Consider the following 55,013-nt stretch of genomic DNA (forward strand, 5'->3'; position numbering starts at 1 on the left):
GTACTGCGCGGGAGACAGACGGCGGGTGCTAACGTCCGTCGTCGAGAGGGAAACAACCCTGACCTACAGCTAAGGTCCCCAAGTCATGGCTAAGTGTGAAAGGATGTGAGAGTCCGAAAACAACCAGGAGGTTGGCTTAGAAGCAGCCATCCTTTAAAGAAAGCGTAACAGCTCACTGGTCTAGGATTCTTGCGCCGAAAATGTAACGGGGCTCAAGCCATGCACCGAAGCTTAGGGTTTGCACTTAGGTGCAAGCGGTAGCGGAGCGTTCCGTAAGCCTGCGAAGGAGGACCCGTGAGGGCCTCTGGAGGTATCGGAAGTGCGAATGCTGACATGAGTAACGACAAACAGTGTGAGAGACACTGTCGCCGAAAGTCCAAGGGTTCCTGCGTAAAGCTAATCTGCGCAGGGTTAGCCGGCCCCTAAGGCGAGGCCGAAAGGCGTAGTCGATGGGAATCAGGTGAATATTCCTGAGCCTGTGGGTAGTGACGAATCCCGTGTGTTGTCAGACGAATTGGTTCTGTTCTGGCTTCGAAGGGGTTCCAGGAAATAGCTCCCACATTATAGACCGTACCCGAAACCGACACAGGTGGACTGGTAGAGTATACCAAGGCGCTTGAGAGAACTATGCTGAAGGAACTCGGCAATTTACCTCCGTAACTTCGGGATAAGGAGGCCTTCACATTGGGCAACCAGTGTGGAGGGGCACAGACCAGGGGGTGGCAACTGTTTAGCAAAAACACAGGGCTCTGCGAAATCGCAAGATGACGTATAGGGTCTGACGCCTGCCCGGTGCCGGAAGGTTAAGAGGAGAGGTGCAAGCTTTGAATCGAAGCCCCGGTAAACGGCGGCCGTAACTATAACGGTCCTAAGGTAGCGAAATTCCTTGTCGGGTAAGTTCCGACCTGCACGAATGGCGTAATGACTTCCCCGCTGTCTCCAGCATAGACTCAGTGAAATTGAATTCCCCGTGAAGATGCGGGGTTCCTGCGGTCAGACGGAAAGACCCCGTGCACCTTTACTGCAACTTTGCACTGGCATTCGTGTCGGTATGTGTAGGATAGGTGGTAGGCTTTGAAGCGAGGGCGCCAGCTCTCGTGGAGCCATCCTTGAAATACCACCCTTATAGATATGGATGTCTAACCGCGGTCCGTTATCCGGATCCGGGACATTGCATGGTGGGCAGTTTGACTGGGGCGGTCGCCTCCCAAAGAGTAACGGAGGCGCGCGATGGTGGGCTCAGACCGGTCGGAAATCGGTCGTCGAGTGCAATGGCATAAGCCCGCCTGACTGTGAGACTGACAAGTCGAGCAGAGACGAAAGTCGGCCATAGTGATCCGGTGGTCCCACGTGGACGGGCCATCGCTCAACGAATAAAAGGTACGCCGGGGATAACAGGCTGATGATGCCCAAGAGTCCATATCGACGGCATCGTTTGGCACCTCGATGTCGGCTCATCACATCCTGGGGCTGGAGCAGGTCCCAAGGGTTCGGCTGTTCGCCGATTAAAGTGGTACGTGAGCTGGGTTCAGAACGTCGTGAGACAGTTCGGTCCCTATCTGCCGTGGGTGTAGGAATATTGAGAGGATTTGTCCCTAGTACGAGAGGACCGGGATGAACGTACCTCTGGTGGAGCTGTTGTGGCGCCAGCCGCAGTGCAGCGTAGCTATGTACGGTCGGGATAACCGCTGAAAGCATCTAAGCGGGAAACCCACCTCAAAACGAGTATTCCCTTGAGAACCGTGGAAGACGACCACGTTGATAGGCCGGGTGTGTAAGTATGGCAACATATTGAGCTTACCGGTACTAATCGTTCGATTGGCTTGATCGTTCTCATCCTCGATGGTCATCCATCAAGGATCAAAGCAATCCAAAGACCAGGGTCGACCAGACCCGATCCCAAAAGGATCCTTGCTTCGCAAAATGCTGTGCTTCGCCGGCCTGGTGGCCATTGCGAGGAGCCCCAACCCGATCCCATCCCGAACTCGGCCGTTAAACTCCTCAGCGCCGATGGTACTATGTCTCAAGACCTGGGAGAGTAGGTCGCTGCCAGGCCTGCAAAGCACAGCAAAAAAAGCTTCTTCACAAACCAAACAAAACCCCGCCCGTGAGAAATCACAGGCGGGGTTTTGTGCGTCTGAATACCTAAAACGACGCCGTCAGCTGACGGTGCCTCGGCTTGATACGTGGTCTGATCTCCGAAAATTGGACCGTTTCACGCCGGAGGTTCTGGACCGTTTGAAGCGGGAGGTTTCCGCATCTGTGCCGAGTGGCAGGTTTCGATCCGCCGGGCCTGAGCGGCGCTGGTATTCGACCGGTCCATCCACCACTAAGATCGGGCGGGCCCGACCCTCCGCAAACCGAGCGATTGGCCGAAGTGGGCATCGTGCCCTCGACCCGGCCGTGTCGGTGACAGCTACGGCAATGCACTCGCCGAGACAATCAATGGCCTCCACACGGCCAGTTCATCCATTGGCGGGTTCCCCGGCGATCCTTTTCAGCTGTCGAGTGCGCTGCGCTCACTGGGGCTGCTGGCTCGACCACCGCCGGCTGCTGGCGTTCATGCAGCGGCAGAACCCGCAGCTGGCCGAGCGCATCCGCCTCCTGCCTGATCTGATCACCGCGCGCGCCGTTGCCCCGGCCCGTGCGGACGGGGACGCGGCCTGCGAGCAGATGCATCGCCATGGTCTCGTCCGCGCACGGGAGGTGCAGCGCGTCGCCCGTATCCACCGTGATCCCTTCGAGACGATCATCGCGGTGCCGGACGGCGGATAGCCCCGTGGCTGAGTATCGCAAGATCACCGAGGAGATCGTGCGGCTGATGCCAACGGGTTCATCCCGCCGGGGCTGTTCGCGAAAATCCGGGCCAGCTTCCTCGAACGGGCACGAGCGAAGGAGAGTGGTGGCGTGCGTGGCTGACCATAGAGCCGCGAAAAGAAGGTCCATGACCGGCGTCGCGCTCTAACAGAAGAGGCTCAACGGCGGCGGCCGGCCGAAATCGCTGCTCTCGGGGCTGATATTCTGCGGCTTCTGTGGTGACCCGTACTCTCTGCGTGGGTCCGACCGCTTCGCCTGCTCAAACCATATCAGCAAGGGTACCTGCTCCAACAGCCGGACGATCTCGCGTAAGGACTTGGAGCGCCGCGTGCTGGCAGGTCTCGAAGGACGGATGATGGCACCTGAGATCGCGGCAGGGGATCGTGCTGACGCCCGGCGAGGAGCGAGGCGAGAATTTCGCGGCGCTGCACGGCGAACTGCGCACCATGCTCGAATGGACCGAGCGCCAGGCAGTCCGAAAGACCGCCAGAAAAACAAAACCCGCAGCCGAGGCTGCGGGTTTGTCGCGATCAGTGGTTGCGGGGGCAGGATTTGAACCTGCGGCCTTCAGGTTATGAGCCTGACGAGCTACCGGGCTGCTCCACCCCGCGTCAGAACCGGAAGTCGCGTAACGGCTTGCCGATGGCGGGTATCTATCAATCCGCATGGCCAAATGAAAGGGGGCTGGGCTATCTTTTTGTCATCGGATCGTCGCGCCGAAGGTGAAGAAATCACCTAACCAATTGCGCGGGAAGGGTAATTCATGCCTGAGAAGCTTTCTGGCGTCGCTGCTGAAGCGGTGGATAGTTCTCCCGCTTCCCTCGCCGCGCCGCCGCCGCGCCTCGCCCAGGCGCTGAGCGAGGCGCATCAAGAGGCCCGCGACGCCCTCACTTTGTCCGATCCCGTGAAGGCTGTGCACGGCGTGCGCAAGGGGTTCAAGCGGCTGCGGGCGCTCCTGCGGCTGGCGGGCACGGCCCGCGAGCGCGAGGTGGCCGACCTCGCCCGTGCGTCGCGGCGCGCGCTCGCCGCGATCGCCCGCCATCTGGCGCAGGCCCGCGATATGGCGGCCCGCGAGGACGCGCTGGATGATCTCGTCGCTAAGGCCGGCCTTTCTCCTGCCGCACGACGTGCCGCCAGCCGCGCCTTCGCCCCGGCGACGGCGTCCGCACCTGATGGGGGCGTGGGCACACACCGCGCCGCGCTCGACGCCGAAATGGCGGCACTGGCGCAAGCCCTGCCCCGGCTCGGCGCTGCGCTCGACGACAAGGCGCTCCTCGCCGCGCTGGCGACCTTCTATGCCCGGGCGCGCCGCGCCGGCCGCGAAGTCGACCCACGGGACGATGAAAGCCTGCACGAGCTGCGCAAGGAGGTGGTCGCCCAGCGCTACCAGATGGAGCTGGTCATCTCTGCCTGGCCGGCGCTCGGCGAGCTGTGGGTGGACCAGCTGCAGCGGCTGCGTGACAAGCTCGGCAAGCATCACGACCTCGCCGTGCTGCGCGCCTTGGCCGAGGCGCATCCCGTGCGCGCCGATGGCCGCCCGCTCTGGCACGCCCAGTTGCTCGCCGCGATCGACGCGCGGCGGGAAAAGCTCGCCCACTCCGCCCTGCTGCTGCACGCCCGGCTTTTCGCGGAAAAGCCGAGGGCCTTCCGCCGTCGGCTTTCCGCCTATATGTCTCCTGTATCCGAGAGGAAATAACGTCGCCCGCGGCCGCCGCGGCGCGGTAGAAGCTGTGACAGCCACGGAAAGCGCCCATGTTTGTGCGGCAGATGCACTATCTCGTCGCGCTGGCGCGCGAGAAGCACTTTGGCCGCGCGGCCGAGGCCTGTCACGTCACTCAGCCGACGCTCTCGGCCGGCATCCGCAAGCTGGAGCAGGAGCTCGGTGTGCCCATCGTGGTGCGCGGCCATCGCTTCCTCGGCTTTACGGCGGAAGGCGAGCGGGTGCTCGGTTGGGCCCGGCAGATCGCCGCCGATTATGAGAGCCTGCGGCAGGAAAAGGTCGAGACCTCAGGCCAGATCACCGGCACGCTGCGCGTCGGCGCCATTCCCGCCGCCACGGCGGCCGCGCCTGCTCTGCTCGCGCCGTTCCGGCTCCGGCACGCGGAGGTGAAGGTGCAGATGCTCACCCTCTCCTCCGCCGCCATCCAGCGCGGCCTTGACGAGATGGAACTCGACGCCGGCATCACCTATCTCGACAATGAACCGCTGAACCGGGTGCGCCGCCTGCCGCTCTATCGCGAGCACTATGTCTTCATCACCCGCCCCGACGAGCCACTGGCGCGCCGGCGCAGCCTGCGCTGGGCCGAGGCGGCGGCTCAGCCCTTGTGCCTGCTCACGCCTGACATGCAGAACCGCCGGATCATCGACCAGGTGATGGGGGCGGCTGGCATCGCCTCGGCGCCGGCGATCGAGACGAACTCCTTCATGGGCGTGTGGTCCTTCGTGCGGCGCGGGCCGTGGAACAGCATTGTCCCGGAGGCGAGCTTTCGCGGGCTGGGCGAGGCGGCGGATCTCGTCGCCCTGCCGCTGGTCGATCCGGTGCATGTCCAGCCGATCGGCCTCGTCCTGTCGGAGCGCGACCCGCTGAGCCCGGTGGCGGGGGCTCTGCTCAAGCTGGCGCAGCGCTTCGGGCGCGAAGGTTCAATTGAGAATATCTTTAAATGACAGGCACTTCATTGCCGCCATCTATCAATTGTTCGCCCCTTTCAATTTGAATCCCCTGCCTGCCCCGTCCACTCTCGCATGGTCGGCGGCGGGGAAGCCTGGGCTTTCGCACCGGACCGGCACGAAGGACGCCCGTCGCCCCGCCTCTTGATGGGCGCGCAGCCCGACGACAGCGCGGCGAAGCCCGTGCGGGCGGTGCGCGGCGGAAGCGTCCCTGCTCACTCTGACGAGAGGAATGCCCGATGGCCAAGATTCTGTGCGTGCTCTATGACGACCCGATCGACGGCTACCCTACCACCTATGCCCGGGACGACCTGCCGAAGATCGACCACTATCCCGGCGGCCAGACGCTGCCGACGCCGAAGGCGATCGACTTCACCCCCGGTCATCTGCTCGGCTCGGTGTCCGGCGAGCTTGGCCTGCGCACCTATCTGGAATCCAATGGCCACACCCTGGTCGTGACCTCCGACAAGGATGGGCCGAACTCGGTATTCGAGAAGGAGCTGGTCGATGCCGACATCGTCATCTCCCAGCCTTTCTGGCCGGCCTATCTCACGCCCGAGCGCATCGCCAAGGCGAAAAACCTCAAGCTGGCGCTGACCGCCGGCATCGGCTCGGACCATGTGGATCTCCAGTCGGCGATCGACCGCAACATCACCGTGGCCGAAGTCACCTATTGCAACTCGATCAGCGTTGCCGAACACGTGGTGATGATGATCCTCGGGCTGGTGCGCAATTATCTCCCTTCGCATGACTGGGCGCGCCAGGGCGGCTGGAACATCGCCGATTGCGTCGCCCATTCCTACGATCTCGAAGCGATGAACGTGGGCACCGTCGCCGCCGGCCGCATCGGCCTCGCGGTGCTGCGCCGCCTCGCCCCGTTCGACGTGAAGCTGCACTACACCGACCGTCACCGCCTGCCCGAGGCGGTGGAGAAGGAGCTGAACCTCACCTGGCATGCCTCGCGCGAGGAGATGTACCCGCATTGCGACGTGGTGACGCTCAATTGCCCGCTGCATCCCGAAACCGAGCACATGATCAATGACGAGACGCTGAAGCTGTTCAAGCGCGGCGCCTATATCGTCAACACCGCCCGCGGCAAGCTGTGCGACCGCGACGCCGTGGCCCGGGCGCTGGAGAACGGGCATCTGGCTGGCTATGCCGGCGACGTGTGGTTCCCGCAGCCGGCGCCGGCCGACCACCCCTGGCGGACGATGAAGTGGAACGGCATGACGCCGCACATATCGGGCACCTCGCTCTCCGCCCAGGCGCGCTACGCCGCCGGCACGCGCGAAATCCTCGAATGCTTCTTCGAGGGCCGCCCGATCCGCGACGAATATCTGATCGTCCAGGGTGGCGCGCTGGCCGGCACCGGGGCGCACTCCTATTCCAAGGGCAATGCTACCGGCGGCTCGGAAGAAGCCGCGAAATTCAAGAAGGCCGTCTAAATCCCTCCCGACTTTCCGTTGCCCCACCGCGAATGGGGCAACGGATTTTTCCCGAAAGTCCCTTCAGCCGCCCTGCGCCCCCGCTGGGGCGTCCAAAGCGCTGAAATACCCCGTCATCCTGGCGGGGTTCTGTTTGTGGGGCAGCAGGCGGCCAGCATGTCGACGTCGGTCGGCGGATCGTCACCAACGTCGCGATTCGGAATGGTTAGCCGCGTCCCCGCTGTCGGTGGGGCCGCCCCGTCAGGGCATCATGCGCACATGCTGGTCGTAGAGGATCCAGATGGTGCCGGACACCATGATGAGCAGGATCAGCACGGTGAACAGGATCAGCAGCAGGTCGTCGCGGTGCGAGCGCTGGAGGTCGATGTGCAGGAAGTAGCGCAGATGCACCACTGCCTGGATGAGGGCGAGCAGCCCGAGCCCGGCGAGCGCGGCACCGCCGCTGAGAAGGTTCAGCCCCACCACCGCGAAGGCGCCGGTGGTGAGGACCAGCGCCAGCACCAGGCCGATCACATAGGAGCGGCGCTCGCGGCCCTCGTCCTCAATCTCGCGGGGCGGCATGTCGGCGGGACTCCGGCGGCTCATGACGCGACCCCGTAGAGGTAGACGAAGGTGAAGATGCCGATCCAGACCACGTCGAGCATGTGCCAGAACAGCGCGAGACGCATCAGCCGCAGCTTCACCGGCGTGGTGAAGCCGATGAGCGCGACCTGCACCGCCATGATGACCATCCACACCAGCCCGGACGAGACGTGCAGCGCGTGGGTGCCGGTCAGCAGGTAATAGGCGGAGAGGAAGCCGCTGGCCTGCGGTGGTGCCGCATGCTGGGTGATCATCACGTAATAGTCGTGCAACTCCATGCCGACGAAGGCGGCGCCCAGCAGGCCGGTGAGCAGCAGCCACACCAGCACGCCGCGCCGATTTTCGCGGTACTTCATCTCCAGCATGGCGAGGCCGAAGGCGAAGCTGGAGAACAGCAGCAGCAGCGTCTCCACGAAGGCGGCGGTCAGGTCGAAGACCTCGGCGGGCCGGGGGCCTTCGGCGATGCCCTGCACGCTCATCGCCGCATAGGTCGCGAACAGCACTGCGAACAGCACCAGATCGCTCATCAGGAAGATCCAGAAACCGAACAGGGTCTCTTCGGCCGCCTCATGGCCTTCGGGATCGGTGCCGGCGAGGTTCAGTCCGGGATGAAGGCGTTCGGAAAGGCTCATCACAGCGCCTCCACGGCGGTGCCGGAAGCGATGGTCCCGGCGCGGCCCTCCAGCGCTTCGGGATGCGCCCGGCCCTTGTTGTCGGATGTCATTTCCCGGTCGCGGGTCACGCCCGGCGTGGCGCGCGCGGCGGCGAGGAAGGCCTCGTTCGCCGCCTTCACCGTCGCGGCGGGGATGGTCTCTTCCGTGTCGGTGGCGAAGGAGCGGGCGATGACGACGACCCAGATCAGCACGAAGGAGGCAATCGCCAGCCACCAGATGTGCCACACCAGTCCGAAGGCCCAGGCGCAGGCGAACAGGCCGATCAGCGGCGCCGTCGCGGTGTTGCGCGGCACCTCGATATCCTCATAGGCGGCCGGCGAGCGGTAGGCGATGCCGGCCTTCTTGGCCTCGTAGAACGGATCCTGCGAGGACACGTTGGGCAGAACGGCGAAGTTCCAGGCCGGGGGCGGGGAGGGGATCGACCATTCGAGCGCCCGCCCGTCCCAGGGATCGCCCAGCGGGGCGGCGAGCTGCGCGCGCTGGCGCACCGAGACGACGATCTGCGTCACCATCAGCGCGAAGCCGGCGAGGATGAGCCCGGCGCCGAGCATGGCGAGGGCGAGCCAGGGCACGTAGTCGGGGTTCGACCACATATAGGTGCGCCGCGTCGCGCCCATCATGCCGAGCCAGTAGAGCGGGAAGAACGCCAGCAGGAAGCCCGGCGCGAAGCACCAGAAGGAGGCGCGGCCCAGCCCCTCATGCAGCCGGAAGCCGAACACCTTCGGGAACCAGAACTGCACCGCCGCGAACATGCCGAACAGCACGCCGGGAATGATCATGTTGTGGAAATGCGCCACCAGGAACAGCGTGTTGTGGACCTGGAAATCGACGCCCGGATTGGCCAGCAGCACGCCCGTCATGCCGCCGAGGATGAAGGTGAGCAGGAAATTGATGTGGTACAGCATGGGCGTGGAGAAGCGGATGCGCCCGCCCACCATGGTCAGCAACCAGTCATAGACCTTCACGCCGGTCGGCACGCCGATGATCATGGTGGCGATGCCGAAAATGGCGTTCACATTGGCGCTCTGGCCCATGGTGAAGAAGTGGTGCAGCCACACCGCGAAGGACAGCACGGCGATGCACATGGTGGCGTAGACCAGCGAGGTGTAGCCATAGATGCGCTTGCTGGAGAAGGTAGCGACCACCTCCGACCAGACGCCGAAGGCCGGCAGGATCAGGATGTAGACCTCCGGATGGCCGAACAGCCAGAACAGGTTGGCGTAGTTCATCATGTTGCCGCCGTCGCCATTCGTGAAGAAATGGAAGCCGGCATAGCGGTCGAGGGCGAGCATGACGGTGGCGGCGGTCAGCGGCGCCATGGCGAAGATCATCAGGATCGAGGTGCACAGCGTCGTCCAGGTGAACAGCGGCATGCGGAACAGCGACATGCCAGGGCAGCGCTTCTTGTAGATCGTCACCGCTAAGTTGAGGCCCGTCAGCGTCGAGCCGATGGAGCCGAGCGACACCGCCCATATCCAGTAGTCGACCCCCTCGCCCGGGCTGAAGTCGATGCCGGTAAAGGGCGGATAGGCGCTCCAGCCGCCGGTGGAGAACTGGCCCACCACCAGCGACACCATGATGAGTATCGCGCCGGCCATGGTCAGCATCAGCGAAATGGCGTTGAGCAGCGGGAAGGACACGTCGCGGGCGCCGATCTGCAGCGGCATGACGTAGTTCATCAGCCCGGTGATGAACGGCATCGCCACGAAAAAGATCATGATCGTGCCGTGGGTGCTGAACAGCTGGCCGAAATGATCCGCCGACAGGAAGCCGGCGCCCTCGGTGGCGGCGAGCTGCTGGGCGCGCATCAGCGCCGCCTCGATCACCGCGCGGGCGAACATGACAAGCGCGATCGCGATGTACATGATGCCGACCTTCTTGTGGTCGACGCTGGTCAGCCAGTCGCGCCACAGCGGCACCCACCAGCCCTTGACCGTCAGCAGGATGACGGTGGCGAGCGCGCCCAGCACCGCGATCGACCCGGCGCCCGAGGCGATGGCCTCGCTGAGCGAGGGGTTTTCGATCATCCCGGCGAAGACGAAGGAGGTCCATTTGATCTGGCCGAATATCAGCTCCCAGTTCATTGCGCGGCCTCCGGCGTATGGTCATGGCCCTGGTGGGGCGCGGGCGGTGCGGGCATTGCCGCATGGCCGTGGTGCTGGAACATGCCGGGCGCGAAGCTCGCCATCACCTGGTTGAACAGGCCCGGGGTGAACTGGCTGTAGAGCACCGGCTCGTTGACCACGGCGGGGGGCAGAAGTTTCGCGTAGCCGGCGGCATCAAGCGCGGTTCCCTGCGCCTTCGTCGTCGCGACCCAGCCCTCGAAGGCGTCCGGGCTCATCACCCTTGTGGTGAAGGATTGGGTGGCAAAGCCCAGGCCATTATACTGCGTGTTGCGGCCGGTGAAGTCGCCGGTCTTGTCGGCCAGCAGGTTGAGCTGCGTCTGCATGCCCGCCATCGCATAGATCTGCCCGGCGAGCTGGGGAATGATGAAGGACTGCATCACCGTGCCGCTGGTCAGCTTCACGGTGACCGGCCGGCCTTCGGGCAAAGCGAGCAGGTCGAGCGTCGCCACGCCCTGCTCGGGATAGAGGAACAGGAATTTCCAGTCGAGCGCGACGACTTCCACCACCAGCGGGTCGGGGCCGAGAGCGCGGTAGGGATCGCCCGTGATGGTCTGCCGCCACAGCGCCGTGCCAAGGGCGACGACCAGCGCGACCGGAACACCCCAGATCAGCAGCTCAAGGCCCCAGTTGAACTCCCAGTCCGGACGGTAGGCCCCCGTGCCGCCGCGACGGTAGCGCCACAGCACGATCGGCAGCACCACGAACATCGGCACGATGACGATGAGCATCAGGGCGCTGATAACGCCGAAATGCGACAGCTGCGCCGAGGCAATCGGCCCGGCCGGTTCAAGGAAGCTGCCGGCGTAAGCCATCCCTGGCAAAGCGATCCCCGGGATGCCTATGGCGAGCAATCCGACTATTCCCCTCAGCGTCACGCTGCCCCCTTTGCGACTGTTGCGCGTCATTCCGCGTGCGGTCTCTCATCTGGAGGTATCAGTCCAACCCCAGTGCAGAAAAGCACGAATGGCGACGGATATCATCGTGCTGCGTGGCGGAGATTGCGGAAAATTCATGGCGGGGGGACGACAGCCGCAGGGCGGCCGCGGCCCTGCGCGGTGCCGAGGCCCCGGATGAAGACCGTGCGTTCAAAGCAGAAAACGGCGTCAGGCCGCCGGCGGGTGGCGTGAAATTGGGGCTGGCATCGCCGCGTCTTCACTCCCAGGGCGAGAGCGAAGACGCGGGTGCTTGGGCCGAATCCCGTTCGGCCAGAGCCGCCTCAGCTGACATGAGCTTAGTTCTTGCGGATATAGAATCCGTGCTGGCTTCCGGGCACCAGCTCCGAGGACAGGCCGAGCACACTTTCCGCGCCGCCGAGGATGAGATAGCCGTCGCGTGTCATGACATTGGCGATGCGCCCGAGCACGTCGCTCTTCGTCGCTGCATCGAAATAGATCAGCACGTTGCGGCAGAACACGATGTCGAACTGGCCGAGATGGGCGAAGGACTGCAGCAGGTTCAGCCGCGAGAAGCGGACCATGGCGCGGATATCGGCGTTGATCCGCCACATCTGTCCCTCCTGGTTGAAGCACTTCAGCAGGTAATGCACCGGCAGCCCCCGCTGCACCTCGAACTGGGTATAGACGCCCTCCTGCGCCCGCTCGATCACCTCGCCGGACAGGTCGGTGGCGACGATCTCGACCCGCCGGCCGCCAAGCAGTCGCTCATTGTCGCGCAGCAGCATGGCGATGGAGTAGGGCTCCTGCCCGGTCGAGGCGGCCGCGCACCAGATGCGCAACGGCTGACCGGGCGGGCGACGGGAGATCAGCTCCGGCAGGATCAGCGCGGCGAGCTGATCGAAGGGGCGCTTGTCGCGAAAGAACAGCGATTCATTGGTCGTCATCGCCTCGATCACCGCCTCGGCCAGCGGGGAGGAGCCCCGCTCGCGCAGGGTGGCGACAAGCTGCGTGATGCCGGTGACCGACGCCTTCTTCATGACCGGATCGAGCCGCGTCTCCAGCAGGTAGCGCTTGTCGTCGCCGAGGGCGAGCCCTGACTTGTCCTTGAGAAAGCGCCGCAGGAACTCGAAATCGGAGGGACCAATCATTCGCGGCCTCCTATCAGCATTCGGCTGACCCGCGGGCCGATCTCCGCCATTGGCAGAATGCCGGCGCAGGCGCCGATCGCCACGGTGGCGCCCGGCATCCCCCAGACGACGCTCGTCTCTTCGTCCTGCGCGATCACGCTGCCGCCGAGTTCGGCGATCTTCAGCGCCCCACGTGCGCCATCGCTACCCATGCCGGTGAGCACCACGCCGACGGCGGCGGCGCCGTAAATGCCCGCGACCGCCTCGAACATCGGGTCGACCGCCGGCTTGCAGAAGTTCACCGGCGGGCCGTCGAGCAGCCGGATCTTGCTGGTGCCGCCCGTGCGGACGATGTCCATGTGGAGACCGCCGGGGGCAACATAGATCTGGCCGGGCACGAGTTCCTCGCCGTCGCGCCCCTCCGCACAGCGCCGGCCCGAGGCGCGGGCGATGTGCTCGGCGAGAATGGCGGTGAAGGTCGGCGGCATGTGCTGGACGATCAGCACGGGCACATTGCCGATGGCCGGGCCGATGTCGGTGAACAGCCGTGTCAGGGCCTGCGGGCCGCCGGTGGAGCTGCCGACAGCGAGAATGGTGGGCGGCATCATCGAATAGGAGCGCAGCTTGCCGCCGGGGCGGGGCGCGCCCGACGCCGTGGCCGGTGTGGGCGTCTGCACCGGGTTCGGCGACGGCGCTCCGCCTCCCCCCGCCGCGGGCACGCCAACCGGCGGCCGAGGCAGCGAGCGACGCCGCACGCGCTGGCCAAGGCTGCGCGTCTTCGCCAGCAGGTCGGCACGGAACTCCTCCGCCGCCACCGGGCCGCGCGCCGCGTCCGGCTTGGGGAGGTAGTCGGCCGCTCCGAGCGTCAGCGCCCTGAGGCTGATTTCCGCGCCACGGCGGGTCAGGGCGGACGCCACCAGCACCGCCGTACCGGCCTTGCGCTCAAGGATGAGCGGCAGGGCGGTGAGCCCATCCATATCCGGCATTTCGAGATCGAGGATCACGACGTCGGGCTGCGCACGCTGGACATCGTCGGCCGCGCGCCGGCCGTTGGGATGGACGGCGACGACGCTGAACTCGCCGGTTTCACCCAGCCAGTTGCTGAGGATGCCGCGCATGAACACGGAATCGTCGACGATCATCACCTTGATGGGAGGGCCGGCCGCCTGCGGCGTGCCGACCGAGGAGCCCGTGGGGCGTGCGAGGCTCATAGGGGCTCTTCCTCCAGCAGGCCGACCTCGACGAGCTTCTCCCGCAGGATGTCGGCGTCGAACGGTTTCATGATGTATTCGTCAGCGCCGGCCGACAGGGCGCTGGCAATATGGGCGACATCGTTGTGGGTGCTGCAGAACACCACGCGCGGCGCGGCGCCGCCGGCCTCGCTGCGCAGCAGTCCCAGGAACTCGAAGCCCGTGACTTCAGGCATGTTCCAGTCAAGCAGGATTCCGTCCGGCATGTGCTGCCGGCACCGATCCAGCGCCACGGCGCCGTTCTCGGCCTCCTCCACTTTGAAGGACCAGGTCTCCAGCATGCGGCGCGCTGCCTTGCGCACCACGGAGGAATCGTCAACGACAAGAAAGGTCTTCATCGGCTGGGCTCCCGGATGAGCTGTCTCATGCCGCGCTCCGCGCGCCACCAATGGCGGCGAGAACGCGTTCAACGTCGAGCACCACGAGCAGCTCGCCCTCCAAGCGATGGACGCCCTCCGAGAACTGCGTCCACTCTTCGTCGAGATTGGGCGGGTTGCTGTCATAGGTGCTGGGATCGAGGAGCAGAACGTCTCCGATCCCGTCGATAAGCAGGGCGAAGGCCTCGCCCGTGCGCTCGATGCCGACCGCCATCCGGGCGAGGGTTCCATCCTTCAGTCCCAGCAGGCGGCGCATATCGATCATGGTGACGATCCGACCGCGCAGGTTCAGCACCCCGTCAATCTCGCGAGAGGCGAGCGGCACGGGCGTGATCCGGTCGGGGACAAACACTTCGTTGACCGCCGAGATGGGCAATCCGAAAAGCTGTCCGCCGATGCGAACGGTGACGTACTGATGGGCATCGCTCGGCCCTTCCAGGTTAACAACCGCTGCGCTCATGCCGCCTTCTCCTTATCTTCGTGGGCCGCAAATTCGCGCAGCGCGGCGAGAAGGCCGTTGCGGTCGAATTTCGCTACATAGTCGGTGAAACCGGCCAGGTGGCCGCGTTCGATCGAGTCCGGGTTGCGCCCGGATGCCATGGCGATGATCGGCAGGTCGTGCATGTGCAGCTCGCTGCGCACGCGCTCGGCGAAGCCGATGCCGTCGATACCGCGCATGTCGACCTCGCTGACCACAGCGTCGAAGCGGGCTTCGCCGGAGAGCTTCACCAACGCCTCGGTGGCGGAGGTGCAGGTGGTCACGGAATAGCCGTTGCCCTTCAGGACCGGCTCCAGCATCGCGCGATGGAAGGCGTTATCGTCCACAAGCAGCAGCCGGCCGTTCCGCTCGCGAGGGTGTCCGACGGGAATGTCGAAACTGTCGCCGAAGGCCCGCTGCATGAAGTGCGCGACGTCGAGCACTTCGGTTGCCGTGCCGTTGATGATCGCTCCGCCCATGATGTCCGGGGCGCCCGAGGACAGCTTGAGCTCGAACTCGGTTTCGACGATGTCGACGATCTGGTCGACGAAGAGCCCCATGGTCCGCTCCCCTTCCGAGAAGATGAGCAGGGGTTGCTTGCCGGATGTCTTCCGCTCCACCTCGTCATTGGCATAGAGGATCGGGATGAGCGTGCCGCGATACTGCGCCACGCTGCGGTCCGACAGGAGCTCCACTTCCCCGGCGTCGAGTTCTTCGAGACGGGTGACGAGGGCGAGCGGCACCGCCTTGATGCCCTGGGCGCCGGCCCGGCAGAGCAGGAGCGACATCTTGTTGGAATCGGCCGCTGTGCCGGCGAGCGCCTCGCCCTTGCTGGCCTCGTCGGTCTTGTCCGAGCGGGCGGCCGCGTACTGGGACAGGCCGTTGGGATCGATAATCATGATGACGCGCCCGTCCCCGAGGATGGTGCTGCCGGAGATCAGGGAGATGCCGCGCAGCACCGAGGCGAGCGGCTTCACCACGATTTCCTCGGTGTGCAGAACGCTGTCGACCACGACACCGAAGCGCTGGTTACCGACCTGCATCACCACGATCAGCTCGCCGTCGGGATGTTCGCCCCAATGGCACGACAGGCCCATCACCGAGCCGAGATCGATGATCGGCAACAGCCGGTCGCGCAGGCGCAGCACATGGGCATGCTTGATGAAGCTCAGCGAGTGCTCGCTGTCGCCGCGCACCCGCACCAGTTCGACGACGGACGTCTGCGGCAGGGCGAAGCGCTCGCCGGTGATTTCGACGATAAGTGCCGGAACGATGGCGAGGGTGAGCGGGATCTTGATGGTGAAGGTCGTGCCTTCGCCCCGCTTCGAGCGAACGTCGACCGTGCCGCCGATCGACTCGATGTTGCAGCGCACGACATCCATGCCGACGCCGCGGCCGGACACGCTGGTGACTTGCTGGGCGGTGGAGAAGCCGGCATGGAAGATGAAGCGGTAGAGCTGCGCGTCGGTCATGCGCGCGGCATCGGCTTCCGAGCACAGGCCGTTTTCGATCGTCTTGGCGCGGATGCGGGCGACATCGAGCCCGCGCCCGTCATCGGAAATCTCGATGATGACATGGCCGCCCTCATGATAGGCGGACAGGCGTATGGTGCCCTTTTCCGGCTTGCCGGCCAGTCGGCGCATCCCGGGCGTTTCCAGCCCATGGTCGGCCGAATTGCGCACCATGTGGGTGAGCGGGTCCTTGATCTGGTCGAGCAACTGGCGGTCGAGTTCGGTTTCGGCGCCGTGCTGTTCCAGCTCGATATGCTTGCCGAGTTCATGAGCGAGGTCGCGCACGATGCGGGGCAGCTTCTGCCACGCATTGCCGATCGGCTGCATGCGGGTACGCATCACCGCTTCCTGCAGCTCACCGGTGACGGTGGAAAGCCGCTGCAGCGGGCTCTTATAGTCGCTGTCTTCGTTGCGGCGGCTGATCTCCATGAGCTGGTTGCGGGTCAGCACCAGTTCCGAAACCATCGTCATCAGATGTTCAAGCACCGAGACGCTGACACGGATGGTCTGCGCCGCGGCGGCTGCCGGATCCAGCGCGGTCGCCGGCGCGTGCTCGGCCTCAGGCGTGGCGGCCAGCATGTGCGGCACGAGCGTGGGGGCAGCGGCCAGGGTCGGAACCTTGGGCCGGGCCTCCACCGCCGTCTCGCGGAACATGCGCTCCAGCTCGTCGAGCGGCACCTCGCCCGGCAGCAGCTCGCGCTCAAGCGCGACCACAATGGCAGGCTCGGCTTTCGCCAAAGGGGCCGGTGCCGGCAGCGGGGCGGGCGCCTCGTGGGCGGCCTCCGCCTCCAGCGCGGAGATCAGGTCTTCATCCGCGCCGGGCGGCTCGACGCCATCGCTGCGCTCGATTTCGGCCAGGATGAGCTTGATCCGGTCGATGGTCCGCAGGATCAGATCCACCGCGCCGGACTTCACCGGGCGACCGTTGCGGAACTCGTCCATCAGTGTCTCGGCGGCGTGCGCGAGTCGCGCCAGCCGGGCCAGGCCGATAAAGCCGCAGGTGCCCTTGATGGTGTGCACGAGGCGGAAAATGCTGTTGAGGATGTCCCGGTTGTTCGGGTCGGTTTCGAGCTTCAGCAGCTCGCCGTCGGCGACATCGAGGCTTTCGCCGGTTTCCGTCAGGAATTCGCGGAGCAGGTCGTCCATGACACTCACTGGATTCAGGTGGATCTGGAGAGCCGGCGCCATCAGGCGCCGGCAGGGGCTCAGGCGGCGCGGATGCGTTCGATGAAGGTGTCGAATTGCGTGCGCAGCCGGGTCGCCTGGGACGACAGATCGGCGGCGGAGCGGACGATCTCGGCGGAGACGCGCCCGGTATCGGCGGCCGCGACGCTGACCGTCGAGATGCTGGAGGAAACCTCCTGCGTGCCCTGGGCGGCCTGGTGGACGTTCTGCGCGATCTCGCCGGTCGCCGCGCCCTGCTCGTCAATCGAGGTGGCGATGGCGCTCGAAATCTCGTCGATACGGCGGATGGTGCCCGAGATGTTCTCGATCGCCTTCACCACATCGTTGGTCGCGCCCTGTACGGCGGCGATCTGGGAGGAAATCTCGTCGGTCGCCTTCGATGTCTGCTCGGCAAGGGTCTTCACTTCCATCGCGACGACGGCGAAGCCGCGTCCCGCCTCGCCGGCCCGCGCCGCCTCGATGGTGGCGTTGAGCGCCAGCAGGTTGGTCTGCGAGGCAATGTCGGTGATGAGGTTCACAACCTGCCCGATACGCTGGGCGCTGGTGGCGAGGCCGCGCACGACATCGGCGGTGCCGGTGGCCTGTTCAGTGGCCTCGCCGGCGATCTTCGCGGCGGTGGACACCTGGTGGCCGATCTCGCGCACCGAGGCGGCGAGCTCCTCGGCGGCGGAAGCGGCGATCTGCACGTTGCCGGTCGCCTGCTCGGCCGCCGCAGCGACGACGGTCGACTGACGGCTGGTCTCGTCGGCCGACGAGCTCATGCTGGAGGCCGAATGTTCAAGCTGGGTAACAGCGGCGGCGACCGAGCGGACGACGCCGGAAATCTCGCTGTCGAAGCGATCGGCGAGATCGCGCATGGCCGTCCGCTTCTCGATCTCGGCCCGCTCGGCATTGGTGGCCTGCTCGCCACGCAGGCGCTCGGCCTCGCGCAGCGTGCCGAGGAGCTCGCCGGTGGAGCGCCAGAGCTCGCCGATCTCGTCATTGCCCGGCTGGGATTCGATCTCGACGTCGAGCTTGCCGTCGGCCACTGCCTTCACGGTCTCGATCACCCGGCGGATGGGGCGGCTCAGCATGACGACGCCGATATAGAGGCCGGTGCCGATGCCGACGAGCAGGCCGGCCGCGGTGGTGATGAGGATGATGAGCTCGGACCACATATTGACCGTGTTGAACTCCTCGCGCAGAGGGTCGGTCATGCCGCGCAGCCGCTCGACATGTTCGCCGAGCGAGGCCTGCAGCGCCTTGCGGTTGGCGCGGTTGGCCTCGTTGTTGCCCTGCACATTGGCCGCCTGCGGGCCTTCCTGCGTGGCGAGGCGTGCCGTCTCGGCGCGGAAGGTGAGGAAATCGGCGACGTCCTTGGCGACCGGACCGAAGCTGGAGCGGACGTTCGCCTCTTCGGTGCCCTCAACCTCCTGCGCCGTCTCCTGCAGCAGATTCAAGCTGCGTTTGATGCCGGCGACGAAGGGCTTGGCCGCTTCAGCGTCCGACGACATGTAGATGCCGCGCGCGTCCATCACCACCGTGCTGACCAGACCATTGATGCGCTCGGCCAAGAAGGCCTGGCGGTGCAGCTGGTCGAGTTGGTTGGAAAGATGGGCCTCGTAATTCAGGGTATAGACCGAGATGCCGCCGACCAGGGCGGTCGTCAGGCCGAGCGTGGCGACGATGGTGTATATTTTGCCGGTTATCTTCATGAGGACATGTCCGGGTTGAGGTTCAATGGGTTGCTTTTTCGCCTGTGGCGGCGGAGGTCTTCTTCGGTGCGTCGCCGGATCTATCGACAAGTGCGCGTATTTCTGATTTGTCGATGTAATTGATGCCGTCGACGAGTATTTCCTTTATGACGTCGCCGTTCAGCTTTTCATTTACCTTGGACCGGATGTTGTTCAGCATGTCGGAAAGGTTGTACTTGGACAGTTTTCCGAATTCGACACGGCCTTCCGTGTAGATTTCCTGGAACGCGGCGTGGGTGACGAAGATCTGGGGCTCTATCGGCAGCTGGCGCAGCGTCGCCGCATCGGCGGTGAAGACCAGCTTGGCGATCACGTAGCCGCGCACAGTGCCGTCGATGATCATCGGCACGTTGATCGGTTCGAGGCGGCGGTATTCGAGCCCCGCGAGAAACGGCTCCTCGTCCTTGCCGGCGGAGGACCCGGCCATCCAATAGGCACCGCCATAGCTCGCCAGCAGCGTGACCAGGCAGACCCAAAGGCCGATGAACAGCAGCCGCATCATCGCGAGGCGTGCCTCGTGACCTGCGCGAATGAGTAGGTGCCGTCCGAGTCCGCCTCGCCCATCTCGCGACCGAGAATGGCGGCGATCTCCTGCGCGGCGGAAAGATGAATGCGCAGAATGTCCTGATTGCCCAGCAGCTTGCCGCGCAAGCTGGCCAGCCGCGCCGGCAGAGCGCCTTCGCGTGCGCCGGCCAGCGCCTCGGGCAGAGAGCGGATGGCGCGCGTCAGTTCCAGCAGGCTCCGGCTTTTGCGGCGGTTGATCTCCTCGAAATCGAGCGGGCGGCGCTGGGCGAGCGCTGCCGTTTCCTCCTCGAGTGCCTCTTCGAGGCGGTCGAGCAGTCCAAGCAGAGTCGCCAGGGCGGGATTGGCGCTCATGCTGCGTCCCGCCCGCCCCGCACGGAGGCAAGGTGCTGCGCGAGGCCGATGCCGCCCGATTTGGCGACCTCGTCGGCGATGCGCTCGGCAAGCATCGAGCGCCAGACCTGCCCGGCGGTGCCAGCGCCGAAGAGGGTGGCGCTGGACTTGGGCAGCAACTGCTCGACAAAGCCGCTCAGAACCATCGCCTCGAAGCGCCGATAGGGCGAGGGCGCGCCGGCCGGTTCGCGGGAGGAGAGCGCGGTGGCGTTGGACAGCGTCCGGGCGGAGAACGTGCCGAGCGGGCTCCCGCCCTCGCCCAGGGCGACGGGGGCGGCGCTCTCGCCGGCGAGGGTATCGTCGAAGCGCGGCCCCTCGGCCGCCGCCCCGCCCGCCGCGGCGCTGGCCGAGGCAGACGCAACCTGCCGCAGCCGGGCGGCCATGGCCTGCGCCTTCTGCGGATCGGCGGCCTTCACCACGTCGAGAAGGATATCGGAGGGAGGTTGGATGCTCATCGGCTGCACCGTTTCTTGTGACCGATACAGCCTCGCAGATCAGGCTGGCGGGAAGCTTGCGCCCCCCCGGGCGATGAACGCCTCCAGCGCCTCGTCGAGGCTGGCGCGCTCCTCGGCGGCGTGGGCGTTCGCCTCGGCCTTGCCGGTCATGCGCTCGGCACGCTTGAGCCGCATCGCCGCCTCCAGCGCGACGGCCCGCTGCGCCGCCGCCTCATGCTGCAGGCGACCGATCTGCGCATCGAGCGCGCGCAGGCGCGGCGCGGCGAGGGCGATCACGAAGGGGGCGATCGCTTCGTTGTTCAGCACCGCCAATATGTCCCGCCGCTCGCGCTCCACTTCGGCCTGCGCCCGTTCGAGCTGCGCAAGCGCGCTCTCGGCGAGCTGGTGCATCTGCCCCTGCACGGTTTCGATCCGGCGCGCCTTGTGCAGAAGGGCGATCATCGTTCAGCCTTTCGCCAGCCAGGAGGTGAACGCCTCGACGAACATGCGCAGCACGTCGTCGACGGTCACATAGAGCAGCAGCAGCCCGCCGGCGGTGACGATGGGCATGGCGATGAAATAGACCGGGATCTGCGGAGTGAGCTTGTTGATCAGGCCGACCGCCAGGTTCACCACCACGGAATAGACCAGGAACGGGCTCGCCAGCCGCAGGCCGAGCAGGAAGGTGTCGCTCAGCCGGTCGACGAACAGGCCGAGCGAGGCGCCAGCGGCAAAAGGGCCGGCCGGCGGCAGGCGGGAATAGGATTCGACCACCGCCCGCAGAATCTCCCAATGCTGGTCGGTGGCAAAGAGCAGGGCGGTGGCGGAGAGGGTCATCAGCGTGGCGATTTCCGGCATCTGGCCGTCTTCTTCGCTCACCATGCTTGAGGGGGTGGAAAGGCCCACCGCCTGCGCCGCCGCCGTCATCAGGGTTTGAAGGGCAAGGAAGAAAACGCGGGCCAGCAGGCCGATAATGCCGCCCGTAGCGAGCTCGCCGCCGATCGCCAGCAGGAGCTGGGCTTGCGAGAGGCCCGTCACCGTGCGGGTGATCTCGTCGCCGAGGAGCGGGGTGAGGGCGTAGGAAAGGCCGAGCGCCAGGAACAGCCGGATCTTGGCCGGCAGCCGGCTGCTGGAAAAGGCCGGCATCAGCATGAAGCAGGCGCCGATGCGGCAGAAAATGAGGAAGGCCGCGACCAGCGGCGCCTCGGGCGAGCCGTTCACGCGATCGCCCCGAGCGAGGCGATCTCGACCCCGCGCGCGATCTCCACATGCGAGAGCACGGGAAGGGCGGGGAACATGCGCTCGATGATCATCCGGACATAGGGCCGGGCGTCCGGGGCGGTGACGAGGGCGAAGCTTCCAGAGCTGCGCATCCGCTCGCGAATGGCGGCGGAGGCCTCGGTGCCGAACTGCTCCACCAGGCGCGGGTCGATGTCGAATTCCGCCACCTCGCCCTTGGCGTCGCGCTTCAGGGCCTCATGGAAGGTCAGGTCCCACTTGCCGCCCAGGCGCAGCACCTTGAGAACGCCGCCCTCGGAAAGGTCGCCGCAGATCTGCTGCGCCATCCGCATCCGCACATGCTCCACCACCTGTTCCGACCGCCGCGCATGCGGCACGATCTCGGCGATCGCTTCGAGGATGAGGTGCAGGTTGCGGATGGACACGCGCTCGGCCAGCAGCAGCTTCAGCACAGCCTGCAGCCCGGAATAGGAGATCTGCGAGGGGCACATGTCCTCAATCAGCCGCTTGTACTCGGGATCGAGCCGCTCCAGGAGCGAGCGCATGTCCTTGTAGGACAGGAGCTGCGCCAGATTGTTCGACACCACCTCGCTGACATGGGTGAGCATGATCGAGAGCGCGTCGATCGGGGCGAAGCCCTCGCGCTTGACCTCCGCCGCATAGGAGTCGGAGACCCACAGGGCCTTCATGCCGAAGGCCGGCTCGCGGGTCTCGTCGCCGGGCACGTCCGGGCGCGGGCCGTCGCCGATCACCACCAGCGCTTCGCCGATCCGCATCTCATGGCCGGTGATGGCGGTACCGTGCAGCTTGATCTGGTAGTTCTTGGCCGGCAGGGCCAGCCCCTCCGAGACCTTGATATCGGGCACGACGAAGCCGTAGCGCTCGGCGAATTTGCGCCGCATCTTGCCGATGCGGTGGGCCAGTTCCGCCGGGTTGCGCAGCACGATGGTGGCCAGCTGCTTGCCCACCGCCACCTCGACTTCAGCCGTGCGCAGCGATTCCCGCACCGAATCCTTGCTCTCGGCGGCCACCTGCTGCTGCACCTGCGCCTCGCGGGACCTCTCCGCCTCCTTCTCGCGGGCGATCTGCTGCGGCACCTTGTAGGCGATGAAGGCCATCACCGCGCCGAGCGCCGCGAACGGAACGAGCGGAAGGCCGGGCACCAGTGCCAGACAGAACATCAGGGCGGAGGCGACAAAGAGCGCACGCGGATACGCGCCCAGCTGGCCCAGCACGGCCTTTTCCGTCGTTCCCCGCGTGCCGCCCTTGGACACCAGCAGGCCGGCGGCCAGCGAGACGATGAGCGCCGGGATCTGCGAGACCAGGCCGTCGCCCACCGACAGGCGGGTGAAGATGTCCGCCGCCTCGCGCAGTTCCATCTCGTGGCGGGTCACGCCGATGATGATGCCGCCGAAGATGTTGACGGCGATGATGATCAGGCTGGCCACCGCTTCGCCGCGGACGAATTTCGAGGCGCCGTCCATCGAGCCGAAGAAGGAGCTTTCCTCCTCCAGCTCGCTGCGCCGGCGCTGCGCCTCTTTGTCGTCGATGAGACCCGCATTGAGATCGGCGTCGATCGCCATCTGCTTGCCGGGAATGGCGTCGAGGGTGAAGCGGGCGCCGACCTCGGCGATGCGGGTCGCGCCCTTGGTGATGACGAGGAAGTTGACCGTGATCAGAATGACGAAGACGACGATGCCGATGACGAAGTCACCGCTCATCACCAGCTGCGAGAAGCCGCTGATGATGTGCCCGGCGGCGTGAACGCCATCGCCGCCTTCCGCCAGGATCAGCCGCGTGGTGCCGATGCCCAGCGCAAGGCGCAACAGGGTGGCGATCAGCAGCACGGTGGGGAAGGCGCTGAATTCGAGCGGCTTCTGAATCCATAGCGATACCATCAGGATAAGCACTGACAACGCTATGGAAAGTGCCAGCCCGAGGTCGATGAGGGGGGCGGGGATGGGGAGGAAGAGGACAGTGAGGATGGCGATGATGCCGACCGCAAAGCCGATATCGCGCCGTGAGGCGCGCACAGTGGCGGGGGCGGCGGTCAATGCGCTCATGATGCTTTAGAATCCGGTGCCGATCCGGCCGTAGATTTCCTGGGTGAAAGCAAGAATCTGCTGGCCGATGAAAGTGGCAGTCAGTGCAGTGACGACAAGCACCGCGATGATCTTGGGGATGAAGGTGAGGGTGACTTCCTGCACCTGGGTCAGCGCCTGGAACAGCGCCACCGCGATGCCGACCAGCATCGCCGCCGCGACCGCCGGGCCGGAGGCGATGATGATGGTCCAGATCGCGGACTGGACAATGTCGAGGGCGTCGGCCTCGTTCATCGCTCAGGCGATCCGGATGCCGGCGCCGAGAGTGACCTCGCGGCCATCGGTGAGGGTGGCCACCGGCGCGTCGGAAGAAATGCGGACCGAGGCCACCTGGCCGGTCACGCTGCCATCGGCGCTGGTGACGGTGCGCCCGACTGCGGCATCGGCGATCTGCAGCGCCGAGGAGGTGAGAAGCTGATCGAGCTTGGCATTGGCCGCCACGCTCTGCTCGACCTGCGAGAACGACGCGAGCTGGCCCATATACTGGGCGGTGTCCATCGGCTCGGTCGGGTCCTGGTTCTTCATCTGGGCGATGAGCAGCTGGAGGAAGGCGCTGTAGTCGAGCGTGCCGCCGGCCGGCTTGGCGGCAGGGGCCGACGCGGCCGAGGTGCCGCCAAGGGCGTTGATGCTGGTCATGGCTGAATTCCCTGATGCCTTTCCCCGCGCGACGGGACCCGTCGGCGGCTGGAAAGCGCGTCGAAACAACAAATGCCTCAGGCGGCCCTGGGGGCGTCGCAGCCGAGGATGGTCTCCTCGACGAGGAACAGGCGGCGCAGGGCGCGCAGCGCGTCGAAGAAGCGGCCGGTATCGACGAACTCGCCGATCTGGGTCAGCGCGGCGATCATCGAGTCGGTGCGAAACGAGGTGATCAGCGCCGCCAGCTGCTCGCGGAACAGGCGCTGGGCCTGCGCCATCCGGCGCGGCTCGATCAGCATCATCTGCACGACGAAATAAAGCTGGCGCAGCGGCGTGGTGGTGTCCTCCACCTGGAGCACATGGCTCTCCAGCAGAAACGCCACATCGTTCATCAGCTCCACCGTCACCTTGCGGTCGACGCGAATGACCGCGCCATTGAGGAAAAGCCGTTCGCCGGGCTTCAGGGAAATCTGCATCGCGCGCCTCACATAAGTCCGTCGCGGATGGAGCGGTTGACCTCGATGAGGCCGGCGAAATTGGACGAGCGCTCCTGCACGATCTGGTCCGCCTCCTTGATCACCCACAGGCCGATGGAGATCAGGTTGCCGCGCAACGTCTCGGCCAGCTCGTTATGCGGGTCGCTGAGGTCGCGGATGAGGAAACCCCAGAGTTTCTGGAGATAGAGCACGGCCTGCGCGGCTTCCGGCGAGGCCGGGCCGTTCGCCTGGGCGCGCGTCAGCAGATCGATGGCGTGATCGAGCGCCAGGCGCTCTTCGTCCCGCCCTTCGGCGCTGGAGTCGCCGAGAATCTCGGCATACGAGAAGCGATACATCTGTCGACCCTTCGTACTAGATGTAGTCCATGATGGACAGTTTAAGTATTCGCGAAGTCAGAGAGTAGGACATCTCGATCTGAGTGGTCACGGTGTCCAGTCTCGTCTTGGCCTCAGCGGGATCAATGCCTTCGAGAGCGTTGAGGCGGCGATCCGTGGCGTCGATGGCGCCACGCATCAGCGTGTCGGCGGCGGCGATGCGGCTTTGTGCGGAGCCGACGCGGGTAGCGATCTCGGTGACGCCGGAAACGGCGCTTCCCATCAGCGATCGCGTCTTGTCGAGCACGGTGGCCAGCGCGTCGCCCTTGAGGGGGGCGGCGCCGAGCGTCGCTATGACCGTGTATGCCATGGCGAGCTTGCGCATGGCTGGCTCGTTGGCGCTGGCCCCGACTTCGATCCGGCTGGTGGAGGAAATGGCGGCGCTGCGGTTCTCGCTGCTGGCGTCCGACCAGGTGGCGCTCCAGCCCGGTTCCTCGAAAGAGGCGGCGAGGGTGGTGTCGATGAAGTCGGCGAGATCGGCCGCCGGAATCTGCGCCACCGCCGGGTCCTTCAGCGGGTCGGCGGGATCGAGCCCGAAGCGGGCGGCGAAGGCGCTGGTGATGGCGGCCTGCGGGCCTTCGTCGAAGCCGGCCATCGGCTTGGCGGCGCTGTTCAGCCCGCCGAAAAGGTAGCGCCGGCCATCGGTCAGGTTGAGCGTGGCGGTGAGGGCGTCGAGCGCGGAACGCCCCTGCGCCGCCAGCACGCCGGCGCCGCTGTCGGCCTGGGAGATGCCGACCATCGCGCTGAGGAAGCCGTCCGCCTGCGCGCGAATATCGTCGAGCGCGGTCTGGGTGCGGTCGAGCGCCGCCCCGGTGGAAGCGTTGCCGTCGATCAGGCTCTGCAGCGAGGCCTGGTCGCGCCGCAGGGTGAGATTCTCGCCAATGCCGACGCCGAGATCGAGGCCGACATCGGCGCGCCGGCCGGTGGTCAGTTCCTGGCTCGCCTTGGCGAGTTCCGTCTGCAGCCGGGGCAGGGCGGCGCGGGGGGCGTGATTGAGCGAGAGCGTAGAGATGAAGCTGGAAAACATGGCTTACCTCACGGCCTGGAAGAGCGCGTCGTACAGGCCGTTGATCACGGCGATGAGCTTGGACGAGGCCTGGTAGCTGCGTTCGAGATCGAGCTGGCGGGCATATTCGTCGTCCATGTTGATCCCGGTCGCGTTGGAAAGCGCCGTCGAGGCATGCGAGAGCAGGGCGTACTCGCTGTCCGCCGCACCGGCGGCGACCTGGCGCTGGCCTTCCAGCCAGCCGGTGGAGGCGGCGGCGAAATCGGCGAGGGTGGAACGCGCGGGAATGCCGGCGGTGGGGTCGAAATCGCGGACATCGGCCAGCGCCGTGCCGGTGGCCTGCAACTGGTCGGCAAAACTGGCCTGACCGCCGGCATTGGCGACATAGGCGGCGCCGTTGATGCCGCCGTCACGCAAGAGGCTCGGGCTGCCGCCGCGCGCCGGATCGACGGCGGCATTGACGGCGAGGCGCGCGGCCAGACCCGTGGCCTGCGCCGGCAGGTTCGCGGTGCCGTCGGTGAACAGGCCAGGGGCATCCGGCGCGCCGGTGCCGCTCTGGTCGGTTTCTGCAAAGGCCTGCACCAGCCCCAGCGCCATCGAGTCGAGCTGCGTCTCCAGCGTCACGGCGGAGCGGTCGCGCAGCTCGGCAAGGCCGGCGATGCGCCCGGAACGCAGCGGCATGGCGGCATCCGCGCCGGTGACGCTGACGCCGTCGACCATCACCGCCTGGCCGGCCATCCCGGCCGCCAGCACCGGCGTGGTCTTGAAGGTGACGGAACGCGGCACGGTCTCGAACAGTGTGGCGCCGCCATCGGTGTAGAGCACGAGGTCGTTATTGGCGCGGGAGACGGCGGTGACGCCCATCTCCTCGGCGATGCCGGCGAGCAGCGTGTCGCGCCGGTCCAGCGCGTCGCTGACATCGCGCCCGGCGCCGGTGCCCTTCACCACCGCATCATTCTCGGCGGCGAACTGCTTGAGCAGGTCGTTCACCCGCACCACCGAGCGCGCCATGCCGGCATCCGCATCGGTGCGGACGGTGCGCACGGTGGTGGCGGCGGCGTTGAGGGCGGTGGCGAGATCCTGCGCCACGGTGACGGCGCGGACGCCGAAGGCGGGATCGTCAGGCGCATTGGCGAACTGGGCGAGGGCATCGCCCAGCGCGCCGATGCGCGCCGCCGGCGCGCTGTCGCCGGCGGGATCGCCCATGCCGGTGCGCAGCCGGTTCAGCCCGTCCAGCACCGCCTGGCGGTCGGCGGCGTTCGACGTCGCCCCGAGCATGCGCGTGTAGAGTGCGCTGTCGCTCGCCCGCGAGACGGCGACGACATAGGCGCCGCCGGAGGCTTCCGTGGTGGTGACGGCGATCTTGCGCGAGGCGCCCGGCTGCCCCGCATTGCCGATGTTGCGCGCCGTCGTCTCGATCTGGGTCGAGGTCGCGGAGAGCGACGCGCGGGCGGTGTTGAGGGCGAGCGAGAGGCTCATGAGCGCATCACCGCTTCAGGCTCATCAGCACGTCGAGCAGTTCCGAGCCGGTCTGGAACACCTTGGAGTTGGCGGTGTAGTCGCGCTGGGCGCTGATCATCTCGGTCAGCTCGGACGCCATGTCGACATTCGAGCGCTCAGTGGCGCCTGACACCATGGTGCCGAGCCCGCCCTCATTGGCGAAGCCGATCTGCAGCCCGCCGGATTCGCGGGTGGTCTCGAACACGTTGCCGGCCTTGGGATCGAGATTGTCCGGGCTGGTGACGAAGGCGAGGGGGATCTTGTAGAGCGCCGATTTGCGCCCGTTCAGGTCGACGGCGGAGACGACGCCGTCCTTGTCGATGGTCACGCTCGACACCGAGCTGGGGGCGTTGCCGTCCACCGTGGCGGTGAGCGGGGTGTAGCGGTCGGCCAGCTGGGTCATGCCGGCGAGGTTGAGGGTCAGCGTCTGCCCGCCCGGCACATCAAGCACCATCGAGGCGGTGGAGGTGAGGTTGCCGAGCGCGTCGAAATCGAGCGTCTGGGTGGTGAGCGCGGCATTGGCATAGGGGAAGCCGCCGCCCACCGCCGCATCGGCGCGGTCGAAGGCGGTCATCTCCCAGGCGATCGGGCTGTCGCTGGTCTTTGTGAGGTAGATGTCGAGGGTGACCTCGCTGCCGAGATTGTCGAAGGTGACCAGCGAGGACTTCTGCGAGAAGCTGGAATCGGCGGCGTTCGCGGCTGGGGTGTTGCCGGTCACGACGGCATCGGCGGCCGGCAGGTTGGCGGCGAAGGCGCCGTCGCGCGAGGGGTTGGCGGCCAGCCGCACATCGGCGACGCGCACCGGCTTTAGGCCGCCGGCGCCGTTCAGCACCACATTGGGGTCACCGCCGGTGATGTCGTAGCCCATCAGCGTGAAGCCGGCGGTGTTGGTGAGGTTGCCGCTCGCGGCGTCGACGGTGAAGGAGCCGGCGCGGCTGAGATAGGAGGTGCCGTTGGGGTCCGCGACCAGGAAGAAGCCGTTGCCCTGGATGGCGAGATCGGTCGCCGAGGTGGAATAGTTCAGCGCGCCCTGCTGGCTGATCGAATGGCGCACGGCCGTGTTCACGGCGCCGGAATTATACTCGCCCGGCCCGCTCTGCAGCAGCAGGGTCGAGAATTCGGCGGAGGCGCGCTTGTAGCCGGCGGTGCCCGAATTGGCGATGTTGTCGCCGATGGTGCTCAGCTTGTTGGACTGCGCCGCCATGCCGGACACACCGGTCCGCATCATGCCATAGAGGCTCATTTCATCACTCCTCGGTGTCGTTACCGCACTTGACCGTGTCTGGCTTGTGCGAGACTGGCGTCAGCCGCGCCTCGCCCAGCCGCGTGTGGCTAGCCGCGTATGGCCTGGGCGAGTTCGGCGAAGGGTTCACGGCTGGGCGGGGCGTCGGCATATTGCGACAGCGCCTCATAGATGCGGGGCACCACCTTCACCGCCTGGTCGAGCTCGGGGTCGGCGCCGGGGTGGTAGCCGCCCATCAGCCTAAGGTCGCGCGTGTCCTCGAAGCGGGCAATGAGGCTGCGCAGGCGGCGGATCAGGTCGCGCTCTTCCGGGCTCCAGACGAGATCGGCGAGGCGCGAGACCGAGCGAAGCACGTTGACGGCGGGAAAGCGCCCCTGGTCGCCGATCGCCCGGTCGAGCACGATATGGCCGTCCAGCGTGCCGCGCACGGCGTCGGCCACCGGGTCGTTATGGTCGTCGCCATCGACCAGCACCGAGAAGATGGCGGAGATCGCGCCCGCGCCGTCCGGGCCCGGGCCGGCGCGCTCCAGAAGGCGGGGCAGGGTGCTGAACACGCTCGGCGCATAGCCGCGCGCCACGGCCGGTTCGCCCGCCGCCAGCGCCACGTCGCGCGCGGCATGGGCGTAGCGGGTGACGCTGTCGACGATGAGCAGCACTTGCTCGCCGCGATCGCGGAAATATTCGGCCACCGCGAAGCCCGCGCGCGGCGCCAGGCGCCGCATCATCGCGCTCTCGTCGCTGGTGGCCACCACCACCACCGAGCGGTGGCGATTGGGGGCCAGCGGGCCTTCGAGGAATTCACGCACCTCGCGCCCGCGCTCGCCGACCAGGGCGACGACAATGGTGTCGAAGCCCTCGCAGCGGGCCAGCATGGCGAGCAGGGTCGACTTGCCGACGCCCGAGCCGGCGAAGATGCCGATGCGCTGGCCCTCGCAGAGCGGGGTGAACAGGTCGATCACCCGGACGCCGGTACGCAAAGGCTTGTGGATGCGCGCCCGCGTCATCGCCTCCGGCGGGTCGGCTTCGAGCGCGCGCGCCTCGTCGCCCAGGGTGAGCGGGCCGAGCCCGTCCAGCGGCTGGCCCAGCGCGCCGATCACCCGGCCTTTCCAGTCGGCATGCGGGCGGAAGGCGAGGGTGCGGGCCAGATGCGCCGGGGCGCCGAGGCCGATCGGCACCCGCTCGTCGAAGGGCTTCACCGTGGCGCCGCCCTCGTCGAGCCGCACCACCTCGCCGATCAGCTGGCGCCCGCCCGCCTCCACTCCGACGCAGGCGCCGAGCGTGAGGTGGGAGGACAGGCCCGACACGCGAAAATGCGTCGGCGTCACCTCGCGCACCACGCCCGAGACGCGCACGAAGGGCAGGTCGTCGAGGCCCGACTGAACGGCGCTCTCCAGCCGTGCCAGCGCGTTCATCTCAGGACGGCCCCAGCGTGCGGATGGTCTCGGACGTCTGGTCCTCGCTCTGCTGCACCGCCTGGGCGGCCATCTCGAAGGTGCGCTGGACGGCGATGAGCCGTGTCATCTCCATGATCGGATCGACATTGGATCCCTCGATATAGCCCTGGCGGACGCCCAGGCTGGAGAAGTCCTGCACCGGCTGGGCGGGCCGGTCGGGAATCACCGTCCCGTGGCCGTTGCGCTCAAGCTTCGCCCCCGCTGGCAGGGTGAACAGGCCGAGCGTGCCCGCCTGGTTGGCGCCCTGCGTGATGGTGCCGTCGGCGCCGATGCGGATCTCGCCGGCGGAGGGATCGAGCAGCAGCTGCGTGCCGCCGGCGTCGAGCACCGGGAGGTTGTCGACGGTGAGCAGTTCGCCCGCCGGACCCATGTGCAGGCGCCCGTCGCGGGTATAGGCCCGCCCGTTCGGGGTCTGCACCGCGAACCAGCTGTCGCCCTGCGGGGCGACATCAAGCGGATTGCCGGTAAAGATCGCCGGCCCGGCATTGAGCGAGGTGTAGCTTTCGCCCTCGGACACGAAGGCGACCTCTTTGTCGCCCGCCGTCGACAGCAGCCGCTCGAACTTGATCTCCTCGGCGCGATAGCCCGGCGTGTTCATGTTGGCGATGTTGTTGGCGATGGTCACCATGCGCCGTTCCGTCGCCATCTGCGCCGACAGCGAGACGTAGAGATTCGGCATGGGTCAGCCTCCATATCTGAGGTTCAGCAGCGCCATGCCCATGCCGGAACCCACGCCGTTGTTGTTGAACAGGGCCAGCACCGGCGCGTTGAGCCCCTGATCGGCGTCCCAGCGCGCGGTGAAGCGCCGGACCAGCCGGTCGAGCTTGGTGGGGTCCTGCAGGTCGGCGAGATCGAGCCGCTGGGTGACGGCTGCCGCCTGCTTCTCGATGGCGGCGGCGGCCATGGCGGTGGGGAAGCCGTAGACGGTCTTCAGCACCTTCCACAGCGCGGGGTCGGCAAGCAGCCCATAGGCCGATTTCACCTTCGGCGCCTCGCGCTCGAAGTATAGAGCAAGGCGCACGCCCTCATTCTCCGCCCCGGCATCGACCTCCAGCGTCTGGCGCACATAGGCGTCGGCGACATCCTGGCGGGCCGCCGCGCGCGTCGTGGTCAGGGGGCCGTAGCTGTCGAAGTCGAACGCCTTGGCGAAGGCGACGAAGCGCTCGTCATTCAGGCGGTTGGCGAAGGATTTCTTGTCGGTGATGCCTTCGGTCAGCACCTTGCGCATGTAGCCCTTGGCATAGGCCATGTCGCCGAGCCCGAAGGCGTTCATCGCATAGGTGAAGGCGCGGGTGTTCTTGAGGAAGGCGTCGACGGTCTTGATCTTCGGAATGGTGGCGAGGAAATGCTTGGTCTCCAGGGCCACCGAGGGCTCGGCGGCCTTGAGCGCCAGCGTGCGTGTCATGTTGCGCGTGAGCGACTTGTAGGTCGCGAAGGTCGTGTCCATGGCGATCCCTGGCTGCGGTCCTGCCCCCAAGGTGAACCGGCAAGCTTGCGCCGGGCTTCCCGCGCACACCGGGCAAGGGCAGCGAGCGGCGGTCGGCGGCGGCCAGCCTCGCGCAATCTTCCCCGCCTAGACCGGAGCTCCACAACGGAGGAGAATCGCTTTGGGCATTCTGATCGGCATTGTCCTGGGGTTCGCCTCGATCGCCGGTGGCTTCGTGGCCATGGGCGGCCATCTCGCCGTGATCTGGCAGCCCTTCGAATATGTCATCATTTTCGGCATCGCGTTTGCCACCTTCCTCATCGCAAACCCGATGTCGACCATCAAGGATACCGGCAAGGCGATGGGGCAGGCCTTCTCGGGCAAGGCACCCAAGCGCAAGGATTTCCTCAGTCTGCTGGGCCTGCTCTATGCGCTGATGCGCGAGCTGCGCACCCGGCCGCGCAACGAGGTCGAGGGTCACATCGATGACCCCGCCAATTCCGCGCTGTTCCAGCACTTCCCGAACATTCTGAAGGACAAGGAGCTGACGCAGTTCATCTGCGACTATGCCCGCCTGATCGTCATCGGCAATGCCCGCTCGCACGAGATCGAGGGGCTGATGGAACAGGAAATCTCCACCATCAAGAAATACAAGACCAAGCCGGCCGGGGCGCTCAGCACGGTGGCCGAGGGCATGCCCGCCATCGGCATCTGCGCGGCGGTGCTCGGCATCGTCAAGGCGATGGGCGCCATCGACCAGTCGCCGGAAATCCTCGGCCACTACATCGCCTCGGCGCTCGTTGGCACCCTCATCGGCATTTACACCTCCTACGCGATCCTCGGGCCGATGGCGCACAGCATCAAGATCATGCGCGAGAAGCAGGTCCAGCCCTTCATCATCGTGAAGCAGTCGCTCATCGCCTACATGAACGGGGCGCTGCCGCAGATCGCGCTCGAGCATGGGCGCAAGACCATTTCCTCCTCCGAGCGCCCGACCATCGACGAGGTCGAGGCGGAAGCCATTTCCAACGTGCCGACGCTCACGGCCGTGCCACAGGCAGCCTGACCCGATGAACATGCGCGCCGCCCCCCCGACCGGTCCGTCGACCGATATTCGCGACCTGCTGCTCGATGCCGCCGGGCTCTCGCTCGACAAGCTGCCGATGCTGCACGTCATCTTCGATCGGATGGCGACGTTGTGTGCGGAAAGCCTGCGCCAGCTGGCCTCCTCGCAGGCCTATTACTCGCTGAGCCAGGTGGAGAGCGGGCGTATCGGCGACGTGCTCGACAGCTATGAGGGCATGGCGATCGTCGGCGTGTTCCATTCCCCGGAATGGGACAGCCACGTCATCGTCGGCTTCGACCGCGATTTCGTGTTCAGCATGGTCGAGGTGCTGTTCGGCGCCGACGGTTCCGAGCCGCCGGTGGAGGAGGAGCGCTCCTTCTCCAATATCGAGCTGCGCATCGCCATCGCCCTGTTCGAGCAGGTGGCCAAGGCGCTGCAGGGCAGCTTCGCGCTGGTGAGCCAGGTCAGTTTCAAGTTCCAGCGCCAGGAAACCCGCATGGATTTCGCGGTGGTCGGCCGGCGCAACAACCTTGCCATTTGCGCCAAGTTCCTGCTGCAGGCGCTCAACCGCGGCGGGGAGATGTTCGTGCTCATCCCGCAGGGGGCGCTGACGCCGCTGCGCCAGCAGCTCGCCAGCACCACGGCGGGCGAATCATCCCCGCGCGACCCGGTCTGGACCAAGCACATTCGCGGCGAGGTGCAGCGCACCGAGGTGCGGCTGCGCGCGGTGCTGGAGGAGCGCGAGATCACGCTCGGCGACGCCGCCCAGCTGGAGGTGGGGCAGATCATGCCGCTGCAGGCGACGCCGCGCAGCCGCGTCAAGCTGGAGAGCGTCGAGCAGCCGCTGTTCTGGTGCAGCCTCGGGCAAGCTGAAGGGTCTTATGTGCTGCGTATCGAAGAGGCGGTCGACCTCGATCAGGAGTTCATAGATGACATTCTCCCCCGCTGAGGCGGTGCTGTTCGTGGCGCTGGTGGTGACCAGCGGCTGCGTCGTCCTGATGTATCGCAAGCTCAACGAGCTCTCGACCGTCGGGCGCCACTACCGGCTGGCGCTGCATGACAGCGCCGCCGCGCTCGACCAGGCGCGCGAGGCCGTCGCCCTGCTGAACAATGACAGCCGCGAACTGATCGCCGAGCTCTGCGTCCGGATCGGCGAGGCCGAGGCGCTGGTCGTCCGGCTCGACCGTGCCCGCACGGATGCCGCGCCCGCCACCACCCCCCACCCGACCCAGGAGCTGCACGGATGAGCCACGAAACCTTCGCCCCGGAAGCGCTCGCCCCCAGCGGCGCGGTTGAGGAGAGCTTCGGCGGTCGCGGCCTGGAATCACTGCTGCGCGTGCCGGTCACGCTGCAGGTGGTGCTCGGCTCGGCGAATCTGCCGGTGGCCCAGCTGATGAAGCTCGGCCGCGGCGCCATCGTGCCGCTTGACCGCCGGGTCGGCGAGCCGGTCGACATCGTCGTCAATGGCCGCATCATCGCGCGCGGCGAGGTGGTGGTGGTCGACGAGGACAATTCCCGCTTCGGCGTGTCGCTGACCGAGATCGTCGGCACGTCCGGCGCCGACCTGTCGCGCTGACGCGGTTGAGGGCGCATGACCGCCGTTACCGCCAGGGTCGCCCGCCCGCTGCAGGGTTCCGATCGCGTCGCCGCGCTGCTCATGGCCATGGGCCGGCCGGTGGCGGCGCGGCTGATGAAGCATTTCAAGCCGGATGAGATCAAGGCGATCACCCGCGCCATAGCGGAGATGCGCCCGGCCTCGACCGCGCAGGTCGAACTGGCCATCGAGGAGTTCGCCACCCAGTTCGTGGCCGGGGCCAATGTGGTGGGCTCGCCGGGCGATGTGGAGCGCATGCTGGACGGGGTTCTGCCCCCCGACCAGATCGCCGCCCTCATGACCGATATCCTCGGCTCGACTAATCACAGCATCTGGGATCGTATTTCCGGGGTCTCCGAAGGCACGATCGCCGCCTATGTGATCAAGGAACATCCGCAGATCGCGGCGCTGATCCTGTCCAAGGTCAAGCCGTCCTGCGCCGCCAAGGTGCTGGGCCATCTGCCCGAGGCGATGCGCAACGCCGTGATGCGCCGCATGCTCGGCTTCAAGCCGATCGTCGACGAGACGATGCGGATCATCGAGAACACGATCCATGAGGACTTCATGGTGAACCTCGCCCGCAATGCGGGCGCCGACACCCATGCGCGCATCGCCGACATCATCAACAAGATGGAGCGCGACGACATGGAGAACGTGCTCTCCAGCCTGGCCAGCACCCGGCCGAAATCGGCGGAAATCCTCAAGGGCCTGCTGTTCACCTTTGACGACATCATCTCCCTGCCGCCCCGCGCCCGCACGGCGCTGTTCGACCAGGTGCCGAACGACCGCACGGTGATGGCGCTGAAGGGTACCGACGCGCAGTTCCGCGAAGTCATCCTGCAATCGCTCGGCTCGCGCGTGCGGCGCATGGTCGAGCAGGAGCTGACAAGCAGCGAGCCTGCTTCGCACCGCGACGTGCACGAGGCCCGCCGCGCCATCACCGACATGGCGCTGGAAATGGCCGGACGCGGCGAGATCGAGCTCAATGCCGGCGGTGAGGACGAAGCCTATGTGCGCTAGCTCCCGCCGCCATGGGGCTCGCCATGTCCGGGGATGACGACAAGGAGAGCAAAACCGAGGAAGCCAGCGAGAAGAAGATTTCCGACGCCGTCGAGAAGGGCAAGGTGCCGTTCTCGCGCGAGGCGCCGCTCTTCGCCTCGCTGCTCGGCATTCTCGTCAGCCTGTCCTTCTTCGCCGGCCCGCAGGTCAAGCTCCTCGCCGAGGGGCTGGCACGGCTGATCGATGATCCCGGCGGTTTCCGCATTGCCGGCAGCGAGGATGCGCTGAACCTGTTCTGGCTGGCTTTCGGCCTTGCCGCGCGCTTTCTGCTGCCGATCGCCCTCGTTCTCGCCGCGTTCGGGCTGGTGGCCTCGCTGGCGCAGAACATGCCGCGGCTGGTGGGCGAGCGCATCCGCCCGCAATGGTCGCGCGTCTCCCCCGCGGCCGGCTGGACCCGCATCTTCGGCCGGCACGGCCAGGTCGAATTCCTGAAATCGCTGTTCAAGTTCGGCGCGGTCACCGTGATCTGCGTCATGCTGCTGCTTTCGGCCAAGGACAGCATCATGGGCGCGATGTCGAGCGACCCGGCGCTGGTGCCTTCCATGATCCTCGGCCTTGCGGTGCGCCTGGTGTCGGCCGTCTGCGTGGCGACCATCGCGCTGGTGTGCATCGACCTCGTCTGGTCGCGCATGAGCTGGCGCGCCGAGCTGCGCATGACCAAGCAGGAGGTGAAGGAGGAGTTCAAGCAGGCCGAAGGCGATCCCATCGTCAAGGCGCGGATGCGCTCGCTGGCCAAGGAGCGCGCCCGCCACCGGATGATGAACGCGGTGCCGCGCGCCTCGCTGGTCATCGCCAACCCCACCCACTACGCCATCGCCTTGCACTATGACCGGGTGAAGGGCGGCGCCCCGCTGGTGCTGGCCAAGGGTGTCGACCTGATCGCCCTGAAGATACGCTCCATTGCCGAGAGTTCCGGCGTGCCTGTCGTGGAAGACCGCGCGCTGGCGCGGGCGCTCTATGAGGCGGTGGAGGTCGACCAGTGGATTCCGGCGGAGTTCTACCGCCCGGTGGCCAAGATCCTCTTCTTCATCTACTCGCGAGGCCAAAATGCCCGGAAATGAAGGGCCCTGCTGCCTCGACATCTCCAGCCTGCCGGAACTGGCGCTTCTCACCTATGAGAAGCGGCTGGCCGAGGCGCTGCGCGGCTTCCTCACCGAGCTGTGCCTGACCAATGCCGGGGTGGTGATGGCCTATATCAACAGCGGGCAGGACAGCAATATCGACGACCTCATCGCCTCCTCGGCCGAGCTTTTCCTCAAGCCCGGCCAGATTTGCTATGCCCGCCAGGCGGTGATCGAGAGCGACTGGGGCGCGCCCCCGCATGTGTCCATCGCTCTCAGCCTCCGCCAGCCTTCCATGACGGCGGCCTTCCATGTGGTGTTCGACGAGAGTTCGGTCGGCGTGCATATCGACGCCATCGAGTTCTCCAAGCCACTGGGCACCGAGAGCGAGAATCTCCGCCGCTTCGAGGCCGCGCTCGCCGCCGCCCGTGTCGCCGGGCACTGAACGCTCCAGCCTCGTGCAAGGTTCTGCTCCTAAGGTCCGCCCATCGGAATGCGGAGACCCCCGTGGACAAGATTTTCCTGTTCGATCTCGCCTCCCGCCACGCCGACTGGGCGTCGGTTCGGCAGGCGACGATCGCCGCGAACATCGCCAATGCCAACACGCCGGCCTATCGGGCGGCGGATGTCGAACCCTTCGCCAAGGTGCTGGACCAAACCCATCTCACGCCCATGCGGACGTCGGCGGGTCATCTCGCCATCGGGGCGTCAGAGGCGGCGAGCGCCAAGGTGAGGGATGCCGACAGCTGGGAAGTCTCCGAGTCCGGCAACACGGTGAGTCTTGACCAGGAAATGGTGAAGGCCGCCGAGACAAGCGGGGCCTTTACCTTGAACACCAGCGTCGTGCGCGCCTTTCACCGCATGGTGCTTTCCAGTGTGAGGAACGCCTGATGATCGATCAGCTGAAAGCAATCTCCTCCATCGCCAGCTCGGGCATGCAGGCCCAATCCACCCGCATGCGGGTGGTGTCGGAAAACATCGCCAATGCCCGCTCGACCGGCGCCACCCCGGGTGCCGAGCCCTATCGGCGCAAGACGGTGCATCTGGCCGGCCCGGAAGGGCCGGGCGCGGGCCCCGGCGTCAATGTTCGCGCCATCGGGCTCGACCAGACGACGCCTTTCACCATCGAGCACGACCCGGGCAACCCGGCGGCCGACACCGAAGGCAATGTCAAGCTGCCGAATGTGAACGTGCTGGTCGAGATGGCCGATCTGCGCGAGGCCGGCCGCTCCTATTCCGCCAATCTCCAGATGATGAAGCAGGCACGCTCGATGATTTCCATGACCATCGATCTGTTGAGGGCGGGCTGATGCTGGACGCGCTCAACTCGCTCTCCGCCCTGCGCGGGCCCGGCGCCACGGCTTCGACCGGGGCCTCCGCCGCCGCTTCGGCGGCGCGCCCGGCGGCGGGCGTCGGCTTCGCCGACATGCTGGCCGACATTTCCGGTCAGGCGGTCACCTCGCTGAAGGGGGCGGAAGCCGCCTCCATCACCGGCCTGCAGGGCAAGGCCTCCGTGCAGCATGTGGTGCAGTCCATCATGGCGGCGGAGGCCACGCTGCAGACGGCGCTGGCGGTGCGCGACAAGGTCGTCGCCGCCTATCAGGAAATCTCGCGCATGGCGATCTAGGCCACGTCTAGTGAAGGCCGGTTCACCGGACGCGCCCCTGGGTTTTTGTTTTGACGCATTTTCTTCACGCGAACGGGTCTCCGCCTCGCTGGAAGGTGCCGAAGGGAATTCGACATGAAAGCACTGGCCATCGCCGCCACCGGCATGAGCGCGCAACAGACCAATGTCGAGGTGATCGCGAACAATATCGCGAACATCAACACGACCGGCTTCAAGCGCGCCCGGGCGGAATTCTCTGATCTGCTCTACCAGGCGGAGCGCGCCCAGGGCGTGCCCAATGTCGATGGCGGCCTGCCGGTTCCCGACGGGGCGCTGGTCGGCCTCGGCGTGCGGACGGTGGGGGTGCGCAACCTGCATATCCAGGGCCCGCTCGCCCAGACTGGCAACCCGCTCGACATGGCGATCAACGGGCGCGGCTGGTTCCAGATCACCGGCCCGACCGGCGAGACGCTCTATACGCGGGCCGGCTCGTTCAGCAAGGGGCCCAATGGCGAGCTCGTCACCAATGACGGCTATGTGGTGCAGCCGGCGATCACCTTTCCCGCCGATACCACCGAGATCGTCATCAACGAGACCGGCAATGTCTACGCCAAGACCCCGGGCCAGCCGGATCCGCAATTGCTCGGCCAGCTCGGCCTCGCCAATTTCGCCAATGATGGCGGCCTGGAGCCGATCGGCAACAATCTCTACCGCGAGACCGCCGCCTCGGGCCAGCCGGTCACCGGCGTGGCGGGCGATGCCGGCTTCGGCAAGATCCACCAGGGCTATCTCGAAGGGTCCAATGTGGATCCGGTCAAGGAGATCACCGAGCTCATCTCGGCGCAGCGCGCCTATGAGATGAACTCCAAGGTGATCCAGGCGGCCGACGAGATGGCGGCGACGGTTGCCAAGGGCATCCGCTAGAAAGGACACCTTCCATGCTTCGGCTGCTGTCGGGGGCTGCGCTCGCCCTCGCCCTTTCGTGCGCGCCGCTGCTGGCGCAGGCGCCTGCCGCGGCGCGCCAGCGGCCGATCGCCGACACCGTGTCGGGCGTCGCCGCCCCTGCCGCGCCGGCGCCAGTTCCGGCCGCGCCGCCGCCTGTCGTGGTCGCCGCGCCGGCGCAGATCAGCCTGCCGGTGGCCGTGACCAATATCGCACCGGGGGAGACGATCACCGCCAGCATGCTGGACGAACGTTCCTTCCCGGCCGCGGTGGCCAGCCAGCACCCGGTGGCGGTCAATCAGGGCCAGCTGATCGGCAAGGTGGCGCGCCGCCTGCTGGCGGCCGGCAACACCATCCCGGTCGCCGCCGTCGCCGAGGCGCAGCTCGTCACCCGCGGCGTCGCCACCGAACTGCGCTTCGAGCACGAAGGGCTCAGCATCCGCGCGCTCGGCGTGCCGCTGGAATCGGGCGTGCTCGGCGCCATGGTGAAGCTGAAGAACGCCGATAGCGGCAAGATCGTCGCCGGCGTGGTGCAGGCCGACGGCTCGGTGAAGGTGAGCGCGCCATGAAGGGCTGGATGGCACGGCGCGGTCTTCTCGGGCGCAGGCTCGCGAGGCGTGGCCTCGGCGCGCTCCTGATGCTGCTGGCACTCGCCCCGAGCGGCGAGGCGGCGAACCGCATCAAGGATATTTCCAGCGTGCAGGGCGTGCGCGACAACCAGCTCATCGGCTATGGCCTCGTCATCGGCCTGCAGGGCACGGGCGACACGCTGCGCAACTCGCCCTTCACCGAGCAGGCCATGCAGTCCATGCTCGACCGGCTGGGCATCAGCACGCGCGGCGTGCCGCTGCGCTCGCGCAATGTCGCGGCGGTGGCGGTCACGGCCAATCTGCCGTCCTTCGCCGGGGTCGGCGGGCGCATCGATGTCAACGTCGCCTCGCTGGGCGATGCCACCTCGCTCAAGGGCGGCACGCTGCTCATCACCCCGCTCAACAGCGCTGATGGCCAGACCTATGCCGTCGCGCAGGGCCAGCTCGCCGTTACCGGCTACACCGCCGCTGGTGAGGCCGAGAGCGTGACCCAGGGCGTGCCGACCGCCGCGCGCATTCCCAATGGCGCGCTGGTGGAGAAGCCGGCGCCGGGCGAACTCGCGGAACTGCCCTATTTCGTGCTCGAACTCAGCAATCCCGATTTCGCCACCGCCGCCCGTATGGCCGACGCGATCAATGCGCGGTTCGGCAATGTCGTAACCGACAATGGCAAGATCGGTGGCCCGGTCCGGCCGACCGCGATGGCGCGCGACCTGCGCTCGGTCGTGGTGCAGCGTCCCCCGCGCATCAGCGCCGCCCGCTTCCTCGCCATGGTGGGCGACCTCTCGGTGGAAACCGACGCCCCCGCCCGCGTGGTCGTCGACCAGCGCTCCGGCACGGTGGTGATCGGGCGCAACGTCAAGATTTCCACCGTCGCCGTCACCCAGGGCAACCTGACCGTGCGCGTGACCGAGACGCCGCAGGTCTCCCAGCCCGCCCCGTTCTCCTATGGCGAGACGGTGGTGGTTCCCAACACCGAGGTGCAGGTGGAGCAGGATGGCGGCTACCTCTCAGTGGTGCGCGGCCCCGATCTCGACACCCTCGTGCAAGGTCTGAACCGTATGGGGATGAGGCCCACGGACATCATCTCCGTCCTTCAGGCGATCAAGACAGCCGGTGCGCTGCAGGCCGAGCTCGTCATCCAGTAATCGGCGCTCCGCAGGCGCCACCGGCCCGGGGGACTTTCCGCATGAGCATGATACTGGTCTTCTCGCATCTGGCGGCCCTCACGGTGGGCTGCCTGCTCGGCCTTCTCTCCGCCGCGCTCTGCTTTGCCGCGCGGGACAGCGAGCCCACCGGGGACGATGACAACGAGGAGCCGGCGCGTCTGCCGCCACCCGTCCGCCATGCGCCGGCGCCGCAGCGCGACTGGAGCGAACGCGCGGTGAAGGCCTCGGTCATCGTGGCCCTCACCCTGGGCACGACGTTTCTCGGCGTGCTCAGCCTTCGGGCCGAGACGGCCCCTGCCGCCGATCCGGCCGCCACACCCCCCATCGCCACGCGCCCCGCCCCCGCCGCGCCGAAAGGCGACAATGCCGACCAGTATTGCCAGGCCATGGTCGATGCGGTGCGGGACGCGCGCTTCGCCCGGCAGCAAGCGGCGCTCGCCGCGCTGGAGAAGGAAATCGAGGAGCGGATCGCCAAGCTGGAGGCCAAGCGCGCCGAATATGAGCAGTGGCTGACGCGGCGCGAGGATTTCCTCAACAAGGCTGATGGCGCGGTCATCGCGGTGATTTCGCAGATGCGGCCCGACGCGGCCGCCGCGCAGCTGACCATCATGGGTGACGATCCCGCCGCCGCCATCCTCGCCAAGCTCAATGCGCGCGTCGCCAGCGCGATCCTCAACGAAATGGAGCCGGCCCGCGCCGCCCGGCTCACCGGGGTGATGGTGGGCATCGCCAAGCGCACGGCGCCGGGTGGAAAATCATCGTGACACGCTCCCGCATGCCGTTCTCCCTGCCGCTCGTCCTGCCGCTCCTCGCGCTCGCGCTGGGCGGCTGCCAGAAGACCTATGACAGCCTGGCCTTCGGGCCGAGCCTGACGCCGGTCGGCTCCGGCATCACCCAGCGGACGGATCCGATTCCGATGGCGTTTCCCCCGCCGCCGACGCGCAGCTTCGCCTCGACCTGGGACCAGGGAACCCAGAGCCTTTACCGCAGCATCCGCGCCAGCAAGGTCGGCGACGTGGTGACGGTCACCATCGCCATGAACGACAAGGCGCAGTTCGACAACCAGACGGACCGCTCGCGCAAATCGGCGCAGCAGGCCGGGCTCGATGTCGCCGTCGCGGCCGAGGGCTTCGGCTGGAGCGGCGCGGCCGGCTCGGCCATGGGCGATCTCACCATGAATTCCGACACCGCCGCCAAGGGCAAGGGCTCGATTGACCGTTCCGAGAAGCTTCAGCTCCAGGTCGCCGCCGTCGTCACCGAGGTGATGCCCAATGGCAATCTGATGATCAGCGGCTCGCAGGAAATCCTCGTCAATTACGAGGTCCGCGTGCTCAACGTCGCCGGCATGGTCAACCCGCTCGATATTTCGGGCCGTAACCTCATTTCCTACGACAAGATCGCCGAGGCCCGCATCTCCTATGGCGGACGCGGTCGACTCATGGATGTGCAGCAGCCCGCCTGGGGCCAGCGCATCTATGACGTCGTGGCTCCGTTCTGAGGCGCGACCATGGCCTCGAAAGCACTACCCGCCGACAAGGGCGGCAAGGGCGACGACAAGAAGGGCGGCGGTCTGATCCTGCCGCTCGCCATCCTCACCCTGCTTGCTGCCGGCACCGGCGGGGGGCTCGGCATCCAGCTCGCCTCCAGCGTCGAGAAGGCGGTGAGCGAGAAGGCGAAGGAAAAGCCGCCCGAGCCCGATGCCCCGCCGCTGCGCTATTCCAGCCCCGACACGGTGATGGAGCCGCTGAAGCCGATCGTCGCCAATCTCGCCGCGCCCTCGAAGACCTTCATCCGCATCGAGGCCTCGATCATCTTCAAGAACGGCGCGCTGGCCGACCCGAAGATCGCCGCCGCACAGATTCGAGACGACATCATGGGCTTTCTGCGTACCCTCTCGCTCAGCCAGCTGGAAGGGCCGAGCGGCCTGCTGCACCTGCGCGAGGACCTCGACGAGCGCGCCCGGCTGCGCACCGAGGGCCATATTGACGAACTCATCATCGAGACGCTGGTGGTGCAATGAGCATGCGCTCCCGCCTTCCCGTCGCGGCCGGCCTTGCCGCCGCGGCCTCCCTGGTCGCCGGCCTGTTCGCCGCGCCAGCCTTCGCGCAGTCGGTGCCGGGCCTGAGCGAGCTGCTCCAGCAGTCCGGCGGCGCGGCGGCGAGTGGGCGCATCGTGCAGATGATCGCCCTGCTCACCGTGCTCTCGGTGGCGCCGGGCCTGCTCATCACCGTCACCAGTTTCACCCGCTTCGTCATCGCGCTGTCCTTCCTGCGCTCGGGGCTCGGCCTGCAATCGACGCCGGCCAATATGGTGCTGATCTCGCTGTCGCTGTTCATGACCTTCTATGTCATGGGCCCCACCTTTGACCGCGCCTGGCAGCAGGGCATCCAGCCGCTGACCGAGAACAAGATCTCCGAGGAGGAGGCACTGGCCCGCGTCGCCGCGCCGTTCCACGATTTCATGATGTCGCAGGTGCGCCCGAAGGACCTGCAGACCTTCGCCGACCTCGCCGCCGCCAATGGCCAGGCCCCGGCGGAGGAGGGGGAGAAGGTGGCGCTGCGCATCCTCATCCCGGCCTTCATGATCTCCGAGCTGCGGCGCGGCTTCGAGATCGGCTTCCTGATCGTGCTGCCGTTCCTGATCATCGATATGATCGTAGCGACGCTCGTCATGTCGATGGGCATGATGATGATGCCGCCCGTGGTCATCGCCCTGCCATTCAAGATCCTCTTCTTTATTCTGATCGACGGCTGGAATCTCCTGGTCGGCGGGCTGGTGCGCTCCTTCTACTGACGGCATTATTTCGGGCAGGAAACGGGCGGTGCGCGCAAGCGGGCCGCCCTTTTTCATGTCGGGGAGGCGCGTCAGCGCCGGCCGCAAAGGTGCAAGCCTCGCGCAAGCCAGCGATGCGAGAGTGTGTGCATGGCAGATTGATTGCCGGTCCCGGTCGGGCCGGCACACGGATCGAACGCCCTAGGGCGCGATCATCAAAGGCATGATGCCGCCTCTGCCATGCCGGTGAAAGCCCGGTATGTCCCGTGAAAAAACTCACACCAACTCAAGGGACATTACGATGACCAGCCTGATGACCAACACGTCTTCCATGGTCGCCCTGCAGACCCTGCGGAGCATCAACTCGAACCTCGACCAGACCAATAACCGCGTCTCCACCGGCCTGCGTGTCAACTCGGCGTCGGACAACGCGGCTTACTGGTCGATCGCCACGACGACCCGCTCCGACAACGGTGCGCTCGGCGCGGTGAAGGACTCCCTCGGCCTCGCCAAGTCTTCCGTCGATACCGTCAATACCGGTCTCGATACGGTTCGCACGGCGCTGCAGAAGGTGAAAGAAAAGCTGATCACGGCCGCGTCCCCCGACGCAGACCGTGCCAAGCTCCAGACCGAAATTGGCAGTCTGCTCGGCGCTCTGAAGAACAATGCCGAGAGCACGGTCATTTCCGGCAGCAACTGGCTGTCGGTCGACTCGAGCGGTGCCAATTACAACGCCACGAAGGCGGTTGTCGCTTCGTTCTCCCGCACCGGCGATTCGGTGCAGGTCGACACGATCGACATCGACACCAGCAAGTTCAAGCTGTTGGACTCAAACGCCACGGTTCACACTGCGGTTGACGCAGCGGTGACCACCTCGTCGGCGACCTATGCCACCGCGAAGACCACGGCGGAAACGGCCTACACCACCGCCAGCACCACGGCGACAACTGCCTACGACACGGCGATCGGCACTGCCGATACCACGTTCGCCGGCAGCGCCATGGATGCCGCGGCCGTTGCAGCCCGTGACACCGCCTACGCCACGGCCACCAACACCCGCAACGCCGCCGTCGCCACGGCGGACACGGCGAAGACGACGGCTCTCGACGGCGCGGTTCTCGCGCTGAAGAACTCGCTGGGCGCCTCCGGTACCAACACCCTCGGTATCCTGGACAAGTCCCGCGTGGCCGCCACCGACAACGGCACGGCAACCGTCAGCTCGATCATGGACATCGACATCTCGTCCCTGACCTCGAGCCAGACCGACCTCGACAAGATCGCGAACTACACCTCGATCGTCGATTCCGCCCTGACCGACCTGACCGATGCGTCGACGAGCCTCGGCTCGACAGCCAGCCGCATCGAATCGCAGACCAACTTCGTCCAGGCGTTGCAGGACGCCAACAACCGCGCGATCGGCGCGCTCGTCGATGCGAACATGGAAGAGGAGTCGACCAAGCTGAAGGCGCTGCAGACCCAGCAGCAGCTCGCCGTTCAGTCGCTTGGTATCGCCAATTCCAGCTCGCAGAGCGTGCTCAGCCTGTTCCGCGGCTGATACGTCCGGGCTCCCGCCCGGTTTCCCCTACCCCGCCGCCGTGTTCCACGGCGCGCCTTGGCCACGCTTCCTCCCCCGGAAGCGTGGCCTTCTTTTTTTCCGCACCCGCCCGCGCAACGCTCAGGCAAGCTCGCCGACGCACTCTCCCTCCGGCGGAACGGTCCTGTCCTTTCAGGCCGGCCCCGCGCGGCCCGCGTCAAGGGCGCGCCGGATTCTAGGGAGCGGGATGCCAGATGTTCGCAAGCCAGCAGCTCGACATGCTTCTTGGCAATCTGCGGCAGCTCGGCGCCCGCCGCCTGTTCGCGCTGGCGATGATCGGGCTGGCGGTGCTGGCGGCCATCGGCCTCGGCGCCTACTATCTCAGCCGCCCGGCCAGCGAAACGCTCTACGCCAATCTCAGCCGCGAGGATGTGACCCGCATCGGCGGGGCGCTGAAGGATGCCGGCATCTCCTTCGACGTGAATTCCGACGGCACGGCGGTGCTGGTCGCGCCCGCCGATACGGCGCGGGCACGCATGCAGCTGGCCGAGAAGGGCCTGCCGCAAAGTTCAAGCTCCGGCTATGAACTGTTCAACGACGTGAATTCCCTCGGCCTTACCTCCTTCATGCAGGAGGTGACGAAGGTGCGCGCGCTCGAAGGCGAGCTCGCCCGCACCATCCAGACCATGAAGGGCGTGAAGGCGGCGCGGGTGCACATCGTGCTGCCCGACCGCGGCTCGTTCCGCAAGGACCAGCAGAGCGCCTCGGCCTCGGTGGTGATCCGTACCGAGAATGCCGAGGATGGCTCCTCGGCCGAGGCGATCCGCCATCTCGTCGCCGCCGCCCTGCCGGGCATGAAGCTCGACGCCGTCACCGTGCTCAACACGGAAGGCGCCATCCTCGCCTCCGGCGACGACCCCGCCAACGCCTCCTCCGGCAAGAAGTCGATGCTGCAGGAGCAGATGAACCGGGAGACCGAGGCGAAGATTCGCCGGGCGCTGACCCCCTATCTCGGCATCGACAATTTCCAGATCAGCGTGACCTCGCGCCTCGATATCGACCGCGTCACCACCAATGAGACGACCTATGACCCCGGCTCCAAGACCGAGCGCTCCGTGCGCGTGGTCAAGGAAACCGGCACCTCGCAAAACCGCTCGAAGCAGGGGGCTGCCGGCGTTCAGCAGAACATTCCCGCGCAGGACAGCGGCGGCGATGCAGGCAGTAATTCCAATGAGGAGAACAGCCGCCGCGAGGAGCTGACCAATTTCGAGATTTCCTCGCGCAGCACCGAGACGGTGCGCGAGGGCTTTACCGTGCAGAACCTGTCTATCGCCATCCTGGTCAACCGGGCACGCCTGGCGCCGGTGGGGCAGGCGCCCGAGGCGGCGGTTCCGCTCGAGACGCAGATCTACGAGATCGAGCAGCTGGCGGCCGCTGCCTCCGGCTTCGACAAGGCGCGCGGCGACCGGCTGAAGGTTTCCGCCGTCGGTTTCGCCGACGGCAATGGCGAGCTCGATCCCGTGGCCGCGCTGCCCTGGTCGGAGGTGCTGATGCGCCAGGCCGGCACGCTGGTGAACGCCGCTACCATTCTCATCGTCGCCGTGCTGCTGATATGGTTCGGGCTGCGCCCTGCCGTCCGGGCGATCGTCGCCCGGCCCGACGACGCGGAACTGATCGAGACCAGCATGCTGTCCGGCCCCGGTGGCATCGCCGGCGAGCTGACGGGCCCCGATGGCAGCACCATTGCGCCGGGTCTGAACGAGCCGGTCAGCCTGATCGAGGACCTCACCAGCAAGATGAACCGCTCACCGCAGAAGCGGCTGGAGCAGATCATCGACTTCGATGAGGAACAGGCCGCCGCCATCCTGCGGCAGTGGCTGCAGCAGGAGGCGCGCGTCTGATGCGGGCGCTGATCAGTCATCTCCCGGATTTTTCCAGCGCCGCCGCCAACCGGACGCCGTCGTGGCCGGTGCTGCGCCCGGGGGAGGCCGGCCACGCCGTGCTGGCCTCGGCCACGCACGAGCCCGCGACCAAGGCGGGCGCATCGGTTGCCGTGCCCGCGCCCAATCCCGCTCCCGACCTCAAGGCGCTGCTGCTGGAGGCCGAGGAAGCCGGCCGTCTGGCCGGGGAGGCGGCAGCGCGGGCACGCTTCGACCAGCAGCGGACCGAGGACGCGGCCCTGGCGCAGGAGCAGCTGGCGCAGGCGCGCCAGAGCTGGGTGGAGGCCGAGGGCGAGCCATTGGCGCGCACGGTCGCGGAAGGATTCGAGCAATTGGGGGAGGAGCTTTCCTCCCGCCTCGGCCGGGTGATCGGGCCGTTCCTGTCCGCCGCCCTGCGCGAGCGCGTGCTCGCCGACATGGCAGCGGCGATCACCCGCGCGCTTGCGGACGGCACGGCGCCGCTGCTGCGTGTCACCGGCCCCGCCGATCTCATCGAGAGCCTGCAGGCGCGGCTCGATCCGCGCGCCCCGCTGTGCTTCGAGGCCGGCGAGGGTGCCGAGATCGTCGTCACTGCCGGCGCCACCACCTTTGAAACGCAGCTCCGCGCCTGGGCCGGGCGTCTCGACCTGGCGCGGGAGTAAGCGACGATGGCCGGGCCCGAACACCAAGAACTCATCATCATCAAGCGCTACGAGGAGGAAGAGCACGAGCACCATTCCAGCGCCTGGAAGGTCGCGCATGCCGACTTCATGACCGCGATGATGGCGTTCTTCCTCATCATGTGGCTGATCAACGTCACCGACAAGGATGTACGCAAGGCGATCGCCAACTACTTCAACCCGGTCAACCTCGCCGACAGCATGACCGAGCGGAAGGGGCTGAACGACCCCGAGGACATCAAGGACGCCGGCACCTCGGCCGATGGCGACCAGATGTCGACGCTCAAGGACACGGTGGGCGAGAATACCGGACCGGGTGAGGATGTGCAGCAGGGGCCGCGCGAGGCGGCGCTGTTCCAGGACCCCTATGCGGTGCTGGCCGAGATCATCGCCGATGCCCCGCCCGGCACGCCGACCTCGCCCGATACGCCGCTCGGCGTGAGCAGCGAGCCCGGCACCGGCAGCGGTGATGCCAATCGTGACCCGTTCGACCCGGTCTATTGGCAGATGACCTCCACCCGCAAGGCGCAGGCCACCGCCCCCGGCACCGCCGGCATCGGCGCCCCGCAGGGCAAGCGCCCCGATGCCGGCGCCGTGCGCGACACGCCGAACCCGGCGGTGGAGGACGCCACCGGCGATCCCACCGGCGCGCCGGCGTCGGACGCCGCCGCCCTCACCCCCGAGGGCGGGGCCGCCGCCACGATCTCGCCGACCCCGCCTTTGAAGAACGAGAGCGCCAAGGCGGGGGCCAAGGAAGTGGCGAATGCGGCGGCCAAGGCGGGCGACAAAGCCGGCGACAAGGGGGGCGCGACGCCGCCCACCGGCGCCGCAACCGCGGCGGCGGCGGAACAGCTCGAACAGCAGATCAAGGCCGATCTTGCCGCCGCCATGGGCACCGCCACCGGCCCGCAGCTCGACGTGCGCAAGACCCCGGACGGCACGGTGATCAGCCTGACCGACGACATCGACTTCTCGATGTTCCCGATCGGTTCGGCCGTGCCGGACGCGCGCATCGTTGCCGCCATGGCCCGGATCGCCCAGACGCTGAAGGACCGGCCGGGCGATGTGGTGATCCGTGGCTACACCGATGGGCGGCCGTTCCGCTCGCCGAACTATGACAATTGGCAGCTCTCCGCCGCCCGCGCCAACATCACCCACTACATGCTGGTGCGCGGCGGGCTGGATGAGCGCCGCATTCGCCAGATCGTCGGCTTTGCCGACCGCAACCTGAAGAACAAGGTGGATCCGAACGCGCCGGAGAACCGGCGGATTGAGATCGTCCTGCAGGAGCCCGCGCGATGACGCCAAACCGTTTGCCGGCTTATGTCCTTGGCGCGCTGCTTCTGACCCCGCTTGCCGCGGCCGCGCAGGACCCGTGGAGCGACATGCGCACGCTCGACGCCGCCATCCTCGCGCAGTCCCAAGCCGAGGCCGGGCTGGAATCAGAACCCGAGGCCCCGGCGGTGGCTCCCGTCGCCGCCCCTGCCGCCGCCGTCTTGGCCGCGCCGAGGTCGGCATCGGTGCCCAAGCCGCTGATCAAGCCGGTGTCGCAGCCGGTGTCGCAGCCGGTGTCGCAGCCGGTGCCCCAGCCAGTGCCGCGCCCAATGCCGAGGCCGGCCGTTGCCGCCGCCAATCCCGCGACCGCTGCGACGCCGAAACCCGCCGCGACGCTGGCGTCCACGCGCGCGGCGGCGCCAGCCCTGGTGCTTCCCGCTTCCGTGCCTCTGCCGCCTGTACGGCCGGCGCTGCTGCCGGCGGCCGCGCCGCTGGTGGTGACCGCGACCACCCCGTCCCCGTCGCCCGCGCTGGCGCCGGCCGAGCCGGCCCCCGAGCCCGTGCCCGAGATTATCGCCCTGCCGCCGCCCGCTCCCGCGCCGGAGGCCGCGCCTGTCCTTGCCCGGGAAACCTTCGCCCAGACCTCGGTCGTGCGAACCTCGGTCGCCCAGGACACTTTCGCATCGGAAACCTTCGCTCCCGAAACCTTCGCTCCGAAGCCTTTCGTGCCGCAGGCGCAAGCCACACAGGTGCAAGCCGCGCAGACCCAAACCACACAGGATCAAGCGATAAAGGCTCAGGCCTTGCAGGCTCTCGCCTCGCGGAGCCTTGCCCCGCACACCGTCGCTCGGGAGACAGTTGCCTCGCAGGCCCAAGACTCGCAGGCCCAAGACTCGCAGGCCCAAGATGCGCAGGCCCAAGATGCGCAGACCGAAGACGCACAGACTCTCGCGCCGCCGTCCCTTGCCCTCTTGGCGCCCCCCGCGCCGTCCGTTCTTGCGGCTGAGCCGTCGCTGACGGGTTCGGTGGCCGGCGCCCTCAGCCTGCTCAGCGTTCCGGCTGAGACGCTATTCCCGCCGGCGCAAGCGTCCGAAGTGGCATCGCCGGGCGGGGCGCATGAGGACGCGACGCCGCCCGCCGCCGGGGACGCGCCGAAGGCGGGTGAGGAGGCGTCGCAGCAGGCGCCCGCCCTGCCGCCCGCCCCACCGCTCTATCGCGAGGTGCGCGAGCTCCAGCGCCTGCAGGACAGCATGGCGGTGGGCGTGCCCGGTGCTTTGCCGGCGCAGAATGCGCTCATCGCGCATATCGACCAGCTGTTCCGCGCGGCCGATGCCAGTGCCTGGAACGACCCGCAAAATGCCCGCGCGCTCGTCATCTTCGCCCTCAGCGGTGGTGGCCCGGGCGTGCTGCGCGCCGTGCTGGGCAAATCCGCGACGCCCAATGTCGACGAGCGGCTGCTGCGCGGCAGCCTCGCCTATCTCGAAGGCCGCGAGCCCGAGGCACTGAAGCAGCTGGGCGAGGTCGACATGCGCAGCCTTCCCGACAGCCTCGCCGGCCAGGTCGCCCTGGCGCAGGCCGCGCTGTGGGTGCGTCGCGACCCCGCCCGCGCCGCAGTGCTGCTGGGGCGCGCCCGCCTGACCGCGCCAGGCACGCTGGTGGAGGAGGCGGCGCTGCGGCGCGCGATTTTCATCGCCGCGCAGGCCGATGATCTCGGCACGTTCGAGCGGCTGACCGCGACCTATCTCGCCCGCTTCCGGCACTCGGTCTATGCCGGCAATTTCCGCCAGCGCTTCGCCGCCGCTCTGACGCGGATGAGCTTCATCGACAAGCCGGACGAGTTCTACCGGATCAATGATCTTCTCGCCCCGCTCGAACCCGCGAGCCGGCGCGAGATCGCCCTCATGGTCGCGCAGGGGGCCGTGGGCCAGGGCAAGAAGATTGCGGCGGAGCGCGCGGCGGATCTGGTGCTGAAGGGCGCGGTGTTCGGCAGCCTGGAAGCCGACCGCGCCACTCTCTACCGCTCCGCCGCTACGGTGGCTTCGCCCGAGCGCTTCGCTGAATCGCAGGCCGAGCTGGCCAGCCTCGCCAGCGAGCGGTTCGCCCCCGACGATGCCCGGCTGCTGGGCGCCGCGCAGGCGGTGGCGTCGTCGATCTTGCACGCCGTTGATATCCCGGCGCCGGAGCCGGCAGGCGGGGCGGCGCCCGCCGCCGATCCCGCTGCCACCGACAGCCCAGCCGAGGTGGCGGATACCGGCCCGCCGCCGGCGACCCTCGCCAAGGCCCAGGCGGCCCTCGCCACCGCCGACCAGATGCTGGGAGACGCGCCGCTATGAACCCAGTGATTTTCCCTTCCACCCGCTTGCCGGCGGGCGCTGGTGACGAGCCGCACGGCCGGGCCGAGCGTGGGGGCACACAGGATGCCTTCGCCAGCCTCCTCGCCGAACTGGATGTGCGGACCGCGCCTGCGGAGGCTACCCCGATGGCGGGCGCGCGTGGCGAAAGCGCTCCGGCGCGGCCTCAGGGGCTGACCGGGCGGATGGCCTCCACGGCCACGATGGATCAGAGGGTAGAGACGGCGGCCGCGTTGGTGGACGGTGCCGCACCGCCCGAGGCGGCGTCGTCCCCCCAGGGGCCGCTCGCCGCCGCGCCGGAACCGCCGGCCACTGAGAGCGAGCTTGCCGCGCTTCTCGCCCGGCCGACCCCCGGCTTGACGGACAGGGCGAGCCGCCCTCCGCTTGCCGCCCCCCTGCGTGTGCGGCTGGAGGGAACGGTGCCTGCCGATGCTGCCGCCCGAAGCGAGGATGTGACGGCGCTCCCCGAGGCGCTCCCCGAGGTGCTGCCCGAGGTAAGGGGGCGTGCGGCGCCGCCCTCCTTGGCTCGCGCGATCCCGTCCGCTGCGGTTCTGTCGGTCGCCCTGCCGGCCTCGCCGGTGACTGCCGCCGAGGAGGCGCGCGCGCCCGGCCCGTTTTCGCAGGCGCATCGGCCCGCGCCGGCGCCCGCCGCGCCGATTGCCGAAGAGCCCGCGCCCGTCGCGCCGATTGTCGAGGCGGCGGCGCCCTTCATCTGTCTGCTGCCGGCGGCGATGATCGGCGCCCTCGGCCCCGTCTCCGCGCCGGGGCTGGAGGAGGAGGGCGGCTCGGCGCCCTCGACCGAGCCGCTGGCGCTGGTGGCGCCGCAGGGCGAGATGGTACCGGACGAAGCGTCCATGCCGGCGGCCAAGGTTGTGCTGTGCGAGACCCATTTCGCCCCGGTGACGCCGCGCGACCTCCGGTCCGCTGCCGCCCTAGCCCCGGCCGCCCTTCCGCCGGCCGCCCTTTCCCAGGCCGCCATACCTCCGGCCGCCATGCCCCCTGCCGGCGTCTTGCGCGTGAGGGCGCCGGGCGACGGCACCCCACCCTTGTCCAGCGACACGGCCGCCGTCGCCGGCCAGGCCATTGCCGGGGAGCCCGACATTCCACTGATCGCGCCGCGCTCGCCGCTGGCCGCGCCCGCCCGCATGGTCGCCCGCGAGGGGATGACGGCCTTGGACCGGTCGTTCCCCGAAAGCCGGGCCGAGACCCTGTCGCCGCCACGCGACACCGCGCGTGCGGAACGGCGGGAGGCGGCGCGAAGTGAGCGCGAGGCGCCCGCTGTGGCAATTGCAGCCATGGCACCGGCCGTCACCCTCCCGGCAGCCCCGCCCATGCCGGGCGCGGCGCCGTCGCCGGCCGCCGTGCAGCTCGGCGCCGCTATTGCCGACGCGGTGGGTGCCGATGTGCCGTCGGCCCCGGTGCCCGGCGAGGCGGCACAGGCGCGTGGCCCGGTGCGGATTCTGGAGATCCAGCTTCACCCGGTGGAGCTCGGCCTGGTGACGGTGCGGTTGCGCACCGGGCGCAACGGGCTGGAGATTCACGTCCATGCGGCGCGGGCGGAGACGGCGCGCCTGCTGGAGCAGGATCGCTCCAGCCTTCTCGCCACACTCGTCGAGGCCGATGCCGGGCCGCTCGATCTCACCATCAGCCAGACCGGCATGCCGGCCCCTCTCACCGGTGACGATGCCTTCGCGCCGGTGGAGCGGGACCGCCCCGGCGGGGATGAGCCCCGCGACGGGCAGCCCGGCGATTCCGACCCGCGCAGGAAGAGACAACAGAATGAACAAGCGCCCTATCGCGCTGCTGACAGCGGCGCTGCTGATTAGCACCCTTCAGGCCGCCGCTGCCCCGAAGGGCGAGGCGCCGAAAAAGCCGGCGGGAACCGCCATGGATGCCAAACTCGGCGTCTGCGAGGCGGCGATGGCGCGCGCCTCGGCCAAATATGGCGTGCCGCTCGCCATTCTCTATGCCGTCGGCCTGACCGAGACCGGCGGCAATGGCACGCTGCAGCCTTTCGCGATGAATGCGGGGGGCAAAAGCCATGTCGCGACCAGCGCGGCCGACGGCGCGCGCAAGCTCAAGGAATTCAACGCGCGCGGCGTGAGCCTGGTGGATCTCGGCTGCATGCAGATCAACCATCGCTGGCACGGCGAGCAGTTCGCCTCGGTGGCCGACATGTTCGATCCCGAGCGCAACGTCGATTACGCCGCCCGCTTCCTTGCGGAGCTGCGGCAGCGCCATGGCAACTGGACGATGGCGGCGGCCCGCTACAATGCCGGGCCGGATAATGATCCGGCGCAGAAGCGTTATGTCTGCGCCGTCATCCGCAACCTGGTGCGGTCCGGCTTTGGCAGCTGGACCGCCCAGTCGCGGGCATTCTGCGGCTGATCTCAGGCTCTATCTTCCGCCCGCAGCGAAATTCCGGATCGAACCTTAGGGCGTGCATCGGAGGGGCAGGGGCCCCGTCCCGATAGCCGTCGTATCCTGGCCAACCATCCCGGCTCGCGCCTCAGGCGGCGGCCGGGATGCTGGCTCCCAGGGAGCTTTCCAACAACGCTCTCAGCCGAAGAGGGAGTCGATATCGTCCTGCGACACGACATTCTCGTCGTCGGCCAGCGCCGGCCCGTTGAGCAGCGCCTCGTCGCCGGTACGCTCGGGGGCGATGCTCTCGGCGATGCGCGCGACTTCCTCCTGGCCGCCCCAGATGTTGCACATGCGCTCCACCCGCTCCTCGATGAAGACCATGAGGGCGACCACCTTGCGGATGCGCTGGCCGCCAATGTCCTGGAAATTGCAGGCCTCGAAGATGCGGGTGGCGTAGCTGTGGATCGCCTGCGCCGCCGCCTTCTGGCTGCCTTCCAGTTCGCCGACCAGCGAAATCGCCGCGCCGTCGATGTTCTCGGCCATCTGCAGGATGTCCTCGGTCGCCGCCTCGGTATCGGCGACGACGGCGTCGAGCTCGTCGGTGGCGCGATTGAAGCGCGCGCCCTTGGCGCCACCCGACTGCAGCGTGGCAAGTTCGTTCTTGGTGCTCTCGATCGCCTGGCGGATCGTTTCCACGTCCATCAGCATCGAATGCCGGGAGCATTCGGGGTCCGCTTCGGGGCACCGGCGGTCGAAACGCGCGATGACGCCGCGCAGTTCGAGCAGTTCCTCCAGCACGCGGTTGATCTGTGCCGAGACCGAGGCCTGCGCCGACAGCGATGTGGTGCCCAGTCCCTCTCCAACCCTATGAGGTCGTTCATTGCCTTCAATTCGGAACGGCCGCCGCGCTGACGACATGTATATTCTCCAATGCTCGTCACTAATTTTCGATCATTGCTTATAATTCAAACCTGTAAATCTGAGAATAACCCCACTGATTCACCTGCAAGCTTCACGCAAGCAATGCAATTCAAACATGATCCTACGAAAGGACGGCAAGCGGCTGTCCGTGGATCTTATTACCCGAAGGACGGAGCGCTTTATGGCTGTGGATTTGTCGATGCCGGTTCTTGTAGTCGACGATTACAAGACCATGGTCCGAATCATTCGCAACCTGCTGAAACAGATCGGCTTTGAGGACGTGGACGAAGCCTCCGACGGCGTCGAAGCCCTCTCCAAGCTGAAGGAGCGGCAGTACGGGCTCGTCATCTCCGACTGGAACATGGAGCCGATGACGGGCTACGAACTGCTCAAGCAGGTGCGCGACGACACCGATC

Annotated in this window: 56 protein-coding genes, 1 tRNA gene, 2 rRNA genes and 1 pseudogene (2 of these 60 running past the window's edge); 32 read left to right on the plus strand and 28 right to left on the minus strand. The window is 67.2% G+C overall.

Translation table 11 applies throughout. The features are described 5' to 3' along the window. From J2S76_RS16640 to J2S76_RS16655, 4 genes and pseudogenes are all read left to right on the plus strand, one after another. Positions 1–1,831, plus strand: a 23S ribosomal RNA gene (locus tag J2S76_RS16640); it begins 992 nt to the left of the window's first position. A 109-nt stretch (positions 1,832–1,940) separates the two neighbouring features. Then, positions 1,941–2,055: ribosomal RNA gene (gene rrf, locus J2S76_RS16645) — 5S ribosomal RNA — on the plus strand. Positions 2,056–2,359: 304 nt separating this feature from the next. Continuing rightward, positions 2,360–2,592 (plus strand): annotated as a pseudogene (locus J2S76_RS23195) (IS3 family transposase); the annotation flags it as partial. 421 nt (positions 2,593–3,013) lie between these two features. Next, positions 3,014–3,373 (plus strand): recombinase zinc ribbon domain-containing protein, encoded by a 360-nt coding sequence (locus tag J2S76_RS16655; protein WP_307062360.1) that lies wholly within the window; start codon positions 3,014–3,016, stop codon positions 3,371–3,373. On the opposite strand, the gene J2S76_RS16660 is transcribed toward J2S76_RS16655, so the two are convergent. Beyond that, positions 3,352–3,428: transfer RNA gene (locus tag J2S76_RS16660), tRNA-Met, on the minus strand. The genes J2S76_RS16655 and J2S76_RS16660 overlap by 22 nt on opposite strands. 152 nt (positions 3,429–3,580) lie before the next feature. Here J2S76_RS16660 and J2S76_RS16665 point away from each other — a divergent pair. The 3 genes from J2S76_RS16665 (at position 3,581) to J2S76_RS16675 (ending at position 6,929) form a co-directional block, all read left to right on the plus strand. Continuing rightward, on the plus strand, positions 3,581–4,513 hold the full coding sequence (locus tag J2S76_RS16665) for a CHAD domain-containing protein (protein ID WP_307062116.1): 933 nt from the start codon (positions 3,581–3,583) through the stop codon (positions 4,511–4,513). Positions 4,514–4,569: 56 nt separating this feature from the next. Then, positions 4,570–5,481, plus strand: a complete 912-nt coding sequence (locus J2S76_RS16670; protein WP_307062118.1) for a LysR family transcriptional regulator — start codon at positions 4,570–4,572, stop codon at positions 5,479–5,481. Positions 5,482–5,723: 242 nt separating this feature from the next. Further along, positions 5,724–6,929 (plus strand): NAD-dependent formate dehydrogenase, encoded by a 1,206-nt coding sequence (locus J2S76_RS16675; RefSeq protein WP_307062120.1) that lies wholly within the window; start codon positions 5,724–5,726, stop codon positions 6,927–6,929. 240 nt (positions 6,930–7,169) lie between these two features. Here J2S76_RS16675 and cyoD read toward each other — a convergent pair whose 3' ends face one another. The 26 genes from cyoD to J2S76_RS16805 form a co-directional block, all read right to left on the minus strand. Beyond that, positions 7,170–7,514, minus strand: a complete 345-nt coding sequence (gene cyoD / locus J2S76_RS16680; RefSeq protein ID WP_307062122.1) for a cytochrome o ubiquinol oxidase subunit IV — start codon at positions 7,512–7,514, stop codon at positions 7,170–7,172. Next, the gene (locus J2S76_RS16685; protein WP_307062124.1) at positions 7,511–8,143 is read right to left on the minus strand and encodes a cytochrome c oxidase subunit 3; all 633 of its coding nucleotides are present in this window, start codon (positions 8,141–8,143) and stop codon (positions 7,511–7,513) included. Before J2S76_RS16685 ends, cyoD begins: the two co-directional genes overlap by 4 nt. Continuing rightward, entirely contained in the window at positions 8,143–10,269 is a 2,127-nt protein-coding gene (locus tag J2S76_RS16690; RefSeq protein WP_307062126.1) for a cbb3-type cytochrome c oxidase subunit I, read from the minus strand. Before J2S76_RS16690 ends, J2S76_RS16685 begins: the two co-directional genes overlap by 1 nt. After that, positions 10,266–11,123 carry a ubiquinol oxidase subunit II gene (locus J2S76_RS16695; protein ID WP_307062129.1) on the minus strand — a complete coding sequence of 286 codons (858 nt, stop codon included), beginning with the start codon at positions 11,121–11,123 and terminating at the stop codon, positions 10,266–10,268. Before J2S76_RS16695 ends, J2S76_RS16690 begins: the two co-directional genes overlap by 4 nt. Before the next feature lie 419 nt (positions 11,124–11,542). Further along, positions 11,543–12,355: a CheR family methyltransferase gene (locus tag J2S76_RS16700; protein WP_307062131.1), complete on the minus strand. Its 813-nt coding sequence runs from the start codon at positions 12,353–12,355 to the stop codon at positions 11,543–11,545. Further along, complete coding sequence (locus J2S76_RS16705) at positions 12,352–13,545, minus strand: protein-glutamate methylesterase/protein-glutamine glutaminase (RefSeq protein ID WP_307062133.1); 1,194 nt, start codon at positions 13,543–13,545, stop codon at positions 12,352–12,354. The genes J2S76_RS16700 and J2S76_RS16705 overlap by 4 nt, the downstream gene beginning before the upstream one ends. After that, entirely contained in the window at positions 13,542–13,922 is a 381-nt protein-coding gene (locus J2S76_RS16710) for a response regulator (RefSeq protein ID WP_307062135.1), read from the minus strand. The genes J2S76_RS16705 and J2S76_RS16710 overlap by 4 nt, the downstream gene beginning before the upstream one ends. 25 nt (positions 13,923–13,947) lie before the next feature. After that, entirely contained in the window at positions 13,948–14,421 is a 474-nt protein-coding gene (locus J2S76_RS16715) for a chemotaxis protein CheW (RefSeq protein WP_307062137.1), read from the minus strand. Further along, a complete protein-coding gene (locus J2S76_RS16720; RefSeq protein ID WP_307062139.1) occupies positions 14,418–17,096 on the minus strand; it encodes a hybrid sensor histidine kinase/response regulator in 2,679 nt (892 codons plus the stop codon). Before J2S76_RS16720 ends, J2S76_RS16715 begins: the two co-directional genes overlap by 4 nt. A gap of 59 nt (positions 17,097–17,155) precedes the next feature. Beyond that, positions 17,156–18,829 (minus strand): methyl-accepting chemotaxis protein, encoded by a 1,674-nt coding sequence (locus J2S76_RS16725; RefSeq protein ID WP_307062142.1) that lies wholly within the window; start codon positions 18,827–18,829, stop codon positions 17,156–17,158. A 22-nt stretch (positions 18,830–18,851) separates the two neighbouring features. After that, positions 18,852–19,370, minus strand: coding sequence for a hypothetical protein (locus J2S76_RS16730; protein WP_307062144.1), 519 nt, complete (start codon positions 19,368–19,370; stop codon positions 18,852–18,854). After that, positions 19,367–19,744, minus strand: a complete 378-nt coding sequence (locus tag J2S76_RS16735) for a hypothetical protein (protein WP_307062146.1) — start codon at positions 19,742–19,744, stop codon at positions 19,367–19,369. Before J2S76_RS16735 ends, J2S76_RS16730 begins: the two co-directional genes overlap by 4 nt. Next, positions 19,741–20,238 carry a rod-binding protein gene (locus J2S76_RS16740; RefSeq protein ID WP_307062148.1) on the minus strand — a complete coding sequence of 166 codons (498 nt, stop codon included), beginning with the start codon at positions 20,236–20,238 and terminating at the stop codon, positions 19,741–19,743. The genes J2S76_RS16735 and J2S76_RS16740 overlap by 4 nt, the downstream gene beginning before the upstream one ends. Before the next feature lie 39 nt (positions 20,239–20,277). Further along, the gene (locus J2S76_RS16745) at positions 20,278–20,679 is read right to left on the minus strand and encodes a hypothetical protein (protein ID WP_307062150.1); all 402 of its coding nucleotides are present in this window, start codon (positions 20,677–20,679) and stop codon (positions 20,278–20,280) included. Positions 20,680–20,682: 3 nt separating this feature from the next. Next, positions 20,683–21,438, minus strand: a complete 756-nt coding sequence (gene fliR / locus J2S76_RS16750) for a flagellar biosynthetic protein FliR (protein WP_307062153.1) — start codon at positions 21,436–21,438, stop codon at positions 20,683–20,685. Further along, positions 21,435–23,519 (minus strand): flagellar biosynthesis protein FlhA, encoded by a 2,085-nt coding sequence (flhA, locus tag J2S76_RS16755; protein WP_307062154.1) that lies wholly within the window; start codon positions 23,517–23,519, stop codon positions 21,435–21,437. The genes fliR and flhA overlap by 4 nt, the downstream gene beginning before the upstream one ends. 6 nt (positions 23,520–23,525) lie before the next feature. Further along, positions 23,526–23,792 carry a flagellar biosynthesis protein FliQ gene (fliQ, locus tag J2S76_RS16760; protein ID WP_018387931.1) on the minus strand — a complete coding sequence of 89 codons (267 nt, stop codon included), beginning with the start codon at positions 23,790–23,792 and terminating at the stop codon, positions 23,526–23,528. 3 nt (positions 23,793–23,795) lie between these two features. Beyond that, the gene (gene flgD, locus J2S76_RS16765; RefSeq protein WP_018387930.1) at positions 23,796–24,194 is read right to left on the minus strand and encodes a flagellar hook assembly protein FlgD; all 399 of its coding nucleotides are present in this window, start codon (positions 24,192–24,194) and stop codon (positions 23,796–23,798) included. 77 nt (positions 24,195–24,271) lie between these two features. Further along, positions 24,272–24,670, minus strand: coding sequence for a flagellar biosynthesis repressor FlbT (flbT, locus tag J2S76_RS16770; protein ID WP_307062157.1), 399 nt, complete (start codon positions 24,668–24,670; stop codon positions 24,272–24,274). Between the two features lie 8 nt (positions 24,671–24,678). Further along, positions 24,679–25,026, minus strand: coding sequence for a flagellar biosynthesis regulator FlaF (gene flaF / locus J2S76_RS16775; protein WP_018387928.1), 348 nt, complete (start codon positions 25,024–25,026; stop codon positions 24,679–24,681). Between the two features lie 16 nt (positions 25,027–25,042). Continuing rightward, positions 25,043–26,092, minus strand: a complete 1,050-nt coding sequence (locus tag J2S76_RS16780) for a flagellar hook-associated family protein (protein ID WP_307062161.1) — start codon at positions 26,090–26,092, stop codon at positions 25,043–25,045. 3 nt (positions 26,093–26,095) lie between these two features. Beyond that, on the minus strand, positions 26,096–27,550 hold the full coding sequence (gene flgK / locus J2S76_RS16785) for a flagellar hook-associated protein FlgK (RefSeq protein WP_307062163.1): 1,455 nt from the start codon (positions 27,548–27,550) through the stop codon (positions 26,096–26,098). Between the two features lie 7 nt (positions 27,551–27,557). After that, positions 27,558–28,814, minus strand: coding sequence for a flagellar hook protein FlgE (locus tag J2S76_RS16790; protein WP_307062165.1), 1,257 nt, complete (start codon positions 28,812–28,814; stop codon positions 27,558–27,560). Positions 28,815–28,903: 89 nt separating this feature from the next. Further along, complete coding sequence (gene fliI, locus J2S76_RS16795; protein WP_307062167.1) at positions 28,904–30,226, minus strand: flagellar protein export ATPase FliI; 1,323 nt, start codon at positions 30,224–30,226, stop codon at positions 28,904–28,906. 1 nt (position 30,227) lies between these two features. Next, positions 30,228–30,947, minus strand: a complete 720-nt coding sequence (gene flgF / locus J2S76_RS16800; protein ID WP_307062169.1) for a flagellar basal-body rod protein FlgF — start codon at positions 30,945–30,947, stop codon at positions 30,228–30,230. Positions 30,948–30,950: 3 nt separating this feature from the next. Continuing rightward, complete coding sequence (locus tag J2S76_RS16805) at positions 30,951–31,715, minus strand: DUF1217 domain-containing protein (protein ID WP_307062171.1); 765 nt, start codon at positions 31,713–31,715, stop codon at positions 30,951–30,953. A gap of 160 nt (positions 31,716–31,875) precedes the next feature. Between J2S76_RS16805 and motA the strand changes: the two genes are divergently transcribed. The 24 genes from motA (at position 31,876) to J2S76_RS16925 (ending at position 53,700) form a co-directional block, all read left to right on the plus strand. Further along, positions 31,876–32,760 (plus strand): flagellar motor stator protein MotA, encoded by an 885-nt coding sequence (gene motA / locus J2S76_RS16810; RefSeq protein WP_307062174.1) that lies wholly within the window; start codon positions 31,876–31,878, stop codon positions 32,758–32,760. A gap of 4 nt (positions 32,761–32,764) precedes the next feature. After that, positions 32,765–33,709: a flagellar motor switch protein FliM gene (locus tag J2S76_RS16815; protein ID WP_307062176.1), complete on the plus strand. Its 945-nt coding sequence runs from the start codon at positions 32,765–32,767 to the stop codon at positions 33,707–33,709. Then, complete coding sequence (locus tag J2S76_RS16820; RefSeq protein ID WP_307062178.1) at positions 33,690–34,007, plus strand: hypothetical protein; 318 nt, start codon at positions 33,690–33,692, stop codon at positions 34,005–34,007. Before J2S76_RS16815 ends, J2S76_RS16820 begins: the two co-directional genes overlap by 20 nt. After that, a complete protein-coding gene (gene fliN, locus J2S76_RS16825) occupies positions 34,004–34,336 on the plus strand; it encodes a flagellar motor switch protein FliN (protein ID WP_018387918.1) in 333 nt (110 codons plus the stop codon). Before J2S76_RS16820 ends, fliN begins: the two co-directional genes overlap by 4 nt. A 15-nt stretch (positions 34,337–34,351) precedes the next feature. Continuing rightward, complete coding sequence (locus J2S76_RS16830; RefSeq protein WP_307062181.1) at positions 34,352–35,374, plus strand: flagellar motor switch protein FliG; 1,023 nt, start codon at positions 34,352–34,354, stop codon at positions 35,372–35,374. 23 nt (positions 35,375–35,397) lie between these two features. Next, on the plus strand, positions 35,398–36,474 hold the full coding sequence (locus tag J2S76_RS16835; RefSeq protein ID WP_307062182.1) for an EscU/YscU/HrcU family type III secretion system export apparatus switch protein: 1,077 nt from the start codon (positions 35,398–35,400) through the stop codon (positions 36,472–36,474). Then, positions 36,461–36,919, plus strand: a complete 459-nt coding sequence (locus tag J2S76_RS16840; protein ID WP_307062184.1) for a BspJ family T4SS effector nucleomodulin — start codon at positions 36,461–36,463, stop codon at positions 36,917–36,919. The genes J2S76_RS16835 and J2S76_RS16840 overlap by 14 nt, the downstream gene beginning before the upstream one ends. A 62-nt stretch (positions 36,920–36,981) precedes the next feature. Further along, positions 36,982–37,365, plus strand: coding sequence for a flagellar basal body rod protein FlgB (flgB, locus tag J2S76_RS16845; protein ID WP_307062186.1), 384 nt, complete (start codon positions 36,982–36,984; stop codon positions 37,363–37,365). After that, positions 37,365–37,784 (plus strand): flagellar basal body rod protein FlgC, encoded by a 420-nt coding sequence (flgC, locus tag J2S76_RS16850; protein ID WP_307062188.1) that lies wholly within the window; start codon positions 37,365–37,367, stop codon positions 37,782–37,784. The genes flgB and flgC overlap by 1 nt, the downstream gene beginning before the upstream one ends. After that, entirely contained in the window at positions 37,784–38,101 is a 318-nt protein-coding gene (gene fliE / locus J2S76_RS16855; RefSeq protein WP_307062190.1) for a flagellar hook-basal body complex protein FliE, read from the plus strand. Before flgC ends, fliE begins: the two co-directional genes overlap by 1 nt. Before the next feature lie 114 nt (positions 38,102–38,215). After that, a complete protein-coding gene (flgG, locus tag J2S76_RS16860) occupies positions 38,216–39,004 on the plus strand; it encodes a flagellar basal-body rod protein FlgG (protein ID WP_307062192.1) in 789 nt (262 codons plus the stop codon). A 14-nt stretch (positions 39,005–39,018) separates the two neighbouring features. Continuing rightward, on the plus strand, positions 39,019–39,591 hold the full coding sequence (gene flgA, locus J2S76_RS16865) for a flagellar basal body P-ring formation chaperone FlgA (RefSeq protein ID WP_307062193.1): 573 nt from the start codon (positions 39,019–39,021) through the stop codon (positions 39,589–39,591). Positions 39,592–39,599: 8 nt separating this feature from the next. Then, positions 39,600–40,760, plus strand: a complete 1,161-nt coding sequence (locus J2S76_RS16870; protein WP_370874772.1) for a flagellar basal body P-ring protein FlgI — start codon at positions 39,600–39,602, stop codon at positions 40,758–40,760. 41 nt (positions 40,761–40,801) lie between these two features. After that, positions 40,802–41,545: a MotE family protein gene (locus tag J2S76_RS16875; RefSeq protein WP_307062195.1), complete on the plus strand. Its 744-nt coding sequence runs from the start codon at positions 40,802–40,804 to the stop codon at positions 41,543–41,545. Positions 41,546–41,556: 11 nt separating this feature from the next. Then, entirely contained in the window at positions 41,557–42,279 is a 723-nt protein-coding gene (gene flgH / locus J2S76_RS16880) for a flagellar basal body L-ring protein FlgH (protein WP_307062365.1), read from the plus strand. Between the two features lie 9 nt (positions 42,280–42,288). Continuing rightward, positions 42,289–42,801: a flagellar basal body-associated FliL family protein gene (locus tag J2S76_RS16885; protein WP_307062196.1), complete on the plus strand. Its 513-nt coding sequence runs from the start codon at positions 42,289–42,291 to the stop codon at positions 42,799–42,801. Beyond that, on the plus strand, positions 42,798–43,574 hold the full coding sequence (gene fliP, locus J2S76_RS16890) for a flagellar type III secretion system pore protein FliP (protein ID WP_307062199.1): 777 nt from the start codon (positions 42,798–42,800) through the stop codon (positions 43,572–43,574). The genes J2S76_RS16885 and fliP overlap by 4 nt, the downstream gene beginning before the upstream one ends. Before the next feature lie 280 nt (positions 43,575–43,854). Next, positions 43,855–45,108 carry a flagellin N-terminal helical domain-containing protein gene (locus J2S76_RS16895; RefSeq protein ID WP_307062201.1) on the plus strand — a complete coding sequence of 418 codons (1,254 nt, stop codon included), beginning with the start codon at positions 43,855–43,857 and terminating at the stop codon, positions 45,106–45,108. A 233-nt stretch (positions 45,109–45,341) separates the two neighbouring features. Next, positions 45,342–46,988 carry a flagellar basal-body MS-ring/collar protein FliF gene (fliF, locus tag J2S76_RS16900; RefSeq protein ID WP_307062203.1) on the plus strand — a complete coding sequence of 549 codons (1,647 nt, stop codon included), beginning with the start codon at positions 45,342–45,344 and terminating at the stop codon, positions 46,986–46,988. After that, a complete protein-coding gene (locus J2S76_RS16905; RefSeq protein WP_307062205.1) occupies positions 46,988–47,668 on the plus strand; it encodes a hypothetical protein in 681 nt (226 codons plus the stop codon). Before fliF ends, J2S76_RS16905 begins: the two co-directional genes overlap by 1 nt. A gap of 6 nt (positions 47,669–47,674) precedes the next feature. Beyond that, positions 47,675–48,988 carry a MotB family protein gene (locus J2S76_RS16910; RefSeq protein WP_307062207.1) on the plus strand — a complete coding sequence of 438 codons (1,314 nt, stop codon included), beginning with the start codon at positions 47,675–47,677 and terminating at the stop codon, positions 48,986–48,988. Continuing rightward, the gene (locus tag J2S76_RS16915) at positions 48,985–51,294 is read left to right on the plus strand and encodes a MotC family chemotaxis protein (RefSeq protein ID WP_307062209.1); all 2,310 of its coding nucleotides are present in this window, start codon (positions 48,985–48,987) and stop codon (positions 51,292–51,294) included. Before J2S76_RS16910 ends, J2S76_RS16915 begins: the two co-directional genes overlap by 4 nt. Further along, a complete protein-coding gene (fliK, locus tag J2S76_RS16920) occupies positions 51,291–53,138 on the plus strand; it encodes a flagellar hook-length control protein FliK (protein ID WP_307062211.1) in 1,848 nt (615 codons plus the stop codon). The genes J2S76_RS16915 and fliK overlap by 4 nt, the downstream gene beginning before the upstream one ends. Further along, entirely contained in the window at positions 53,092–53,700 is a 609-nt protein-coding gene (locus tag J2S76_RS16925) for a lytic transglycosylase domain-containing protein (RefSeq protein ID WP_307062213.1), read from the plus strand. Before fliK ends, J2S76_RS16925 begins: the two co-directional genes overlap by 47 nt. Before the next feature lie 171 nt (positions 53,701–53,871). Here J2S76_RS16925 and J2S76_RS16930 read toward each other — a convergent pair whose 3' ends face one another. Then, positions 53,872–54,594 carry a protein phosphatase CheZ gene (locus J2S76_RS16930; RefSeq protein ID WP_307062214.1) on the minus strand — a complete coding sequence of 241 codons (723 nt, stop codon included), beginning with the start codon at positions 54,592–54,594 and terminating at the stop codon, positions 53,872–53,874. 184 nt (positions 54,595–54,778) lie between these two features. On the opposite strand from J2S76_RS16930, the gene J2S76_RS16935 reads away from it, so the two are divergent. Then, positions 54,779–55,013: the 5' portion of a response regulator gene (locus tag J2S76_RS16935; protein ID WP_307062216.1), read on the plus strand. The gene runs 149 nt beyond the window's last position; 235 of the gene's 384 nt are visible here — the first part of the coding sequence; it begins with the start codon at positions 54,779–54,781; its stop codon lies off the right edge, out of view.

Source organism: Ancylobacter vacuolatus, assembly GCF_030813595.1.
GTDB lineage: Bacteria > Pseudomonadota > Alphaproteobacteria > Rhizobiales > Xanthobacteraceae > Ancylobacter > Ancylobacter vacuolatus.

What these genes read in the sequence shown, in the direction of transcription:
- J2S76_RS16665 (WP_307062116.1), top strand. Translation starts at nt 3,581, where the DNA reads ATGCCTGAGAAGCTTTCTGGCGTCGCTGCTGAAGCGGTGGATAGTTCT.
- J2S76_RS16670 (WP_307062118.1), top strand. Translation starts at nt 4,570, where the DNA reads ATGTTTGTGCGGCAGATGCACTATCTCGTCGCGCTGGCGCGCGAGAAG.
- J2S76_RS16675 (WP_307062120.1), top strand. Translation starts at nt 5,724, where the DNA reads ATGGCCAAGATTCTGTGCGTGCTCTATGACGACCCGATCGACGGCTAC.
- cyoD (WP_307062122.1), bottom strand. Translation starts at nt 7,514, where the DNA reads ATGAGCCGCCGGAGTCCCGCCGACATGCCGCCCCGCGAGATTGAGGAC.
- J2S76_RS16685 (WP_307062124.1), bottom strand. Translation starts at nt 8,143, where the DNA reads ATGAGCCTTTCCGAACGCCTTCATCCCGGACTGAACCTCGCCGGCACC.
- J2S76_RS16690 (WP_307062126.1), bottom strand. Translation starts at nt 10,269, where the DNA reads ATGAACTGGGAGCTGATATTCGGCCAGATCAAATGGACCTCCTTCGTC.
- J2S76_RS16695 (WP_307062129.1), bottom strand. Translation starts at nt 11,123, where the DNA reads ATGGCTTACGCCGGCAGCTTCCTTGAACCGGCCGGGCCGATTGCCTCG.
- J2S76_RS16700 (WP_307062131.1), bottom strand. Translation starts at nt 12,355, where the DNA reads ATGATTGGTCCCTCCGATTTCGAGTTCCTGCGGCGCTTTCTCAAGGAC.
- J2S76_RS16705 (WP_307062133.1), bottom strand. Translation starts at nt 13,545, where the DNA reads ATGAGCCTCGCACGCCCCACGGGCTCCTCGGTCGGCACGCCGCAGGCG.
- J2S76_RS16710 (WP_307062135.1), bottom strand. Translation starts at nt 13,922, where the DNA reads ATGAAGACCTTTCTTGTCGTTGACGATTCCTCCGTGGTGCGCAAGGCA.
- J2S76_RS16715 (WP_307062137.1), bottom strand. Translation starts at nt 14,421, where the DNA reads ATGAGCGCAGCGGTTGTTAACCTGGAAGGGCCGAGCGATGCCCATCAG.
- J2S76_RS16720 (WP_307062139.1), bottom strand. Translation starts at nt 17,096, where the DNA reads ATGGACGACCTGCTCCGCGAATTCCTGACGGAAACCGGCGAAAGCCTC.
- J2S76_RS16725 (WP_307062142.1), bottom strand. Translation starts at nt 18,829, where the DNA reads ATGAAGATAACCGGCAAAATATACACCATCGTCGCCACGCTCGGCCTG.
- J2S76_RS16730 (WP_307062144.1), bottom strand. Translation starts at nt 19,370, where the DNA reads ATGATGCGGCTGCTGTTCATCGGCCTTTGGGTCTGCCTGGTCACGCTG.
- J2S76_RS16735 (WP_307062146.1), bottom strand. Translation starts at nt 19,744, where the DNA reads ATGAGCGCCAATCCCGCCCTGGCGACTCTGCTTGGACTGCTCGACCGC.
- J2S76_RS16740 (WP_307062148.1), bottom strand. Translation starts at nt 20,238, where the DNA reads ATGAGCATCCAACCTCCCTCCGATATCCTTCTCGACGTGGTGAAGGCC.
- J2S76_RS16745 (WP_307062150.1), bottom strand. Translation starts at nt 20,679, where the DNA reads ATGATCGCCCTTCTGCACAAGGCGCGCCGGATCGAAACCGTGCAGGGG.
- flhA (WP_307062154.1), bottom strand. Translation starts at nt 23,519, where the DNA reads ATGAGCGCATTGACCGCCGCCCCCGCCACTGTGCGCGCCTCACGGCGC.
- fliQ (WP_018387931.1), bottom strand. Translation starts at nt 23,792, where the DNA reads ATGAACGAGGCCGACGCCCTCGACATTGTCCAGTCCGCGATCTGGACC.
- flgD (WP_018387930.1), bottom strand. Translation starts at nt 24,194, where the DNA reads ATGACCAGCATCAACGCCCTTGGCGGCACCTCGGCCGCGTCGGCCCCT.
- flbT (WP_307062157.1), bottom strand. Translation starts at nt 24,670, where the DNA reads ATGCAGATTTCCCTGAAGCCCGGCGAACGGCTTTTCCTCAATGGCGCG.
- flaF (WP_018387928.1), bottom strand. Translation starts at nt 25,026, where the DNA reads ATGTATCGCTTCTCGTATGCCGAGATTCTCGGCGACTCCAGCGCCGAA.
- J2S76_RS16780 (WP_307062161.1), bottom strand. Translation starts at nt 26,092, where the DNA reads ATGTTTTCCAGCTTCATCTCTACGCTCTCGCTCAATCACGCCCCCCGC.
- flgK (WP_307062163.1), bottom strand. Translation starts at nt 27,550, where the DNA reads ATGAGCCTCTCGCTCGCCCTCAACACCGCCCGCGCGTCGCTCTCCGCG.
- J2S76_RS16790 (WP_307062165.1), bottom strand. Translation starts at nt 28,814, where the DNA reads ATGAGCCTCTATGGCATGATGCGGACCGGTGTGTCCGGCATGGCGGCG.
- fliI (WP_307062167.1), bottom strand. Translation starts at nt 30,226, where the DNA reads ATGAACGCGCTGGCACGGCTGGAGAGCGCCGTTCAGTCGGGCCTCGAC.
- flgF (WP_307062169.1), bottom strand. Translation starts at nt 30,947, where the DNA reads ATGCCGAATCTCTACGTCTCGCTGTCGGCGCAGATGGCGACGGAACGG.
- J2S76_RS16805 (WP_307062171.1), bottom strand. Translation starts at nt 31,715, where the DNA reads ATGGACACGACCTTCGCGACCTACAAGTCGCTCACGCGCAACATGACA.
- J2S76_RS16815 (WP_307062176.1), top strand. Translation starts at nt 32,765, where the DNA reads ATGAACATGCGCGCCGCCCCCCCGACCGGTCCGTCGACCGATATTCGC.
- J2S76_RS16820 (WP_307062178.1), top strand. Translation starts at nt 33,690, where the DNA reads ATGACATTCTCCCCCGCTGAGGCGGTGCTGTTCGTGGCGCTGGTGGTG.
- fliN (WP_018387918.1), top strand. Translation starts at nt 34,004, where the DNA reads ATGAGCCACGAAACCTTCGCCCCGGAAGCGCTCGCCCCCAGCGGCGCG.
- J2S76_RS16830 (WP_307062181.1), top strand. Translation starts at nt 34,352, where the DNA reads ATGACCGCCGTTACCGCCAGGGTCGCCCGCCCGCTGCAGGGTTCCGAT.
- J2S76_RS16835 (WP_307062182.1), top strand. Translation starts at nt 35,398, where the DNA reads ATGTCCGGGGATGACGACAAGGAGAGCAAAACCGAGGAAGCCAGCGAG.
- J2S76_RS16840 (WP_307062184.1), top strand. Translation starts at nt 36,461, where the DNA reads ATGCCCGGAAATGAAGGGCCCTGCTGCCTCGACATCTCCAGCCTGCCG.
- flgC (WP_307062188.1), top strand. Translation starts at nt 37,365, where the DNA reads ATGATCGATCAGCTGAAAGCAATCTCCTCCATCGCCAGCTCGGGCATG.
- fliE (WP_307062190.1), top strand. Translation starts at nt 37,784, where the DNA reads ATGCTGGACGCGCTCAACTCGCTCTCCGCCCTGCGCGGGCCCGGCGCC.
- flgG (WP_307062192.1), top strand. Translation starts at nt 38,216, where the DNA reads ATGAAAGCACTGGCCATCGCCGCCACCGGCATGAGCGCGCAACAGACC.
- flgA (WP_307062193.1), top strand. Translation starts at nt 39,019, where the DNA reads ATGCTTCGGCTGCTGTCGGGGGCTGCGCTCGCCCTCGCCCTTTCGTGC.
- J2S76_RS16870 (WP_370874772.1), top strand. Translation starts at nt 39,600, where the DNA reads ATGGCACGGCGCGGTCTTCTCGGGCGCAGGCTCGCGAGGCGTGGCCTC.
- J2S76_RS16875 (WP_307062195.1), top strand. Translation starts at nt 40,802, where the DNA reads ATGAGCATGATACTGGTCTTCTCGCATCTGGCGGCCCTCACGGTGGGC.
- flgH (WP_307062365.1), top strand. Translation starts at nt 41,557, where the DNA reads ATGCCGTTCTCCCTGCCGCTCGTCCTGCCGCTCCTCGCGCTCGCGCTG.
- J2S76_RS16885 (WP_307062196.1), top strand. Translation starts at nt 42,289, where the DNA reads ATGGCCTCGAAAGCACTACCCGCCGACAAGGGCGGCAAGGGCGACGAC.
- fliP (WP_307062199.1), top strand. Translation starts at nt 42,798, where the DNA reads ATGAGCATGCGCTCCCGCCTTCCCGTCGCGGCCGGCCTTGCCGCCGCG.
- J2S76_RS16895 (WP_307062201.1), top strand. Translation starts at nt 43,855, where the DNA reads ATGACCAGCCTGATGACCAACACGTCTTCCATGGTCGCCCTGCAGACC.
- fliF (WP_307062203.1), top strand. Translation starts at nt 45,342, where the DNA reads ATGTTCGCAAGCCAGCAGCTCGACATGCTTCTTGGCAATCTGCGGCAG.
- J2S76_RS16905 (WP_307062205.1), top strand. Translation starts at nt 46,988, where the DNA reads ATGCGGGCGCTGATCAGTCATCTCCCGGATTTTTCCAGCGCCGCCGCC.
- J2S76_RS16910 (WP_307062207.1), top strand. Translation starts at nt 47,675, where the DNA reads ATGGCCGGGCCCGAACACCAAGAACTCATCATCATCAAGCGCTACGAG.
- J2S76_RS16915 (WP_307062209.1), top strand. Translation starts at nt 48,985, where the DNA reads ATGACGCCAAACCGTTTGCCGGCTTATGTCCTTGGCGCGCTGCTTCTG.
- fliK (WP_307062211.1), top strand. Translation starts at nt 51,291, where the DNA reads ATGAACCCAGTGATTTTCCCTTCCACCCGCTTGCCGGCGGGCGCTGGT.
- J2S76_RS16925 (WP_307062213.1), top strand. Translation starts at nt 53,092, where the DNA reads ATGAACAAGCGCCCTATCGCGCTGCTGACAGCGGCGCTGCTGATTAGC.
- J2S76_RS16930 (WP_307062214.1), bottom strand. Translation starts at nt 54,594, where the DNA reads ATGTCGTCAGCGCGGCGGCCGTTCCGAATTGAAGGCAATGAACGACCT.